The 57,490-nt window shown below is 65.3% G+C and carries 49 protein-coding genes and 1 pseudogene (1 of these 50 running past the window's edge); 23 read left to right on the top strand and 27 right to left on the bottom strand.

Translation table 11 applies throughout. The features are described from left to right. Nucleotides 1-318: 318 nt before the first annotated feature. The 4 genes from HCU76_RS03230 to HCU76_RS03215 all read right to left on the bottom strand — a co-directional run bounded on the left by HCU76_RS03230 (nt 319) and on the right by HCU76_RS03215 (nt 4,344). The gene (locus HCU76_RS03230) at nt 319-1,041 is read right to left on the bottom strand and encodes a haloacid dehalogenase type II (RefSeq protein ID WP_213956995.1); all 723 of its coding nucleotides are present in this window, start codon (nt 1,039-1,041) and stop codon (nt 319-321) included. A 176-nt stretch (nt 1,042-1,217) separates the two neighbouring features. Next, nucleotides 1,218-1,859, bottom strand: a complete 642-nt coding sequence (locus tag HCU76_RS03225; protein WP_218508441.1) for a bifunctional 4-hydroxy-2-oxoglutarate aldolase/2-dehydro-3-deoxy-phosphogluconate aldolase — start codon at nt 1,857-1,859, stop codon at nt 1,218-1,220. Then, on the bottom strand, nt 1,850-3,682 hold the full coding sequence (edd, locus tag HCU76_RS03220; protein ID WP_218508440.1) for a phosphogluconate dehydratase: 1,833 nt from the start codon (nt 3,680-3,682) through the stop codon (nt 1,850-1,852). The genes HCU76_RS03225 and edd overlap by 10 nt, the downstream gene beginning before the upstream one ends. Before the next feature lie 128 nt (nt 3,683-3,810). Continuing rightward, nucleotides 3,811-4,344 (bottom strand): OmpA family protein, encoded by a 534-nt coding sequence (locus tag HCU76_RS03215; protein WP_218508439.1) that lies wholly within the window; start codon nt 4,342-4,344, stop codon nt 3,811-3,813. Nucleotides 4,345-4,452: 108 nt separating this feature from the next. Between HCU76_RS03215 and HCU76_RS03210 the strand changes: the two genes are divergently transcribed. Both HCU76_RS03210 and HCU76_RS03205 read left to right on the top strand, forming a co-directional pair. After that, nucleotides 4,453-5,097, top strand: a complete 645-nt coding sequence (locus HCU76_RS03210) for a gamma-glutamylcyclotransferase (RefSeq protein WP_218508438.1) — start codon at nt 4,453-4,455, stop codon at nt 5,095-5,097. 78 nt (nt 5,098-5,175) lie between these two features. Beyond that, entirely contained in the window at nt 5,176-5,730 is a 555-nt protein-coding gene (locus HCU76_RS03205) for a superoxide dismutase family protein (RefSeq protein WP_218508437.1), read from the top strand. Here HCU76_RS03205 and HCU76_RS03200 read toward each other — a convergent pair. Beyond that, entirely contained in the window at nt 5,720-6,271 is a 552-nt protein-coding gene (locus tag HCU76_RS03200; protein ID WP_218508436.1) for an NTP transferase domain-containing protein, read from the bottom strand. The two genes, HCU76_RS03205 and HCU76_RS03200, sit on opposite strands and share 11 nt — an antisense overlap. A gap of 36 nt (nt 6,272-6,307) precedes the next feature. On the opposite strand from HCU76_RS03200, the gene pdxH reads away from it, so the two are divergent. Further along, nucleotides 6,308-6,955 (top strand): pyridoxamine 5'-phosphate oxidase, encoded by a 648-nt coding sequence (gene pdxH, locus HCU76_RS03195; protein ID WP_213957002.1) that lies wholly within the window; start codon nt 6,308-6,310, stop codon nt 6,953-6,955. Between the two features lie 222 nt (nt 6,956-7,177). Further along, nucleotides 7,178-8,029, top strand: coding sequence for a hypothetical protein (locus tag HCU76_RS03190; RefSeq protein ID WP_213957003.1), 852 nt, complete (start codon nt 7,178-7,180; stop codon nt 8,027-8,029). Between the two features lie 34 nt (nt 8,030-8,063). Here the strand turns inward: HCU76_RS03190 and HCU76_RS03185 are convergent, their stop codons facing one another. Further along, nucleotides 8,064-9,020, bottom strand: a complete 957-nt coding sequence (locus tag HCU76_RS03185) for an AEC family transporter (RefSeq protein ID WP_218508482.1) — start codon at nt 9,018-9,020, stop codon at nt 8,064-8,066. Nucleotides 9,021-9,051: 31 nt separating this feature from the next. Further along, a pseudogene (gene msrA, locus HCU76_RS03180) lies at nt 9,052-9,324 on the bottom strand (peptide-methionine (S)-S-oxide reductase MsrA); the annotation flags it as partial. A gap of 107 nt (nt 9,325-9,431) precedes the next feature. Between msrA and HCU76_RS03175 the strand changes: the two are divergent. From HCU76_RS03175 to HCU76_RS03150, 6 genes are read left to right on the top strand one after another with little or no spacing between them, the layout of a single operon-like run. After that, entirely contained in the window at nt 9,432-10,112 is a 681-nt protein-coding gene (locus HCU76_RS03175) for a TetR/AcrR family transcriptional regulator (RefSeq protein ID WP_213957145.1), read from the top strand. Continuing rightward, nucleotides 10,109-11,353 (top strand): efflux RND transporter periplasmic adaptor subunit, encoded by a 1,245-nt coding sequence (locus HCU76_RS03170; protein WP_218508435.1) that lies wholly within the window; start codon nt 10,109-10,111, stop codon nt 11,351-11,353. The genes HCU76_RS03175 and HCU76_RS03170 overlap by 4 nt, the downstream gene beginning before the upstream one ends. Before the next feature lie 15 nt (nt 11,354-11,368). Further along, nucleotides 11,369-14,587, top strand: coding sequence for an efflux RND transporter permease subunit (locus HCU76_RS03165; protein ID WP_218508434.1), 3,219 nt, complete (start codon nt 11,369-11,371; stop codon nt 14,585-14,587). Between the two features lie 18 nt (nt 14,588-14,605). Then, nucleotides 14,606-15,289, top strand: coding sequence for a protein-L-isoaspartate O-methyltransferase (locus HCU76_RS03160; RefSeq protein ID WP_218508433.1), 684 nt, complete (start codon nt 14,606-14,608; stop codon nt 15,287-15,289). 7 nt (nt 15,290-15,296) lie between these two features. Next, nucleotides 15,297-15,635, top strand: coding sequence for a rhodanese-like domain-containing protein (locus tag HCU76_RS03155; protein ID WP_218508432.1), 339 nt, complete (start codon nt 15,297-15,299; stop codon nt 15,633-15,635). 19 nt (nt 15,636-15,654) lie between these two features. Further along, nucleotides 15,655-17,172, top strand: coding sequence for a TolC family outer membrane protein (locus tag HCU76_RS03150; protein ID WP_218508431.1), 1,518 nt, complete (start codon nt 15,655-15,657; stop codon nt 17,170-17,172). 13 nt (nt 17,173-17,185) lie between these two features. Here HCU76_RS03150 and HCU76_RS03145 read toward each other — a convergent pair whose 3' ends face one another. Beyond that, nucleotides 17,186-18,013, bottom strand: a complete 828-nt coding sequence (locus HCU76_RS03145) for a thioesterase family protein (RefSeq protein WP_213957009.1) — start codon at nt 18,011-18,013, stop codon at nt 17,186-17,188. 89 nt (nt 18,014-18,102) lie between these two features. Between HCU76_RS03145 and HCU76_RS03140 the strand changes: the two genes are divergently transcribed. From HCU76_RS03140 to HCU76_RS03120, 5 genes are all read left to right on the top strand, one after another. After that, a complete protein-coding gene (locus HCU76_RS03140) occupies nt 18,103-18,759 on the top strand; it encodes a TetR/AcrR family transcriptional regulator (RefSeq protein ID WP_213957010.1) in 657 nt (218 codons plus the stop codon). Nucleotides 18,760-18,928: 169 nt separating this feature from the next. Then, nucleotides 18,929-20,581: an isovaleryl-CoA dehydrogenase gene (locus HCU76_RS03135; RefSeq protein WP_213957011.1), complete on the top strand. Its 1,653-nt coding sequence runs from the start codon at nt 18,929-18,931 to the stop codon at nt 20,579-20,581. A gap of 147 nt (nt 20,582-20,728) precedes the next feature. Then, entirely contained in the window at nt 20,729-22,237 is a 1,509-nt protein-coding gene (locus HCU76_RS03130; protein ID WP_213957012.1) for a class I adenylate-forming enzyme family protein, read from the top strand. Between the two features lie 37 nt (nt 22,238-22,274). Continuing rightward, on the top strand, nt 22,275-23,594 hold the full coding sequence (locus tag HCU76_RS03125; protein ID WP_213957013.1) for a serine hydrolase: 1,320 nt from the start codon (nt 22,275-22,277) through the stop codon (nt 23,592-23,594). A gap of 33 nt (nt 23,595-23,627) precedes the next feature. Further along, the gene (locus tag HCU76_RS03120; protein WP_218508430.1) at nt 23,628-23,909 is read left to right on the top strand and encodes a hypothetical protein; all 282 of its coding nucleotides are present in this window, start codon (nt 23,628-23,630) and stop codon (nt 23,907-23,909) included. A 253-nt stretch (nt 23,910-24,162) separates the two neighbouring features. Here the strand turns inward: HCU76_RS03120 and HCU76_RS03115 are convergent, their stop codons facing one another. Next, nucleotides 24,163-25,488: a 3-deoxy-D-manno-octulosonic acid transferase gene (locus HCU76_RS03115; protein WP_213957015.1), complete on the bottom strand. Its 1,326-nt coding sequence runs from the start codon at nt 25,486-25,488 to the stop codon at nt 24,163-24,165. Between the two features lie 28 nt (nt 25,489-25,516). Then, nucleotides 25,517-26,899 carry a phosphomannomutase/phosphoglucomutase gene (locus tag HCU76_RS03110; RefSeq protein ID WP_213957016.1) on the bottom strand — a complete coding sequence of 461 codons (1,383 nt, stop codon included), beginning with the start codon at nt 26,897-26,899 and terminating at the stop codon, nt 25,517-25,519. A 113-nt stretch (nt 26,900-27,012) separates the two neighbouring features. Between HCU76_RS03110 and HCU76_RS03105 the strand changes: the two genes are divergently transcribed. Genes HCU76_RS03105 through HCU76_RS03095 form a run of 3 tightly spaced genes read left to right on the top strand, consistent with a single transcriptional unit; the run spans nt 27,013 to nt 29,995 of the window. Then, nucleotides 27,013-28,548 (top strand): DNA-3-methyladenine glycosylase 2 family protein, encoded by a 1,536-nt coding sequence (locus tag HCU76_RS03105; protein ID WP_218508429.1) that lies wholly within the window; start codon nt 27,013-27,015, stop codon nt 28,546-28,548. Between the two features lie 11 nt (nt 28,549-28,559). Next, nucleotides 28,560-29,060, top strand: a complete 501-nt coding sequence (locus HCU76_RS03100) for a methylated-DNA--[protein]-cysteine S-methyltransferase (RefSeq protein ID WP_213957018.1) — start codon at nt 28,560-28,562, stop codon at nt 29,058-29,060. Beyond that, nucleotides 29,057-29,995, top strand: a complete 939-nt coding sequence (locus HCU76_RS03095; protein WP_345944721.1) for a DMT family transporter — start codon at nt 29,057-29,059, stop codon at nt 29,993-29,995. The genes HCU76_RS03100 and HCU76_RS03095 overlap by 4 nt, the downstream gene beginning before the upstream one ends. On the opposite strand, the gene HCU76_RS03090 is transcribed toward HCU76_RS03095, so the two are convergent. Together HCU76_RS03090 and HCU76_RS03085 are read right to left on the bottom strand one after the other, a co-directional pair. Continuing rightward, entirely contained in the window at nt 29,967-30,629 is a 663-nt protein-coding gene (locus HCU76_RS03090; protein ID WP_213957019.1) for a DUF1345 domain-containing protein, read from the bottom strand. The two genes, HCU76_RS03095 and HCU76_RS03090, sit on opposite strands and share 29 nt — an antisense overlap. Before the next feature lie 91 nt (nt 30,630-30,720). Continuing rightward, nucleotides 30,721-32,130 carry a PLP-dependent aminotransferase family protein gene (locus HCU76_RS03085; RefSeq protein ID WP_213957147.1) on the bottom strand — a complete coding sequence of 470 codons (1,410 nt, stop codon included), beginning with the start codon at nt 32,128-32,130 and terminating at the stop codon, nt 30,721-30,723. Nucleotides 32,131-32,230: 100 nt separating this feature from the next. Between HCU76_RS03085 and HCU76_RS03080 the strand changes: the two genes are divergently transcribed. Both HCU76_RS03080 and HCU76_RS03075 read left to right on the top strand, forming a co-directional pair. Next, nucleotides 32,231-32,935, top strand: a complete 705-nt coding sequence (locus HCU76_RS03080) for a c-type cytochrome (RefSeq protein WP_213957020.1) — start codon at nt 32,231-32,233, stop codon at nt 32,933-32,935. Next, nucleotides 32,935-34,212, top strand: a complete 1,278-nt coding sequence (locus tag HCU76_RS03075; RefSeq protein WP_213957021.1) for a cytochrome c — start codon at nt 32,935-32,937, stop codon at nt 34,210-34,212. Before HCU76_RS03080 ends, HCU76_RS03075 begins: the two co-directional genes overlap by 1 nt. On the opposite strand, the gene HCU76_RS03070 is transcribed toward HCU76_RS03075, so the two are convergent. From HCU76_RS03070 to HCU76_RS03000, 15 genes are all read right to left on the bottom strand, one after another. Beyond that, entirely contained in the window at nt 34,202-35,719 is a 1,518-nt protein-coding gene (locus tag HCU76_RS03070) for a hypothetical protein (RefSeq protein ID WP_213957022.1), read from the bottom strand. The genes HCU76_RS03075 and HCU76_RS03070 overlap by 11 nt on opposite strands. A gap of 32 nt (nt 35,720-35,751) precedes the next feature. Continuing rightward, nucleotides 35,752-36,018 carry a PAAR domain-containing protein gene (locus HCU76_RS03065; RefSeq protein ID WP_213957023.1) on the bottom strand — a complete coding sequence of 89 codons (267 nt, stop codon included), beginning with the start codon at nt 36,016-36,018 and terminating at the stop codon, nt 35,752-35,754. A 230-nt stretch (nt 36,019-36,248) separates the two neighbouring features. After that, on the bottom strand, nt 36,249-36,872 hold the full coding sequence (locus tag HCU76_RS03060; RefSeq protein ID WP_213957024.1) for a hypothetical protein: 624 nt from the start codon (nt 36,870-36,872) through the stop codon (nt 36,249-36,251). Between the two features lie 659 nt (nt 36,873-37,531). Further along, entirely contained in the window at nt 37,532-38,254 is a 723-nt protein-coding gene (locus HCU76_RS03055; RefSeq protein ID WP_213957025.1) for a putative type VI secretion system effector, read from the bottom strand. Then, complete coding sequence (locus tag HCU76_RS03050; RefSeq protein ID WP_218508428.1) at nt 38,251-40,956, bottom strand: T6SS effector BTH_I2691 family protein; 2,706 nt, start codon at nt 40,954-40,956, stop codon at nt 38,251-38,253. Before HCU76_RS03050 ends, HCU76_RS03055 begins: the two co-directional genes overlap by 4 nt. A 10-nt stretch (nt 40,957-40,966) precedes the next feature. Continuing rightward, nucleotides 40,967-41,962, bottom strand: coding sequence for a DUF4123 domain-containing protein (locus HCU76_RS03045; protein WP_256353969.1), 996 nt, complete (start codon nt 41,960-41,962; stop codon nt 40,967-40,969). Nucleotides 41,963-41,967: 5 nt separating this feature from the next. Then, nucleotides 41,968-44,817, bottom strand: a complete 2,850-nt coding sequence (locus HCU76_RS03040) for a type VI secretion system Vgr family protein (protein ID WP_213957028.1) — start codon at nt 44,815-44,817, stop codon at nt 41,968-41,970. Between the two features lie 63 nt (nt 44,818-44,880). Then, entirely contained in the window at nt 44,881-47,601 is a 2,721-nt protein-coding gene (gene tssH, locus HCU76_RS03035) for a type VI secretion system ATPase TssH (RefSeq protein WP_218508427.1), read from the bottom strand. 21 nt (nt 47,602-47,622) lie between these two features. Beyond that, nucleotides 47,623-48,741 carry a type VI secretion system baseplate subunit TssG gene (gene tssG / locus HCU76_RS03030; protein ID WP_218508426.1) on the bottom strand — a complete coding sequence of 373 codons (1,119 nt, stop codon included), beginning with the start codon at nt 48,739-48,741 and terminating at the stop codon, nt 47,623-47,625. Beyond that, a complete protein-coding gene (tssF, locus tag HCU76_RS03025; RefSeq protein WP_218508425.1) occupies nt 48,705-50,546 on the bottom strand; it encodes a type VI secretion system baseplate subunit TssF in 1,842 nt (613 codons plus the stop codon). The genes tssG and tssF overlap by 37 nt, the downstream gene beginning before the upstream one ends. A gap of 6 nt (nt 50,547-50,552) precedes the next feature. Continuing rightward, nucleotides 50,553-51,044, bottom strand: coding sequence for a type VI secretion system baseplate subunit TssE (tssE, locus tag HCU76_RS03020; RefSeq protein ID WP_213957032.1), 492 nt, complete (start codon nt 51,042-51,044; stop codon nt 50,553-50,555). A 91-nt stretch (nt 51,045-51,135) separates the two neighbouring features. Beyond that, nucleotides 51,136-51,639, bottom strand: a complete 504-nt coding sequence (locus tag HCU76_RS03015; protein WP_213957033.1) for a type VI secretion system tube protein Hcp — start codon at nt 51,637-51,639, stop codon at nt 51,136-51,138. A 77-nt stretch (nt 51,640-51,716) separates the two neighbouring features. After that, nucleotides 51,717-53,201, bottom strand: coding sequence for a type VI secretion system contractile sheath large subunit (gene tssC / locus HCU76_RS03010; RefSeq protein ID WP_218508424.1), 1,485 nt, complete (start codon nt 53,199-53,201; stop codon nt 51,717-51,719). Between the two features lie 4 nt (nt 53,202-53,205). Further along, nucleotides 53,206-53,721, bottom strand: a complete 516-nt coding sequence (gene tssB, locus HCU76_RS03005; RefSeq protein ID WP_213957035.1) for a type VI secretion system contractile sheath small subunit — start codon at nt 53,719-53,721, stop codon at nt 53,206-53,208. A 26-nt stretch (nt 53,722-53,747) separates the two neighbouring features. Continuing rightward, nucleotides 53,748-54,449, bottom strand: coding sequence for a hypothetical protein (locus tag HCU76_RS03000; RefSeq protein WP_345944722.1), 702 nt, complete (start codon nt 54,447-54,449; stop codon nt 53,748-53,750). A 183-nt stretch (nt 54,450-54,632) separates the two neighbouring features. On the opposite strand from HCU76_RS03000, the gene tssJ reads away from it, so the two are divergent. From tssJ to icmH, 3 genes are all read left to right on the top strand, one after another. Further along, the gene (gene tssJ, locus HCU76_RS02995) at nt 54,633-55,253 is read left to right on the top strand and encodes a type VI secretion system lipoprotein TssJ (protein ID WP_371319746.1); all 621 of its coding nucleotides are present in this window, start codon (nt 54,633-54,635) and stop codon (nt 55,251-55,253) included. A 99-nt stretch (nt 55,254-55,352) separates the two neighbouring features. Then, a complete protein-coding gene (gene tssK, locus HCU76_RS02990; protein WP_213957037.1) occupies nt 55,353-56,699 on the top strand; it encodes a type VI secretion system baseplate subunit TssK in 1,347 nt (448 codons plus the stop codon). Between the two features lie 49 nt (nt 56,700-56,748). Then, a protein-coding gene (gene icmH, locus HCU76_RS02985) for a type IVB secretion system protein IcmH/DotU (protein WP_218508422.1) crosses the window boundary here: on the top strand, nt 56,749-57,490 show its 5' portion. It continues 50 nt past the right edge of the window; 742 of the gene's 792 nt are visible here — the first part of the coding sequence; the start codon lies at nt 56,749-56,751; its stop codon lies off the right edge, out of view.

Here is a 57,490-nt window from a genome sequence, read left to right as displayed (position 1 = left end):
ATTTTTTCAAGTCGACGCGCTTATTCCAGCGCTTGCGCTGCGACGGCAGTGCGCCAGCGTCCCGGAATGAATGCACTAGTCAATGCAAGACCCGCCTCAAGACGAATTGATTTGTCAATTGGCCAAAGGCACCGACGCTATGGAAGTACAGTGCGGTTTTAGGCAGGCGTGCAGGCGAACTGCGGCCGGCCGCAGCGGTGCGTCAGCTGCCAAAGGCCTGCAAATCGACCTGCCGTCGGGCGCACGGCAGAGGCGCCAGGTGTTGGCGCAGCGCCGCGGGGAGGCGCCGCGTGGCGCCTCGAAGCGTCGCCGGCAGCGCTAGGCGCAGCCCAGCAAATCCGCCAACGTGTTGATATCGCGGGCGTGAAAAGTGTTGCTTTCACGCGACGATACGTCCTTCGGACGCTTCGCGCCGTACTCCAGAGGACGCTCGATGTACCCGGTTTGCAGGCCGCAATTGCGCGCGGCCTCCAGGTCGTCATGGTGCGCGGCGGCCAGCATGACCTCGCCGGGGCTGAGGTCGAACACCCCAGCCACACCCAGGTAGGTGCGCGGGTCCGGCTTGTAGGCCTTGAATACTTCGGCCGACAGCACGCAATCCCAGGGCAGGCCGGCGCGCTTGGCCATCTCGGTGAGCAGGCCGATGTTGCCGTTCGACAAGGTGCAGATCGTGAACTTGCGCTTGAGGCGCGTCAGTCCCTCGACTGAATCGGGCCAGGCCGGCAGCCGATGCCAGGCGCGGTTCAACTCGCGTTTCCGGGCCTTGTCGAGACGGCCGACCTTGAACTCGCGCAACACGTCCTCGAGGATGGCGAGGTGCAGTTCATCGACGAGCGTGAAGCCGCCCTCGCCCGCCGCGAGCCGTTCCATGACGCCGCGCATCGCCGGCTGGTAGCCCGCGCGCCAGGCCAGCGCAAACGCATCGGCATCGACCTCGGGCAGCGCCTGCGCCACCTCGGCCGAGATGCCGCCGTGCCAGTCGACGACCGTGCCGAAGACGTCGAACGCGATGACCTTGAGGGTCTGTGTTGTGGACTCCATGAGCGCCATTTTGACGCTCTGAAAACGGGGAGCCGAACAGCCGGATGCGGGCAGCCGAACGCAGAAGTCGCAAAAGGAATGCAGAAGCATTTCTTGAGTTTCTTCTGCGACCTCTGCGTACTTTTGTCTTCCTTCTGCGTTCGGCTGCCCGCGTCCGTGTCCGCGTCCGACGGACCTCAGCGCTTGAGTTGGCTCGCCTCGCGCGCCAGCGTTTCGATGCGGGCCCAGTCGCCGTTGGCGATGGCGTCGGTCGGCACGATCCACGAGCCGCCGACGCAGGCGACGTTGGACAGGGCCAGGAAGTCGGGCGCGTTGCCCAGGCTCACGCCGCCGGTGGGGCAGAAGGTCACGTCGCCGAACGGGCCCTGCCAGGCCTTCAGCATCGGCAGGCCGCCGGCTTGCATGGCGGGGAAGAACTTGAGCTCGGTGAAGCCGTCTTCCTGCGCCGTCATGATTTCGCTGCCGGTGGCAACGCCGGGCAAGAGCGGCAGGCCGATGTCGCGGCAGGCCTTGCCGACGGCGCGCGTGTAGCCGGGGCTCACACCGAACTTGGCGCCGGCCAGCGCGGAAGCCTGCGCATCGGCGGAGCTGCGGATGGTGCCGGCGCCGGCGACGGCCTCCGGCACTTCCTTGGCAATGGCCTCGATGCACTGCAGCGCCTGGGGCGTGCGCAGCGTCACTTCCAGCATGCGGATGCCGCCGGCCACCAACGCGCGCGCCAACGGCACGGCATGAGCCACGTCGTGCAGCACGATGACCGGTATCACCGGTGCGTCGCGCATCACCTGGAGCGCGGTCAATGTCTCTTTCACAGCCATGTACAGGCTCCTTTTTCTGCGGTCAAAGCATTGCGGCGCATGCCGGCGAACAGTTCGCGACCGAGGCCGCGGCCGTCGGCATCGCGTTGGGACTCGGGTTGGACGGCGTTCTCGCGCGCGGCCCATTCGTCGTCCGGCAGCAGAACGGCCAGCGTGCCGGCCACCGCGTCGAGGCGGACCAGGTCGCCGTCACGTACCTTGGCCAATGGGCCACCGGCAGCCGCTTCCGGCGAAAGGTGGATGGCCGCGGGGATCTTGCCCGACGCGCCGCTCATGCGCCCGTCGGTGACCAGCGCCACGCGGAAGCCCTTGCCCTGCAGCACGGACAGCGGCGGCGTGAGCTTGTGCAACTCGGGCATGCCATTGGCCTGCGGACCTTGCCAGCGCACCACGCACACGACGTCCCGGTCCAGTTCGCCAGCGGTGAAGGCCTTCTGCAGCGCGAACTGCGAATCGAATACGCGCGCCGGCGCCTCGATCACATGGCGGTCCTCGGGCACCGACGACACCTTGATCACGCTGCGGCCCAGGTTGCCGTTCAGCAGCTTGAGGCCGCCGGTGGCGCTGAAGGGCTGGCCGACCGGTCGCGTGATCGCCTCGTTGGCCAGTGGCGCGGCCGCATTCCAGCGCAACGTGGCATTGGCTGCATCCGCCAGTTCGGGAATGCCGCCGAATTCGCGGATGCCACCGGCGCGCACGGTCATCACGTCGCCATGCATCAGGCCGGCCTCGACCAGTTCGCCGATCACGAAGCCGGGGCCGCCCGCGGCCTGGAACTCGTTGACGTCGGCCGTGCCGTTGGGATACACGCGGGCCAGCAGCGGCACCACGTCGGAGAGCCTGGAAAAGTCATCCCAGTCGATCACGATGCCCGCCGCGCGGGCTACCGCGACCCAGTGGATCAGGTGGTTGGTCGAGCCGCCCGTGGCGAGCAACGCGGCCATCGCATTGACGATGGCCCGCTCGTCGACCATCACGCCGATCGGCGGGCAGTCGTAGGCCTGGGCCGCGGCGCGTCCGAGCACGGTGCGGACCGCCTCGCGCGTCAGCGCCTCGCGCATCGAGTCGCCGGGCTGGATGAACGCACTGCCCGGCACATGCAGGCCCATGGCCTCCAGCAGCATCTGGTTGCTGTTGGCGGTGCCGTAGAAGGTGCAGGTGCCTTGGCCGTGATAGGCCGCCATTTCTGCCTCGAGCAGTCCCTTGCGCCCGACCAGGCCCTGCGCAGCCTGTTCGCGCACCTTCGACTTGGCCGTGTTCGACAGGCCCGAGGGCATCGGCCCCGCCGGCACGAACACCGTGGGCAAATGGCCGAAGTGCAGCGACCCGATGAGCAGCCCCGGCACGATCTTGTCGCACACGCCGAGCAGCAGCGCCGCATCGAACATGTCGTGCGTGAGGGCGACGGCCGTGCTCATCGCGATCACGTCGCGGCTGAACAGGCTCAGTTCCATGCCGGGCGTTCCCTGCGTCACCCCGTCGCACATGGCGGGCACGCCGCCGGCCACCTGCGCGGTCGCGCCGAGCTTGCGCGCCTCGTTCTTGATGATGTCGGGGTAGCCCTGGTACGGCGCGTGGGCCGAGAGCATGTCGTTGTAGGCGGTCACGACGCCGATGTTGGGCGCCCGCTCGCTCACCACCCTGAACTTGTCGTTGGCCGGTATCGCGGCCACTGCATGCGCGACGTTGGCGCATCCCATGCGATCGGAGCCCCGATCGCGGTCACGGATTTCGGCCAGCTGCTGCAGATAGGCATTGCGCAATGGCTGGCTGCGCACGCGAATCCGCTCGGTGACCTTTAGAACTGTGGGGTGTGTGGTCATGGCCAATCATCGTACCAAAGCAATATGAAAAGCCCGGTGTTACCGGGCTTTTCATCGATACGCTCTTGCGCCTTTGCGCGCGGAACAGTATCTCGGGTCGATGTGGCTTTGCCACTGCGACTGGGGGCTCAATCCCCCAGCTTGACTTCCACGCGGCGCGCCTGGGCGTTGCTGCCGCTGCCTTCGGTGGTTTCGGGCTTCTTCAGTTCGAGCTTGTCGGCCGGCACACCAAGTCCGACCAGCACGTCGCGCACCGCTTCGGCGCGCTTCTTGGCGAGTTGCTCGTTGATGGCGGCGTCGCCGGTGGTGTCGTGGTAGCCGGAGATCACGGCCCGCTTGCCGCCCTGGATGCCCTGGATGACGGCGGCCAGCGCTTCGGCCGCGCCGGGCGCGAGGTCCGTGCTGCCGGTTGCGAAGTAGAAGTTGACGACGCCGTTCTCCACGCGGATGCTCGCGCCGTCCGGAATAACGACCACCACCGTTTCAGTGACCGTGGCCACGACCGGCGCGGTGGCCGCCGCAACCACGGGCTTGGCCTTGTGCGCCTTGCCGTTTGCATAGAGCGCAATGCCGATCACGAGGAACAGCACGAGCGCAATGACGCCCACTGCGATGCCGAGGATGAGATTTTGTTGACTGTCGTCGTCGCTGGGGGATGCCATCGGGCGGACTCCGTTATTAAGGGGCAAGTAAATAATGGTGCGGTGAACCATGAGCCTCAAATTGTAGGTGCACCTGCACCCGACCCCGGCCCGCCCGGGCTCGACCCCATGCCCAAGCCATTGCGCGATCCGAAGCCCATGCTGGACCGCGTGATCGAGCAATGGGGCGGCCACCACGACCTCTGGCTCTTCGGCTATGGCTCGCTGATCTGGAAACAGGAGTTCGAGCATGCCGAGCGACGGCCCGCGAAGGTGCACGGCTGGCACCGCGCGCTCAAGATGTGGAGCCGCGTCAACCGTGGCACGCCGGCGAACCCCGGCCTGGTGTTCGGCCTGCTCTCCGGCGGCAGCGTTCAGGGCATGGTGTTCCGCATCCCGGCGGCCGAGGGGCTGGAAACGCTGGGCCGGCTATGGCTGCGCGAGATGCCGACCGGCGTCTACGACCCGCGCTGGCTCGATTGCAGCACGCCCGGCGGCAAGGTTCGCGCGCTGGCCTTCACCCTGTCGCGGCGCAGCCCCAACTTCACCGGCGAACTGGGCGAGGCGCGCTATCGCGAGATCTTCGCCAGCGCGGCAGGCCGCTACGGCACGTCGATCGACTACGCGCGACAGACCTTGCTGGAACTGCGCCGCCACGGCATCCACGACGCGGCATTGGCGCGGCTGGTGAGGATGGCAGGCGAGGACCTGTCGGTCGCATCGCACGGTGACCTGGCGTCGCGGCGACAGGCGTCGCCGGACAAGTCCCCGTGAGGCGCAGGCTTGTGCTGCGCGGCTTTACCCGGACATGAGGCCGCCCGATACTGGACCGGCCAATCATCTGGAGAAGCCATGACATTTCGATTCGCCGCCTTGACCACCCTCGCCCTTTCCACCCTCGCCCTTTCGAGCGCCTTGCTGGTCGGTTGCGGCAGCATGGGAATGGGAAAGGCCGGTGCCGTCGCCAACCTCGCGCCCACGGGCGCCATCACGCCCAACCCGACCCAGGGCAAGGCAACTTTCACGGCGCTGGAGCATGGCGTCCGCCTCACGGGCGAAGTCAGCGGCCTCCCCCCGGGCAGCGAACATGGCTTCCACATCCATGAAAAGGGCGACTGCGGCGACAACGCGATGGCAGCCGGCGGCCACTTCAATCCGGCCGGTGGCACGCATGGGAAGTTCGAGGCGGCAGGCAGCCATGCCGGCGAACTGCCCAGCCTGAAGGCCGACGCCGCCGGTGTCGCGCGCTTCGACGTGGAAGTCCATGCCATCTCGCTGACCGACGGCGCCGCCAACAACGTCGTGGGCCGCGCGCTGGTGGTTCACCGCGACCCGGACGACTTCAAGACGCAGCCGGCCGGCAACTCGGGCCCGCGCACGGCCTGCGCGGTCATCTCTAAGGGTTGAGCAGCAACGCTTCGGCGCGCGCCAGGGCGTCGAGCGTGTCGATGTCGGTGACGATGCCGACGTCGTCGACTTCGATGTCCGCGACCTTCCCGGCGCCACGCAGCGCCTTGAGCACGGGCGCCGCCCCCAGGTTGCCTTGCAGCGCCATCAGCGACTCGCGATTCACCCGCGCAAAGCCGACGGGATGGCCGCGCTCGCCGCGGAAGAAGGGCTGCGCCGCCTGCGCCTCGCCGCCGAGCGCCGCCGCCACCTGCCGCAACGTGGACGGCTGCACCAGCGGGAGGTCACCCGGCAAGATCAGCCATCCCGCCGCGTCAGGCGTGTTGCGCACCGCCGCCGCGATCGAGTCGCCCATGCCGGGATGGCCGGCATCTTCCAGGTGCCACGGCAGGCCGCTCGCCTGGACATGGGCCAGCGTACGCGCCAGCACGGCCTGGCCGGCCAGCAGGGCCTGCAGCTTGGAACCGCTGCCGCCGGAAGCGACGAAGCGCTCGCCGCGTCCGGAAGCCAGCACGATGACGGTGGGCAGTGTGTTGGTCATGGCCGGAGTATCGGTGTCCGGCGCGACAATCACCGCATGAGCTCACCGAACGATTCCCTGGCCGCGCTGCGCAAGAGCTACGAGCGCGCCGAACTCGACGAAACCGCGAGCGCCGGCGACCCGCTGCAGCAGTTCGAGCGCTGGCTCACCGAAGCCATCGACGCCCAGGTGCCCGAACCCAACGCCATGACGCTGGCCACCGTGGCCGGCGACTTGCGGCCGTCGACCCGCATCGTGCTGATCAAGGGCTACGACGCGCGCGGCATCGTCTGGTTCACCAACTACCAGAGCCGCAAGGGCCAGGAACTGGCGGGCAACCCCTTTGCCGCACTGCAATTCCATTGGGTCGAGCTGGAACGCGTCGTGCGCATCGAAGGCCGCGTCGAGAAAGTCGATGGCGCCGAGAGTGACGCCTACTTCGCCAGCCGTCCGCTGGATTCGCGCATCGGCGCCTGGGCCAGTCCGCAGAGCGAAGTCATCGAGGGGCGGCAGGTATTGGTGAAAAACGCCGCGGTGATCGCGGCAAGGCATCTGCTCTCGCCGCCGCGGCCGCCGCATTGGGGTGGTTATCGGCTGGTGCCGGACCGCTGGGAGTTCTGGCAGGGGCGCGCGAGCCGGCTGCATGACCGGCTGCGCTATCGGCGGGAGGACGGATCCTGGCGTCGCGAGCGCCTCGCGCCATAGAGCCGAGCCCCTCAGGACGAGCGCCGCGCACACTCGTCGGCCTCTGCGACCAACCTTCTTTCTTCAAAGACACCGTTCGCCGACTCACCGCCGACGATGCCGATATGCGTCTGCGGTCTCGGCGTTACCGAGGTAAGTGTTCGTCCCCGGCATGTCCCGCGGCACACATCGGGGACTACACTCGCGGCCCCTCGATCACGGGGGTCTCCCAGGAGGGGAAGCATGAAAACAAAAGCAGTTTTGCTGGCGTCGGCGCTTGTCGCGCTTTCAGGCCTTTCTCCATCAGCCGATGCCGGCCGGTGCGGGCCGTCGGGCCAGTGTGGCCCGGGCAGGGCACCCGGCCCCCGAGACGATGTTTCTTTCCCCGAGGCGTCGGCTGTATCTGCGGCAATCAATGCCGCAGGCGATGCCGTACGAGGATTGCCGCTCATCGCCCCGATCTACTCGCTGCCGGGTGGGCAAACCTATGGTCGATGGGCCGTCGAATGGCAACAGTGGATCGCATCCATGCCGGCTGACAGGTATCCGCTGACGGACATGACGGGTCAGTTCTGCGCTGAACGCCAGGTTGGAAAAGTATGGTTCCTCGGTGGGGTTTACCAAGGCACCACGGCCACCCGCAATTGCAGTATCCCGGCCGGGAAGGCCATCTTTTTCCCCTTGATCAACAACTCTTATTCGGCGTTCCTGAACGACCTTCCTGAATCCACGCGAACGGAAGAGTTCGTGCGCGGGGCGGGATCGTGCAGCGTGCCGGCCGAGATTTCGGTCTGGATCGACGGCATCAAGGTCCCCCGCCCGACGAGATACTTCACGGGGCCTGGTGGCAGTCAGTCTCCCATCTACAACGCCCAGATGGGTCCCAACAACATCGGCCAGTACTCACCCGATCCTGCCAGCGGGGCAAGGTATGCAAAGGATCTCGCCCTGGTGCCGAGCGCCGAGCAGGGCTACTACCTTTTCGTCTATCCGCTGAGCGTCGGCGCGCACAAGCTTCGCTGGATCGCCACCGGCTGCTATGCGGCGGACGCACTGCAGGACGTGACCTACCATCTTTCAATCACGGCCAACTAGACCAGGGGCCGCGATTGCAGCGCCGCGCCTTGCGTCAAAGGTAGCCGACCAGCGCCATCACACCCGACAGCGTCACCAGCGCCAGCACCGTCGACACCACCACGCTGGCCGTGACCAGTTCCTCGGCCACCTTGTAGCGCTGGGAGAACAGGAACACGTTGGCGCCGATCGGCAATGCGGCGGCCACCACCATCACTGCCAGCGGCAGGCCGCGCAGGCCCATCGCCCAGCCCAGCCCCAGCGTCAGCAGCGGATGCACCACGTTCTTGAACAGGGCCTGCACGAGTGCGCCGCGCCAGTGCTGCCCCACGGGCGTCAGCGCCAGCGTGACGCCCACCATCGCGAGCGCCACCGGGCTGAAGGCCTGGCCCAGGAGATTGATCGGCGTATCGATCGCCACCGGCAGCGTCCAGCCGGTCTGCGCGAACAGCAGCCCCGCGATGATCGGCAAGGGCACCGGATGGACGATGGCGTTGCGCAGCGCGCGGCCTACCGTGCGCAGCATCGCCTTGCGATCTTGCCGGCCGGCGCCGCTGCGGGCCGCGTTCTCATGCGCCACCGCCAGTTCCAGCACCACCGTCGCGCTGGTCAGCAGCACCAGCGAATGCAGCGAGATCAGCGTCAGCAGCACCACCATGCCGTCCGGCCCGTAGGCCAGCCCGACCAGCGCGATGCCGATCATCACGGTGTTGCTGTACGTATTGGCCAGCGCCAGCACGGCGGCCGTCCGGTTGAAGCCGCGCCACAGCATCGTCGCCGCGAAGATCAGCCCTGCCGCCAGGAAGTAGGCCGCGACGGGCCGCAGGCTCAGCTGCTCGACATGCACCGTGCTCATCGAGCGGAACAGCAGCGCTGGCGCCAGCAGCATGAAGATCAGGTTCGACAGGTCCTTCACCGACTTGCCGCCGATCCAGCCGCGCTTGCCCGCGAGGTAGCCCGCCACGATCAGTAGCACGACCGGCAGCAGCGAAGAGATGACGGTGGTATTCAGCGCTTCACCCGGCTCGCAAAGGTCTTCTGGAATTGCCCTGGCGGTTCAACGTGGTCGGGTCGTGCACCACGAAAAAGATCTCGAGGATCTCGCGCAGGGAGATCTGCGCGGTGTCGAACTCGACGTTGACCACTTCCACATGCCCGGTGCGGCCGGTGCACACCTGCTCGTAGCTCGGATTCATCGCCGAGCCGTTGCAATAGCCCGATTCCACGTCGGTGACGCCCTGCACGCGGTCGAATACCGCCTCGCTGCACCAGAAACAGCCGCCGCCCGGAACGATCGATTCGGTCGAAGAAGACATGGATTTGGCATCCCGGATGTTGCAAAAGACGCAACGCGGCATTGTCGCGGCTTGACGCCCGGAGCGTCGGTCACTACATTACTAACCCGTCAGTCATTAACTCCCTCATGCCGTCCCAGAGCTTCCTTGCCGACAAGCTGCGCACCGTCAGCGCCAAGCGCGAGCGCCGCAAGGAAGCCCGCCCCGGCGAACTGCTGGATGCGGCGCTCGACCTCTTCGTAGAGAAAGGCTTCGCCGCCACACGCTCCGAGGAAGTGGCAGCGCGGGCCGGCGTTTCCAAGGGCACGCTGTTCCTCTACTTCCCCAGCAAGGAAGAACTCTTCAAGGCCGTCGTCCGCGAAAACCTGTCGGGCAACTTCGCCGACTGGAACAAGGAGTTCGAGGCCTTCGAGGGCAGCACGCCCGACATGCTGCGCCACGTGATGCGCAGCTGGTGGCAACGCATTGGCGCGACCCGGATCTCGGGCATCACCAAGCTCATGATGAGCGAGGGCAGCAACTTTCCGGAGCTAGCGGCCTTCTACCAGGCCGAGGTGGTCATGCCCGGCCACGAACTGCTTCGCCGCATGTTCCGGCGCGGCGTCGAGCGCGGCGAATTCAAGCCGATCGATATCGACATGGCGATTTACACCATCGTCGCCCCCATGATCTTTCTCATGCTGTCCAAACATTCCAGCAACATCTGCATGGCGCCGAGCATCGAACTCGACGCCGACAAGTACATCGCCCTCCAAGCCGAGACGCTCCTGAACGGCCTTTGCGCGCCCTCCTCCAGGAGTGCCGCATGAAAAGGACGTGGTTGCGCTGGCTGATCGGCGCGCTGGTGCTGGCGCTGATCTGCGCAGGCGTGCTGCGCGCACTCTCCGCGCGCAAGGCCCAGCAGGCGGCCATCGCCAGCGCCGCGCAACCGGCCGAGACCGAAGTGGTGTTGACGCCCGCGGAAACTATGCGCGCGACTCAGCGCGAACTCATGCAGACGCTGCCGGTCTCCGGCACGCTGCGCGCGGTCGACTCGGCCGTGGTCAAGGCGCGCGTGGCCGGCGAGTTGATCGGCCTCACGCTGCGCGAGGGCGACTCCGTCTCCGCCGGGCAGGTCGTCGCGCGCATCGACCCTGTCGAATACAACTTCCGCGTCCAGCAGGCGCAGGAGCAGGCCGACTCGGCCCGCGCGCAGACCGAGATGGCGCAGCGCACGCTCGACAACAACAAGGCGCTGGTCGAGCAGGGCTTCATCTCGCGCAATGCGCTCGACACCTCGCAATCGACCCTCAACGCGGCGCAGTCCACGCACCGGGCCGCATTGGCCGCGGTCGACGTGGCGCGCAAGTCGCTCAACGACACGGTGCTCAAGAGCCCGATCTCCGGGCAGGTTGCGGCGCGGCTGGCGCAACCCGGCGAGCGTGTGGCCATCGACGGCCGCGTGCTCGAAGTGGTGGACTTGAGTCGCATCGAAGTCGAGGCGACCTTGTCGGCGGCCGACTCGGTGTCGGTGCGCGTCGGCCAGCGTGCTTCCCTGCAGATCGAGGGCAGCACCGCCGGCATGGCGAGCACGGCCTCGGCCGAGCGCAAGGTCGGCGCGAGCGTGGTGCGCGTGAATCCGAGCGCGCAGGCGGGCAGCCGCAGCGTGCTCGTCTACCTCCGCCTGGACAGCAACGACGGCTTCCGCCAGGGGCTGTTCGCGCAGGGCACGATCGACGTGGGCCGCACCACGGCGCTGGCGTTGCCGCTCACCGCCGTTCGCATCGACAAGCCCGCGCCCTATGTGCAGACCGTGGTCGACGGCCGCATCGCCTACCGGCAGGTGCAGACCGGACTGCGCGGCCAGGTCGACGGCCAGACGCTGGTGGCCGTCACCGGCGTGGAAGACGGTGCACTGGTGGTGGCCGGAACCGTCGGCCCGCTGCGCGAAGGTACGCGCGTGAAGCTGGCGGAGGCTGTGGCGGCGCCTGTGGCGGCTGCCGTGTCGCCCGCTGCATCGCCCGCGACCGCGGCCCGCGTCGCATCGGGCGCCGCGCGCCCGGCGCCCTGATCGGCGCGCCCGGCCATGTGGTTCACTCGCGTCAGCCTGCGCAACCCTGTCTTCGCCACGATGCTGATGCTGGCGCTGGTGGTGCTGGGCGTCTTCTCCTACCAGCGCCTGCAGATCGACCAGTTCCCGAACATCGACTTCCCGGTGGTCGTGGTCATCACCGACTACCCCGGCGCCTCGCCCGAGATCGTCGAGAGCGAAGTCACCAAGAAGATCGAGGAAGGCGTCAACTCGATCGCCGGCATCAACAACCTCACCTCGCGCAGCTACGAGGGCCAGTCGGTTGTCATCATCGAATTCCAGTTGTATGTCGATGGGCGCAAGGCCGCCGACGACGTGCGCGAGAAGGTGGCCGGTGTGCGGCCGCTGTTCCGCGACGAGGTGAAGGACCCGCGCGTTCTACGCTTCGACCCGGCCTCGCGCGCCGTGTGGTCGGTGGCGGTGCTGCCCGATCCGGAAGCCAAGCGCCCTCCGAGCGCGATCGAGCTCACCAACTGGGCCGACCAGGTGCTGAAGAAGCGCCTGGAGAACGTGCGCGGCGTCGGCTCGGTCACGCTCGTGGGCGGCACCAAGCGCGAGATCAACCTCTACCTGAACCCCGGCGCGATGGAGTCACTCGGCGTGACCGCCGACCAGGTGGTGAATGCGGTGCACAACGAGAACCAGGCGCTGCCCGTGGGCGCGGTGCGCTCGCTCGAACAGGACCGCGTGGTGCAGATCGACGCGCGCATGGAGCGGCCGGAGGATTTCGGCAAGATCATCGTGGCCCGCAAGTCGGGCGCGCCGATCCGCGTCGACCAGGTCGCGCGCGTCTCCGATGGCGCACAGGAGATCGACACCCTCGCCCTCTACAACGGCCAGCGCACGCTGTTGCTCTCCGTGCAGAAGGCGCAGGACGAGAACACCATCGACGTGGTCGACGGGCTGGTCAAGGCCATCGCCGACATCAAGCCGCAACTGCCGCCGGGCGTGACGCTGGAGCCCATCGGCGACGCGTCCCGCTCGATCCGCGTGGCGGTGCAGAACGTGCGGCAAACGCTGATCGAAGGCGCGCTGCTCACGGTGCTGATCGTGTTCCTGTTCCTGAACTCGTGGCGCTCGACGGTCATCACCGGGCTCACCCTGCCCATCGCCTTGATCGGCACCTTCTGGTTCATGCAGATGTTCGGCTTCACGATCAACATGATCACGCTGATGGCGCTGTCGCTGTGCGTGGGCCTGCTGATCGACGATGCCATCGTGGTGCGCGAGAACATCGTGCGGCATGTGCAGATGGGCAAGGCGCCGTACAAGGCCGCGCTCGACGGCACGCAGGAGATCGGCCTCGCGGTGCTGGCCACCACACTCTCGATCGCCGCGGTGTTCATGCCGATCGGCTTCATGGGCGGGATCATCGGCAAGTTCTTCCACGAGTTCGGCATCACCATCGTGGCGGCGGTGATGATCTCGATGTTCGTGAGCTTTACGCTGGACCCGATGCTGTCCAGCCTGTGGCACGACCCGGCCATCGACAAGCACGGCAAGAAGCGCGGCCCACCCGTCACCTTCTACGACAAGACCATCGGCCGCGTGACCGGCTGGTTCGACGATGTGACGGAGAAGCTGGCCGAGGGCTACCAGGCGATCCTGCGCTGGTCGCTCAAGCACAAGCTGGCCACGGTGTTCGCCGCGGTGGGCATCTTCGTCGGCAGCATCTTCATGGTGCCGCTGCTGGGCACCGAGTTCGTGCCCAAGGCGGATTTCTCCGAGACGGCCATCAACTTCTACACGCCGGTCGGCTCCTCGCTGGAAGTCACGGAGGCGAAGGCGAAGCAGGTCGACACCATCCTGCACGACATGCCCGAGGTGCGCTACACGCTCACCACCATCAACACCGGAGACGCGCAGGGCAAGATCTACGCAAGCATCTACGTGCGGCTGGTCGACCGCAAGGCGCGCAGCCGCAGCGTCGACCAGATGTCCGCCGTGCTGCGCGAGAAGCTGCGCACGGTGCCCGGTATCACGGTCACGCACGTCGGCCTGCGCGACTCGGTGGGCGGCAACAAGCCCATCGAGTTCTCGCTGCAGGGGCCGGACCTGCAGGAACTCGAGCGCCTCACCAAGCTCGTGACCGAGCGCATCCGCACCATCCCCGGCCTGGTCGACCTCGACTCCAGCCTCAAGCCCGACAAGCCCACGGTGAGCGTGGTGGTCAAGCGCGACGCGGCATCGGACCTGGGCCTGGGCGTGGCGTCCATCGCGAATGCCCTGCGCACGCTGGTAGCCGGCACCACGGTGGGCACCTGGCGCGCGCCCGACGACCAGACCTATGACGTGAACGTGCGCCTCGCCCCCGAGGTGCGCAACACGCCGGGCGACCTGGCCCGCCTGCCCTTCGTCAGCACCACCATGGGCGCCAATGCCGACGGCAGCAGCCGCATCGTGCGCCTGCAGCAGGTGGCCGACGTGCGCGAATCGACCGGCCCGAACCAGATCAACCGCCGCGCCCTGGCCCGCGAAGTCTCGATCAACGCCAACAACGACATCCGCTCCGCCGGCGAAGTCTCGGCCGACATCCGCACCGCGCTCGACGGCATCGCCTTCCCGCCGGGCTACGGCTACCAGTTCAGCGGCTCGACCAAGAACATGCAGGAGTCCTTCGGCTACGCGGTGTCGGCGCTGGCGCTGGCCATCATCTTCATCTACATGATCCTGGCCAGCCAGTTCAAGAGCTTCCTGCAGCCGATGGCGCTGATGACCGCGCTGCCGCTCACCCTCATCGGCGTGGTGCTGGCCTTGCTGATGTTCCATTCGACGCTATCGATGTTCTCGATCATCGGCGTGGTGATGCTGATGGGGCTCGTGACGAAGAACGCGATCCTGCTGGTGGACTTCGCCATCCGCTCGCGCGAGCCGCACCTGGCGGATGACGGCAGCACCGTGCCGGGCCTGGACCGGGCCGACGCCCTGCTGCTCGCGGCCCGCGTGCGGCTGCGGCCCATCCTGATGACCACGCTGGCGATGATCTTCGGCATGGTGCCGCTGGCCTTTGCGCTCAGCGAAGGCGCCGAGCAACGCGCGCCGATGGGCCAGGCCGTGATCGGCGGCGTGATCACATCGTCGCTGCTGACGCTGGTGGTGGTGCCGGTGGTGTACTGCTACATGGACGACCTGGCCAACTGGGCGCGGCGCAAATGGCAGGGAACGCCGGCCGCGCCGGTGGACAGCACACCTAAAATTCACGGCTTGTCCTGACCCGACCCGAGAAAGACCATGAACCCCCACGCCAACCCCACGCTTGAAAACCTGCGCTTCAACATGATCGAGCAGCAGATCCGCCCCTGGGATGTGCACGATCCGGCCGTGCTCGCGCTGCTCAACGAGATCCACCGCGAGGACTACACGCCCGAGGCGCACCGCACCCTGTCCTTCTTCGACATGGAACTGCCGCTCGGCGACGGCAGCGTACCCGGCGAGATCATGCTGGCGCCCAAGATCGAGGCCCGCACGCTCAACGACCTGAAGGTGCAGAAGCACGAGACCGTGCTGGAGATCGGCACCGGCTCCGGCTTCATGGCCGCCCTGCTGGCCAACTGCGCCGCCAGCGTGCTGACGCTGGAGATCAACCCCAAGATCGCCGCGACTGCCGCCGAGACGTTGCGCCGCAACGGCGTGAGCAACGTCGAGGTGCGCGTGGCCGATGGCTCCAAGCCGCTGCCCAGCGGTCCCACCTTCGACGTGATCGTGCTGAGCGGCTCCGTCGCGAAGATCCCGCAGAACCTGCTGGGCTCGCTGAAGATCGGCGGCCGCCTCGCCGCGATCGTCGGCGAGGAACCGATGATGCGCATGCACTTCGTCACGCGCACCGGCGAGGGCCAATGGAGCACCGCCCAGCCCTGGGACACGGTGGCGCCGCGCCTGCTGAACTTCCCCGAGCCCTCGCGCTTCGCGTTCTGAGCATCCGATGATCGATCAAGTCGCCCCCGCCGACCTGGCCGCCTGGTTCGCCGCCGACGCGACCGCGGCGCCGGTGCTGCTGGACGTGCGCGAACCCTGGGAACGGCAGACCGCCAGCGTCACGCCCTCCGGCTTCACGCTGCTGACCATTCCGATGAACGAGATTCCGGGACGCCTGTCCGAACTCGATCCGGCCCAGCGCGTGGCCTGCCTGTGCCACCACGGCGCGCGCAGCCAGCGCGTGGCGATGTTCCTGGCCCAGAACGGATTCGATGCGCTGGCCAATGTGGCTGGTGGCATCAATGCATGGTCGCTTCAACACGATCCCACTGTCCCCCGCTACTAGAACTCTTTCAGGACCCTTGATGCCCCTCTGGCCCCGGCTGCTTCCACTCCCTGCCGCATTGCTTGTGGCGCTTTCATTGCCGGCTCATGGCCAGAGCCTGATCGAACTCTACGACGCCGCGCGTGGCTACGACGCCACCTACAAGGCAGCGCTCTCGCAGTACGACGCCAGCATCGCGCGGGCCGCGCAGGCCAAGGCGGGCATCCTGCCGGCGGTGGGCCTGTCGGGCAGCGCCGTGCACTCCAACATTGCGGTCGACACGCCGCAGGGCGACATCTCGCGCAAGATCAACACGCAGGCCGGCGGCGTCAATGCCACGCAGCCGCTGTACCGCCCCGCCAACTGGGCAACCTACGAGCAAGGCAAGCTCCAGGCCGACATCGCGCAGGCGGTGCTGACCGGGGCCGAGCAAGACCTCATCGTGCGGGTGAGTCAAGGCTACTTCGACGTGCTCGCCAGCCAGGACACGCTGGCGCTGGTGCGCGCCCAGAAGGCGGCCACGGCGGAACAACTGGCATCGGCCAAGCGGAACTTCGAGGTCGGCACCGCGACCATCACCGACACGCGCGAAGCCCAGGCCCGCTTCGACCTGGTCGTCGCCCAGGAGATCGCGGCCGAGAACGACCTGCAGATCAAGAAGATCGCGCTCGACGAACTGGTCGGCCGGATCGGCACCAACCCGACACCGCTGGCCGCACCCGTCACCCTGCCCGCCTTGCTGCCGGCGGACGTCAATGTATGGGTGTCGCAGGCCGAGGCGATCCATCCGGCGATCCTGCAGGCAAAGCTCGGCGTCGACGTGTCGGGGCTCGAAGTGAAGAAGGCCGAGGCCGGCCACAAGCCCACGCTCGACGTGCAGGCCGGCTACAACGTCACCAACAATCCGCAGGGCACCTCCACGGCGCTGGGCAAGTCGCGCATCAACGCGGGCAACATCGGCGTGGTGTTCAACATGCCGCTGTTCGCCGGCTTCGCGACCGAGAACCGCATCAAGGAAACGCTGGCTCTGGAAGACCAGTCGCGCTCGATCCTGGATTCGACGCGCCGGACCGTCAACCAGAACACGCGCTCGGTCTACCTGAGCCTGGTCTCGGGCGCGGGCCAGGTCAAGGCGCTGGAAGCGGCCGAGGCATCGAGCCAGAGCGCGCTCGATGCCAACCGGCTGGGCTACCAGGTCGGCGTACGCATCAACATCGACGTGCTCAATTCGCAGAGCCAGCTCTACCAGACCAAGCGCGACCTGGCGCTGGCGCGCTATGGCGTGCTGCTGGGCAACCTGAAGCTGCGCCAGGCCAGCGGCACGCTGGCGCCGGCAGACCTGCAGCCGATCAATGCCACGCTGGCGCAAGCCGGCAGCGCGGCGGCCGCCGCGTCGCCCACCGTGCCTTCGGCCGCGACGATCAGCCCGGTGCCCGTGCCGTCGAACTCGATTCCCGGCGCGACGCCCCTGGTGCCGCAGCAGCCGTTCAATCCGCCGGCGCCGGTGATGCCGGTGCCGCCTCCGCCGCCGGTCATCCTCAACCCGCCGACGCGCTGAAGTCCCGGGGCGTCTACGCGGCCGCGCGTTCGCGCAGCACCAGCGTCTGCACCGCGATGCCGATGGGCCCGTGCTCGTCATAGAGGCGCGAGGTGACCATGCCCGCGCCCCCGCCGTCCACCTGCGTCTCCGACAGGAGCCCGACCCACTCCCCGACGGGCTCGCGGTACAGGTGCAGGCTGAGGTCGGCGTTGGTGAACAGGTAGCGGTCGAAGGGCAGCACCCAACTCAGGCCGTTGCCGAAGTCCGCCGCGGCGGCCGCGCGCATGGCGGGTGATGTCGGCACGCCTTGCACCAGGGGCGCCGCGAGCCTGAACCAGGCGCCGGCGGCGCCGGGCTGCGACGGGTCGCCCTGGGCCACACGGGTTTCCATGGCCGTGCGGTAGAACGAGGTCCCTTCGGGCAAGCCCGGGATGCGCACGCGTTCGCTGCACTCGGCAGGCAGGCGCTCCAGCTGTGCCGGCGATCCGCTGTGCGGCAGGTCGGCGGGCAATGCGATCCGCTCGCCGCGCAGCAGCAGGGCATGGGCGCTTGCGACCAGCACATCGCCGGCGAGCAGGTCGATCGTGACGCGCGCCGTCGAGCGTGCGGCCTGCACGCTGTGCTGCGTGCGCAGCGGCGCCACGGGCACCGGCTTGACCAGTTCCACGCTCATGCGCGAAAGGCGCCAATCGCCTTCTGGCGCTGCGCTTTCCGCCACGTGCGCGAGCAGTGCGCAGGGTGCGCCGCCATGCTGGGCACGCGGGTCCCACGGCCCGCGCGAGAGTTCGGTGGGCAACCAGGTGTCGCCCTCCCGTGCGTAGACTGCGTGGACATCGGTCAAGGCTGGGGTGTTGGTCATGTGAAGGATCGGGTCGCCGAAGCGTGCGCCAAAAAGGATGGAAAAATTCTAGACACAACATCGGTGCCAGATGTTCATATTCGCTTGCCATGAAATCCCGTTCGCAACCCCTTGCCTCACCCAAGCGAAGGAAGCCGCTCCAGTCGCGCTCGAAGGAGACTTCGCGCGCCTTGCAGGAAGCCTTTGTTCAGCTCCTCGTCGAGCGTGACTACGCCCGCGTGACGATCCGCGAGATCGTCGCGCTGGCCGGCACCGGCCTGGGCAGCTTCTACCAGTACTTCGCCAGCAAGGACGAACTGGCCCGTACCTGCATCCACCTGCGGACCAAGGCCCTGTTGCAGGCCATGCGCGACGCCGTGAACGCGCATGCCGGGCAGCCCCTGCCCGACATCGTCGACGCGGTGCTGGAGTCGCAACTGGCGGCGGTTCGCAAACGGCCGCAGGAATGGGGCGTGCACTTCGTGCTCGAGCGGCACTTGTCCGGACCCGAGGCCTACCGCAAGATGTACCAGCAGTTCATCGATGAATGGGTGCACGCATTCGAGGTGGGCGCGGGGCTGCCGGCCGGCTTCCCCAGTCAGGAGGCCGCATTGGTGAGCCAAGCCATCATGTACGAGCTGTTCGCCACCACCCACATCCGCTCGGACAAGAAGGCCGACCTGGAGGCGCTGGAGCGCCAGGCGCGGACCGCTTTGCACGCCTACCTGGCCCACGTTCCAGCGCAGGGCGAATCGCGCAAAACCTGAACAAGGTGCCACCGCGGCCGGGCTCAAAGACCGCGTCAAAAACGTGCCTTGTCCCGTGCCGCGTCCCGGAGATCGCGCGCCAGCCATCGGTGCGCCGGCGGCGGCAAACCTGAACATCCTGCGGCCTCTTTTTCCCTAGACTTCTGGCCATCCCATTCAAGGAGGCGACATGGCCTGGCAAACCCACGAGATCAGCAACCAGTTCGACGAACTGACCGACTACAACCTGTTCGCGACCGACGCGCCCCTGCGCGAAGCACTCGCACGCGCCGGCGCCGACTGGGCCGCGCCGCAGATGACCAGCTTCGGCGACACGCTGGGCAAGGCCGAGACCTGGAAGCTGGGCGCCGACGCCAACAAGTACAAGCCCGAGTTCGAGGCCTTCGACGCACGCGGCCGCCGCATCGACACCGTGACCTTCCATCCGAGCTGGCATCAGCTGATGGAAGGCTATCGACGCGAGGGCTTCATCTCCCTGCCCTTCCGCGACATGCAGCAGCAAGGCCGCTGGGCCGCCTGGGCGGCGGGCTTCTACCTGCAGGGCCAGGTCGAGGCCGGCGTGCTGTGCCCGGCCACGATGACGCAGGCCGCCATCCCCGTGCTGCAGAAGGAGCCGGCGCTGTGGGCGAAGTACGGCGCCAAGCTCATGAACAACGAATACGATGCGCGCGACATCCCGATGGACCAGAAGAAGTCGGTCTGGATCGGCATGGGCATGACCGAGAAACAGGGTGGCTCCGACGTGCGCGCCAACACCACCACCGCCACGCCCATTGGCGCGGGCGGTCGTGGCGGCGAATACCTGATCCGCGGCCACAAGTGGTTCTTCTCGGTGCCGATGAGCGACGCCCACCTCGTGGTGGCGCGCACGCAGGAGGGCGGCCATTCCTGCTTCTTCGTGCCGCGCTGGAAGCCCGACGGCACCAAGAACCCGGTTCAGATCCAGCGCCTGAAGGAAAAGGTCGGCAACCGCAGCAACTCCAGCAGCGAAGTCGAGTTCCAGGACGCCCTCGGCTTCCTGATGGGCGAGGAAGGCCGCGGCATCCCGACCATCATCGAGATGGCCACCTACACGCGGCTGAACTGCGTGGTTGGCAGCGCGGGCTTCCTGCGCCAGGCCACGGCGCAGGCCATCGGCTATGCGCGCAAGCGCAAGGCATTCGGCAAGCTGCTGGTCGAGCAGCCGCTGATGCGCGGCGTGCTGTCCGACCTGGCGCTGGAGAGCGAAGCCGGCCTGGTGCTGGCGATGCGCCTGGCGCAGGCCTTCGAGTTCGGCGACGACCCGGCCCAGCGCGTCTGGAAGCGCGTGATGACGCCCGCCGCCAAGTTCTGGATCTGCAAGCGCGCGGTCGAGATTTCCGGCGAGGCGATGGAAGTCTTCGGCGGCAACGGCTACGTCGACAACGGCCCGATGGCCCGCATGTTCCGCGAAGCGCCGGTCAACTCGATCTGGGAAGGCTCGGGCAACGTGATGTGCCTGGACGTGATGCGCGCCATCGCCCGCGACCCCGAAGGCGCGCACGCCCTGCTGCACGAGCTGGCGGGCAATGCGAATGGCGACGCCCGCCTGCTCGACGAGTTGCATGCCCTCGGGGAGATGCTGCAGCAGCCGCCAGAGCAGCTCGAAGCGCTGGGCCGGCAGTTCACGCAACGCCTGGTGCTGGTCGCGCAGGCCACGCTGTTGTGCAAGGTGTCGCCGGCCTTCGTGTCCGATGCCTTCATCGCCACTCGACTCGATCCCCAGTGGGGCCGCGTGGTGGGCGCCATCGACACGCGCCAGATCGACGTCGCGGCATTGCTGGAGCGCGCGCTTCCCGCCTGAGAAGGTGTGAATCTTCCTACTGCGGCCACCGATCTCGGGTCTGCGGTCCTCACCGCACGAGAGTGCGGTTCCGGTCCTCAACCCGAGCTCGGCGCCCTCGCTACGGAATCTTCACACCTTCCGAGCCCATCGTCCGGTACAAAGAACATGAACCTGATTTCCATCTTCGACACCAACGTCCACAAGACGCCGGACAAGGCCTGCCTGCGCGTGGCCGGCAGGAGCATCACCTATGCCGAGGTGCAGTCGCGCTCGCGCCAGGCCGCGCATGCGCTGGCCGGCCTCGGCGTGCAGCGCGGCGACCGCGTGGCGCTGATGTGCTTCAACACGACCGGCTTCGTCTACGCGATGCTGGGCGCCTGGCGACTGGGTGCCACGCTGGTGCCGGTCAACCACAAGCTGCAGGCGCCAGAAGTGCGCTACATCCTCGAGCACAGCAAGTCGCGCGTGTGCATCGGCGACGGCGCGCTGGCACCGGTGCTGAAGACGCTGGCGGACGCCGCCACCTGCCTCAGCACCGACTCGCCCATCGACGGCCTGCAGGACTTCGACGCCCTCTGCGCCGCCGCGCCGTCGACGCCGCTGGCCAACGAAGTCGCCGATGAAAACTCGATGGCCGAGATCCTCTACACCTCGGGCACCACCGGCCGGCCCAAGGGCTGCGTGCACAGCCATCGCAACGTGGTGCTGACGGCCATCAACGCGGCGCTCGGTTTGTCGATCACGCGCGACGAGCGCACACTGCTGGCCATGCCGATCTGGCACGCCTCGCCGCTGAACAACTGGCTGAACGGCACGCTCTACATGGGCGGCACCGTGGTGATGATGCGCGAATACCACCCGCTCAAGTTCCTGCAGACGGTGCAGGACGAGCGCGTCACCCTTTTCTTCGGCGCACCCGTCGCCTACTCCGTGCCGCTGCAGGTGGTACCGAACTTCGCCGACTTCGACCTGTCCAGCGTGCGCGCCTGGATCTATGGCGGCGGCCCGATCGGCGCCGAACTGGCACGCAAGCTGGCCGTGGCCTATCGCAGCGAGACCTTCTTCCAGGTCTACGGCATGACGGAAGCCGGCCCGGTCGGCACGACCCTGTACCCGAACGAGCAGGTCGCCAAGGCCGCCTCGATCGGCGCCGCGGCAGGCCCCGCGGTGGACATGCGCGTGGTGCGCGAGGATGGGGCCGACGCCAGGCGCGGCGAAACCGGGGAGATCTGGCTGCGCACCGAGTCCGCAATGCAGGGCTACCTCGACGATCCCGAAGCCACGCGCAAGGCCTTCTCCAACGACGGTTGGTACAAGAGCGGCGACATCGCACGCGTCGACGAGGACGGCTACCTCTTCATCGTCGACCGCATGAAGGACATGATCGTCACCGGCGGCGAGAACGTGTACTCCAAGGAGATCGAGGACGTGCTCAGCGCGCACTCCGAGATTGCCGACGTCGCCGTCATCGGCGCGCCGCATCCCGAATGGGGCGAAACCGTGGTTGCGCACATCGTGGTGGCCAAGGGTTGCAACCCGAGTCCCGAATCGTTGCGCGAATACCTGGCCGACAAGCTCGCAAAGTACAAGATCCCGCGCGAGTGGGTCTTCGCCGCCACGCTGCCGCGCACGCCCACCGGCAAGCTGCAGAAGTTCCTGTTGCGCAAATCCTGAAACGCGCGGAACCTCGGCTCGACCGGGAGAAGACAACATGAACAAGATCCAGACCATCAAGACCATTTCCGCCGCCATTGCGCTGCTGTTTGCCGGCGCCGCGATGGCGCAGGCACCGGCAGCCGCACCCGATCCCGCCGCCAGCGACCCCGTTGCGATGGGCTGGATGCAGGGTTCGCCACCGGCTGCCGACAAGACCGTGCGCTGGGTCGACGGCAGCTTCTACAAGTTCCCGCAGACGCGCTGGTCGTTCGCGCACTGGAACCAGTTGATCCCCTCGTCCGATGTCTGGCGGGGCGATGGCAAGGTGGCCGCGCTGCCGCGCGCCGAGCGCAAGGACATCGCCGGCCTGAGCTTCCAGCCCGCGAACGGCGGCGCCACGATGACCTTCGAGCAGGCGCTCGCGGCCAACTACACCGATGCCATCGTCGTGCTGCACAAGGGCCGCATCGTCTACGAGAAATACGCCGGCGCGATGACGCCGCACACGCGCCACATCGCGATGTCGGTCACCAAGTCGTTCTTCGGGACGCTGGGCGAGATGCTCGTCAACGAAGGCAAGCTCGACCCCGGCGCGATGGTCACGCAGTACATCCCCGAGCTGAAGGACTCCGGCTTCGGCGACGTCACCGTGCGGCAGGTCATGGACATGACCACCGGCATCAAGTTCTCCGAGAACTATGCCGACCCGAACGCCGAGATCTGGACCTACGTGCGCGCCGGCAGCGTGCTGCCACGCCCCGCCGGCTACACCGGGCCGCAGAACTTCTACGATTTCGCCAAGACCGTGCAGAAGGATCCCGAGGCCGCGGGCGCCTTCCGCTACCAGACCGTCAACACCGACGTGATGGGCTGGCTGATTCGCCGTGCGACCAACAAGACCGTGGGCGAACTGCTCTCGGAGCGCATCTGGAGCAGGCTCGGCACCGAGCGCGACGCCATGATCGCGGTCGATTCGGCCGGCAACGAATTCGCCGGGGGCGGCCTGATCCTGACCGCACGCGACATGGCGCGCTTCGGCGAGATGATGCGCAAGGACGGCAAGTTCAATGGCCAGGCGATCATCCCCAAGGCGGTCGTCGACGACATCCGCAATGGCGGCGACCGCGCAGTCTTCGCGCGCGCCGGCTACGCCACGCTGCCGGGCTGGAGCTACCGCGACATGTGGTGGATCTCGCACGACGACCACGGCGTCTTCGCCGCGCGCGGCGTGCACGGCCAGACCATCTACATCGATCCGAAAGCGGAGATGGTGATCGCGAGATTCGCCTCGGCGCCGCAGGCCGCCAACGGCGTCAGCGATCCGGTGATGCTCCCGGCTTTCCGTGCCGTGGCGGACAGGTTGATGCGCCGCTGATTCGCGGATCCAATCCAGTGCGGGGACATCGCAATGCGCCCGCATCGTTCAAAGGATCGACACTACCCCGCGAAGACGGCCTTCGTCCGCGAGCAACTGCGCGGCGGGCGCAGGGCCTCGGAGCTCGCGAACCAGTTGTACCGGGAGGGTACCCACTCGATCCAGATCGTCCTGATCTTTCACCAGGCCACCGGCGCCAGCATCGCCGATCTCACGGCGTTCGGCCGCTGGTGGGGCCGCAGTGGCGTCACCGACGCCCATGCCTTCGATGAATGGGCCAGGGAGGTCTTCGGTGATCCTCCGCGCCTGCGGTAGCCAGCCGCTGGGCGCCGTGCAGGCCAGTCATTCATCCGGGAAAGCAAAAGAGTCCTGCTCCCGCGTGGCATGGGACCCAGCAGGGCGGCTACGTCGTGTGGCGGCAGATGATGCCTTCGCCGGAGTTCCGGCCGCGCAGCATCTTCGCGACCCGCAAGCTGAACGAGGAGCAGGCGGTGCTCGGCAGTACTACCCCCGCCTCCGCTATTCGAGCCGCAGCGACTTCGAGAAGCTGGGCTGCGAGAAGCGGTAGCTACGGCCCGGTCGGCTCGGCGATGGCCAGCACGGCCTGGGCAGTGCGCTGCGCGGCGCCGCGATTGGAGGATGAGAACGCCTGCGCGGCCTCCACCATCGCCGCATGGCGCGCAGGGTTGCCCACCAGCGCCAGCGCGGCCTTCACGGCCTGCTCCATGTCGTTGACGCGCAGCGATGCACCGGCCGCCAGCGACAGTTCCGCCGCCTCGGCGAAGTTGAAGGTCGACGGGCCCATCACGACCGGGCAACCGCAGGCAGCCGCCTCGATCAGGTTCTGCCCGCCGAGCGGCTCGAAGCTGCCGCCGAGCAATGCGACATGGGCCAGGCCGTAGTACAGCGCCATCTCGCCGAGCGAGTCGCCAAGCCAGATTTCCGCATCGCCCTGGTCCTGGTCCACCGCGCTGCGGCGCGCCACCGCAAAGCCATTCGCCTCGACCAGCGCAGCCACTTCGTTGAAGCGCTGCGGATGCCGCGGCACGATCATCCATTGCACGTCGTGTACGCGCTTGGCGATGGAATTGATGGCCGTGTGCGCAACCGGCACCGGCGCGGCGGCGCCAAAGCGCTTCAGCACCTCGAGCAGTTGCTGCTCCTCACCGTCGCGCGAACTGGCGAACACGATGACCGGCTTGGGCAGCGTGGCCCGCAGGCTGGCCGCTGTGGCGAGCTGGCGCGGTTCAGGCGCGGCATCGAACTTCATGTTGCCGAAGATGCCCGACACCTTGGCGCCCAGCGACACCAGCCGATGCGAGTCGGCCTCGGTCTGCGCCCACACCGCCCTGAGCGACGAATAGGCCGGCCGCGCCAGCCAGCCCAGGCGCTCGGCTGACGCCAGCGACTTGGCATTGAGCCGCGCATTGGCCAGCACCAGCGGGATGCCGCGCTCGGCGCAGGCGGCCGTCATCTCGGGCCAGACCTCGGTCTCCATCAACACGCCGATGCGGGGCGAGAAGCGGTCCAGGAAGCGCGCCACCGCCGCGGGCGTGTCCCAGGGCTGCCAGACCTGGACATCGCCCGGCTGCAGCAGCTTGGCGCCCTCCTCGCGGCCCGTGGCGGTGCCATGTGTCAACAGCAGGCGAATGCCGGGCGCCTGCCGCCGCAGTTCCTCGATCAGGATGCCCGCTGCGCGCGCCTCGCCGAGCGAGACCGCATGGATCCAGCACCAGTCGGTGCCGCCAGGCGTGGTGGGGTAGTGGCCGAAGCGTTCCTCCACCGCGACCCCATAGCCGGGTTCGGCCACGGCGCGACGGCGCAGCTTGCGGCGCAGCAATGGCTGGATCAGCCTGGTAACAACGCCATAAAGGCGCAGGGACAACGAACGCACGTGATTCTTTTTCTCTTGTTCGCCGCGATCAGTGGGCAGCTTCGGCCAGCTTGGCGTCGGGCTTGACGGTCTTGAGCAAGGTCAGCATCGTGTCCTGGATGCGATGCAGCGCTGCATCGGTCTGGCCCTCGAAGCGCATCACCAGCACCGGCGTGGTGTTGGACGCACGGATCAGGCCGAAGCCATCGGGCCAGTCGACGCGCAAGCCGTCGATGGTCGAGACCTTCGCGGGTGCGTCGAAGCGTGCAGTGCTCACCAGCGTATCGACCAGGCCATGCGGCTCGCCTTCGGCACAGGCCACGTTGAGTTCGGGCGTCGAGAAGCTGGTCGGCAGGCCGTTGAGCACGACGTTCGCATCGGGGCTCTTGCTGAGGATCTCCAGCAGGCGGCAACCCGCGTAGGTGCCATCGTCGAAGCCGAACCAGCGCTCCTTGAAGAAAATGTGGCCGCTCATCTCGCCACCGAGCGGCGAGTCGACTTCCTTCATCTTCGCCTTGATGAGCGAATGGCCGGTCTTGAAGATCATGGCCACGCCGCCGGCCGCTTCGATGGCCGGGCCGAGGCGCTGCGAGCACTTCACGTCGTAGATGATGGTGCCGCCCGGCACGCGCGAGAGCACGTCCTGCGCGAACAGCTGCATCTGGCGATCGGGGAAGATGTTCTGGCCGTCCTTGGTGACGATGCCGAGGCGGTCGCCATCGCCATCGAAGGCCAGCCCCAGTTCGGCATCTCCGGCCTTCAACGCGGCCATCAGGTCACGCAGGTTCTCGGGCTTGCTCGGGTCCGGGTGGTGGTTGGGGAAGTTGCCGTCGACTTCGCTGAAAAGCTCGGTCACTTCGCAGCCGAGCGCACGGAAGATGGCCGGCGCCGATGCACCTGCGATGCCGTTGCCCGAATCGACCACGATCTTCATCGGCCGCGCGAGCTTGATGTCGCCGACGATGCGCTGCACATAGGCCGGCAGCACATCGACTTCGCGCACGCTGCCGCCCGGCGCCAGCGTGGCGCTGCCGGCTTCCATCGTGCGGCGCAGGCCCTGGATCTCGTCGCCGTAGATGGCACGGCCGGCGAGGATCATCTTGAAGCCGTTGTAGTCCTTCGGGTTGTGGCTGCCCGTGACCTGGATGCCGCTGGTGCAGAGCGTGTGCGCGGCGAAGTAGAGGATGGGCGTGGTGACGGCGCCGACGTCGATCACCTCGACGCCGGTGGCCACCAGGCCGCGGATGAGTGCGGCGCTCAAGGAAGGGCCCGACAGGCGGCCATCGCGGCCCACGGCCACAGCCTTCTCGCCGGCTGCGCGCGCCGCGCTGCCGAAGGCACGGCCAAGGGCTTCGGCCACGTCCACGTCGAGCGTGCTGGGCACGACCCCACGGATGTCATAGGCCTTGAAAATCGTAGCGCTGAGTTGCATGAAGGAGTCCCTGGCTGGTCTGAAAAAAGCGAACGGCATTGTAGGCCGGAGGTTTGCGGGGATGATGTCCGGAAACGGCTATTCCCAGAGTGGGAGAGCCGTATGATTCCCCTATGTCGAACCTTTCCGCGCCCACCCTGGAGAGCGATGCCTGCTACCTTGCGATGAAGACGCACGATGCACGCTTCGACGGGACATTTTTCACGGCTGTGACATCTACCGGCATCTACTGCCGGCCGGTGTGCCGCGTGAAACTGCCGCGGCGCGAGAACTGCCTGTTCTTCCGGCATGCGGCGCAGTGCGAGGCCGAGGGCTTTCGGCCCTGCCTGCGCTGCCGGCCCGAACTGGCGCCGCGTGCCGCAAGCTGGTCCACCGAGGACGCCTCCCGCATCCTCGCGTTGCAGGCCGCCCGCTTGATCGACGAGCCCGATGCATGGGCCGAAGATGGCCCCGGCGCGGCACAGATCGCCATGCGGCTCGGCGTGAGCGACCGGCACCTGCGGCGCATCTTCGAGGCGCAGTTCGGCGTGTCGCCGCTGCAGTACCTGCAGACGCGTCGGCTGCTCGCGGCCAAGCAGCTGATCGCCGACACGCGGCTGCCGATGACCCAGGTGGCGCTGGCCAGCGGCTTTGCCAGCGTGCGACGCTTCAACGCGGCATTCCTCGCGCACTACAAGCTCAACCCGAGCGCATTGCGGCGCGCGGGCGGAAGCCGCGAGGGCCGGCCGATCGAGGTGCGGCTCGGCTACCGGCCACCGTATGACGCCGGGGCCATGCTCGGCTTCTTCGAGCGTCGCGCATTGGGCGAAGTCGAGACTGTCGTCGCTGGCACCCTCGCGCGGACGCTGCGCATCTCGCAGGCTGGACGCACGCACGGCGGCTGGCTGCAATTGCGTTTCGATGCCGAGCGCGAGCTGGTGCTGCTGTCGGTGAGCGATTCATTGGCGGCGGTGCTGCCGGTGGTCATCAGCCGGGTCCGGGGCATGCTCGACCTGGACGCCGACCCAATCGCCATCAACGCTGCCCTGCACGCGCACTTTCCGCAAGGCGACGGGCTGCGCGTACCCGGCACGCTCGACGGCTTCGAACTCGCAGTGCGCGCCGTGCTGGGCCAGCAGATCACCGTCGCGGCGGCGCGCACGATGGGCACGCGGCTGGTCGCGGCTTTCGGCGAGCCCATCGATACGCCGGTCAAGGGACTGGGCCGCTTGTTCCCGACACCGGCTGCCATTGCCGCCGCCAGCGGCGACGCGCTGGGGCAGCTTGGCATCGTGAAGCAGCGCCAGGCCGCGCTGCAGGCGTTGGCGCGCGAAGTGGCCGATGGCCGGCTTGCATTGCATGCCGGCGCCGACGTGCCAGCCACGTTGGCCGCGTTGCAAGCCCTGCCCGGCATCGGCGACTGGACGGCACAGTACATCGCCATGCGCGCGCTGCGCTGGCCCGACGCCTTTCCTGCCGGCGACGTGGCCTTGCAGAAGGCGCTTGGCGTGACCGGCGCCAAGGCGGCGCACGAAGCCTCGCTGGGTTGGCGGCCGTGGCGCAGTTACGCGGTGCTGCGCGCGTGGCACTCGCCGCCCTCACCCCCGGACGCACAGGCCCATCCATCGACGATCACGGCCGCTCGCACGACAACGAGCGCCATCGACTGAACAGAACCATCATGAAATTCAAGCATCCCTCGGCCATCCACTGCACCCACATCGACAGCCCGCTGGGGACCATCACGCTGGCCGCGACCGACGCCGGGCTTGCGGGCTTCTGGTTCGACGGCCAGAAGCACATGCACGACATGAGCGGCTGGCAGACCGATGACGACCATCCCGTCCTGCGAGAAGCGGCGCTGCAGGTGCACGACTATTTCGCCGGTCGTCGAAAGGACTTCGACCTGCCGCTCGACCTCTCGCACGGCACCGACTTCCAGCAGGCCGTGTGGAAAGCGCTCTGCACCATCGCGCCCGGCACGACCACCACCTACGGCGCGCTGGGCGCGGGCATCGGCAGGCCGACGGCGGTTCGCGCGGTCGGCGCGGCGGTCGGGCGGAATCCGATCAGCGTGATCGTGCCGTGCCATCGCGTCCTGGGCGCCGATGGCGGGCTGACCGGCTACGCAGGATCGCTCGAACGCAAGAGCGCATTGCTGGCGCTGGAGGGCGCCTTGTGAGCCAACCCGTCGTGCATTCGCGCCGCTGGCTGGTCGACCTCGTCCTGCTTGGCGCACTGTGGGGTGCGTCCTTCCTCTTCATGCGCATCGGCGCGGCGGAGTTCGGTGCGCTACCGACGGCCGCGGTGCGCGTCGGCATCGCCACGCTGTTCCTGCTGCCCTGCCTCTTCTTCGCGCGTCAAGGCGCGGCGCTGGCGCAGCACTGGAAGCCGATCCTGCTCATCGGCGTGGCGAACTCCGGCCTGCCTTTCGCGCTGTTCTGCTTTGCCCTGCTCACCTTGAGCAGCGGACTGGCCGCGGTGCTCAACGCCACGGTGCCGATGTTCGGCGCGCTGGTCGCGTGGGCCTGGTTCCGCGACCGGCCGGACAACTCGCGGCTGGTCGGGCTGGTGATCGGCTTCGTCGGCGTGGCCTTGCTGGCGAGCCACAGCACCACGCCGCACGCCGGTGCCCAAGAGGGCTCGGGCGGCGCGCAACTCCTCGGCGTGCTGGCCTGCCTGGGCGCGTGCCTGAGCTACGGCATCTCGGCCAGCGCCACGCGGCGCTACCTCGTCGGCATTCCGTCGCTGGCGACGGCCGCCGGCAGCCAGGTCGGCGCGACGCTGTTCCTCGTCCTGCCGGCCATCTGGCTCTGGCCGACGCAGATGCCGAGCCTGCATGCATGGCTGGCGCTCACGGCGCTGGGCATCTTCTGCACCGGCGTGGCCTACATCCTGTTCTTTCGCCTGATCGCCCTGGCCGGGCCGGCGCGCGCACTGACCGTGACCTTCCTGGTGCCGGTGTTCGCGGTGTTCTACGGGGCGGTGTTCCTCGACGAGCCGATCACGATGTGGATGCTGATGTGCGCGGCGGTGATCGTCTGCGGCGTGGCGCTGTCGACCGGGATCGTGAAGCTGCCGATCGGCGCTACTGGATGGCGCCGGCAACCACGTTGATGCTGAGCGCCAGCACCAGCATGTTGAAGCCGAAGGACAGCACGCTGTGGATCAGCGTGATGCGGCGCATCTCCGCCGAGTTGATCTGGACGTCCGACACCTGCGAGGTCATGCCGATCACGTACGAGTAGTAGACGAAGTCGGCGTAGTCGGGCGGCGCAGTGCCGGGGAAGTCGAGGCCGTGGTCGTCCTTGGCACGGCTCATCTTCTGCAGGTAGTAGCTGTGCGCGTAGTGGAAGGCGTAGACGGTGTGGATCATGAGCCACGAAAGGGCCAACGCCACCAGCGCCAGCAGGATGTGCGCGGCGCGCACCGGCCCCGCGAGCAGCTTGACCTGCTGCAGCAGCATCGCGATGGCCACCATGCTGACGGTGACCGCCGTCAGCATGATCACCAGCAGCACCAGGTTGGGCTGGTCCATCTCCTGTGCGCGCTGCCGCGTCTGCTCCGCATCGAAGGTGTGAGCCAGCCACCACGCCAGGCACAGGTACACCGCGACGCCGACGCTCCAGCCGAGCAGCCCGCGACCCATGCCGTTCAGCAGCGGCCACGGGATCAGGCCCACCACGACGCCGACAGCACCGCCGTAGATCAGTCGTTGCGGGCCGGTGGTCGTCGAAAGGTGTTTGCGCATGCGGCCGACTGTAGCGCCGCCCTTGCACGCCTGCGTGCTGGGGCTTGTTCACACGACGAACGGAGTCGCTCGTCACCAGTGCGAACCGGTCCTACCCGGCCAGGCGGCCCAGCGTCTCCAGCGCGCGTTCGCTTCGCGCGTCCCATGCGTGGCCGTAGTTGAGGCGCAGGTGGTTGCCGAAACCGCGCGTGGCCGAGAAGACCGGGCCCGGCGCCACGCTGATGCCTTGCGCGAGTGCGCGTCGATGCAGGTCGAGCGCGTCGACATGCTTCGGAAGCTCCAGCCACAGGAAGTAGCCGCCGAGCGGGCGCGTCGCGCGCGTGCCCTCCGGGAAGTAGTGGCCGACCGCCTGCGCGAAAGTCGCCTGTTGGGTTGCCAGCGTCTGCCGCAGGTTGCGCAGGTGCTTGTCGAAGCCGCCGCGTTCCAGGTAGGTTGCGAGCGCGAGTTGCGTCGGCACCGCGGTGTTCAGCGTGCTCGTCAGCTTGCGGCGCGCCACGTTGCGGGTGAAACGCCCCGGCGCCGCCCAGCCGATGCGGTAGCCCGGCGCCAGGCTCTTCGAGAAGGACGAGCAGTGCAGCACCAGGCCTTCGGTGTCGAAGGCCTTGGCCGGCGCGGGTTGCCTGTCGCCGAAATACAGCTCGGCGTAGACATCGTCTTCGATCAGTGGCACCTGATGGCGTGTGAGCAGTTCGACCAGCGCCTTCTTCTTGGCCGCCGGCATGAGGCTGCCGAGCGGATTCTGGAACGTGGTCATGAGCCAGCACGCGCTCGGCTTGTGCCGCACAAGCGCTTGCTCCAGCGCGCCCAGCTCGATGCCTTCGCGCGGATGCGTCGGCACTTCGATCGCCCGCAGGCCCATGCGCTCGAGCGCCTGCAAGGCAGCGTAGAAGGTCGGCGATTCGACGATCACCGAATCGCCGGGTTGCGTGACCGCGCCGAGGCACAGGTTGAGCGCCTCCAGCGCGCCATTGGTGATGACGATCTCGTCGGCCGGCACGTTGACGCCGTTGGCCAGGTAGCGCAGTGCGATCTGCCGGCGCAGCGCGGCGCTGCCGGGCGTGAGGTCGTCCACCGTGCTCCATGGGTCCAGCTTCTTCGCGCTGGCCGCGAGGATCTGGCCCAGCCGCGGCAAGGGAAACAGCAGCGGGCTCGGAAAGGCGGAGCCGAAGGGCACCACCTCGCGCGTCATGCTGGCTTCGAGGATGCTGAAGACGTGCTCGCTTACATCCAGCGCCACCGATTCGCCATCGGGCTGCGATGTGAGTTCCGTCTCCGGCGGCGCCGCGCGCGGCCCACCCTCCGCCACGTAGTAGCCCGACCGGTCCCTGGCGCGGATCAGGCCGCGCGCCTCCAGCAGGTAGTACGCCTGGAACACCGTCGACGCGCTGACACCGCGGCTTTCTCCCGTGCGCCGGACCGATGGGATGCGGTCGCCAACCCGCAGCGTGCCACTGCGGATCGACGCTTCGATATCGGCGGCGAGAGCTTCGTAGCGCTTGATCGGCGGTGTAGCGTCCATGGTCGCCCGACTCTATCTGCTACGCACGATCAAGCTGAAACTGCATCTGTTCTTTTGGGTCGGTTCGCGTCACAGTCGTGCCATGTCAAAACGCTTGTGCTGGGTTGTTGCGTTCTTCCTCGGTGGGCTCCTGGCGGCTCCCTCGATGGCGGCGGCGCCTGAGGACACCATCGCGCAGCGCGTGGCCGCCTGCATCGCCTGCCACGGCCGCGAAGGCGCGACCACCGGTGCCGGCTACTTTCCGCGCCTGTCGGGCAAGCCGGCCGGCTACCTCTACAACCAGTTGCGCAGCTTCCGCGATGGCCGCCGATTCAACAGCGACATGGTGTGGATGGTGAGGCACCTGTCGGACGACTACCTGCGCGAGATGGCCGAGTACTTCGCCGGACTCGACCTGCCCTACCCGCCCGTCCCGCAGACCACCGACGCCAGCGATGCCACCTTGAAGCGCGGCCGGCAGCTTGCCCTGGAAGGCGACGCCACACGCGGCATCCCGGCCTGCGTGCAATGCCACGGCGCCACGCTCACCGGCGTGCAACCGGCCATCCCCGCGCTGGTCGGCCTGCCGCGCCTGTATGTGTCGTCACAACTCGGCGCGTGGCTCACACAGGACCGGCATGCCTTGGCGCCCGATTGCATGGCCGAGATCGGCCGCAAGATGACGACCGCCGACATCAACGCGGTGGCAAGCTGGATCGCACTGCAACCGATGCCGGCCAATACCAAGGCCGCAGCCTCCTTGCCCGCGCCGTTGCCGTTGAAATGCGGCGGGATGGAGGCGAAGTGATGCGACGCCTTGCATCGATCCTTCTGACGCTTCTCTTGCTGCTCGCCGTGCTTGCTGCCATGGTGTGGCAGCTGAACCTTCGCGGCGAAGACCCGCTGCCCGATCCAGCCGTGGCGTTCACCCCCACGCCACAACAGGTCGAACGCGGCCGCTACCTCGCATTGGCCGGCAACTGCGCCGGCTGCCACACCACGCGCGGCGGCGTACCGTACGCGGGCGGGGTTGCCATCGACACGCCGTTCGGCTCGGTCTATTCCACCAACCTCACGCCCGACAAGACGCACGGCATCGGCGACTGGAGCGCCGCCCATTTCTGGCGCGCGATGCACAACGGCCGGTCGAAGGATGGACGCCTGCTGTACCCGGCGTTTCCGTACCCGAACTTCACCAAGGTCACGCGAGAAGATTCCGATGCGATCTACGCGTATCTCCAGCAAGGCGTGGCCGCATCACCGCGCCCCAACGACGCACATCGGCTGCGCTTCCCCTACGACACGCAGCTGGCACTCGCCGTGTGGCGCGCGCTGTCATTCACGCCCGAGCCCTTCGTCGCCGATGCCTCGAAGCCCGCGGAGTGGAACCGCGGCGCCTACCTGGTCGATGGGCTGGCCCACTGCATCGCCTGCCATGGGGCGCGCAACGTGCTCGGCGCGACGGAGCAGGAGCGCGGCCTTTCCGGCGGGTCGGTTCCGGTCGAGAACTGGTATGCGCCATCACTCACCTCCTCGCGCGAGGCCGGTCTTTCCGAATGGGACGCGGAGCAGATCGTCGCGCTGCTGCGGACGGGAAGGTCCACGCACGGCTCTGTCATGGGACCGATGGCCGATGTGGTCTACCGCAGCACCCAGCACTTGAACGAGGCCGACCTGCATGCGATGGCTGCGTACCTGAAAGCGCTGCCGAGCCCGACGGGTTCTGCAACGCCCGCCCCATCGAAGGCGATCCGCCGCGACCCCGGCGTGATCGCCGCCGGCCAGAAAATCTTCGACCAGCGCTGCGCGTACTGCCACGGCGACAAGGGCGAAGGCGCACCCGGCGCCTACCCACCGCTGGCGGGCAATCGCGCCGTGCTGATGGACTCGCCGGTCAACCTGATCCAGATCGTGCGGCACGGCGGCTTCCTGCCTTCGACCGCAGGCAACCCGCGCCCCTATGGCATGCCGCCCTTCCGCCAGGCGCTGGACGACACTGAAGTGATCGCGGTGTTGAGCTACATCCGCGGCGCCTGGGGGAACAACGCCGAGCCGCTGTCCGCGCAGGACGTGCTCAGGCGCTGACCGGTTTCTCTGCGCTCTCTGCGGGCGGGATGGGCATGCCGACCAGCACCGCGCCGCGCGCGAAGGCATCGGAGACCGAGGCGACCATCACGTGCGTCTGGTGCTCCTTCGCGAGATGACATGCCAGCGCCAGCCCGACGAAGTCGCTCGCCGCGCCCATGTGCGCGCAGGTGGTGCCGGTCGACAGGTTGTTCTCGTCGAAGCTCACATGCGGCAAGCGGTCCTGCAGCAGCTTCGCGACTTCGGTGACGCGCGATGCACGATGGTCGGCATCGCTCACCACCCATTCGATGGCGGTGACTTCCAGTGCGGATGCTTCGGCCAATCGCCCCGCGAGCGCGCCGAGCATGGTGGCGCGCGACACGGTCGAGGCGTCCGCCGATGATTCGAGCTGCCCGAACGCGGGCCGCGCGACCTGCGCCGCGTCCGCGCTGGCAAAGCGCACATCCTTCGCGCCGGTCAGCAGCAGGCCTGCGCTGGCCTCACCCGGCATGAGCCCATTACGGCGTGTCGTCGAAAACAACAAGCCACGCGCATCCCACTGGGCAACGCACGAATCTGAAATCGCCGACTCGCTCGCCATCACGATCCACAGCGCCGGCTTCTGCGATTCGCGATTCAGCGCGAGGCTGACGCGGTCCAGCAATGTCCAGCCCGTCGTGCCCGCCTCGCTGCGGACGTAGTCGACTGTCCATTCGTGCGTCGGGTCTTCGCTGCGGCAGGTGTGCTGCGACCATTGGGCTGCAAGCAGGCGCTCCTGCTCCGACCACCCGCCCGGCAGCAGCAATGAGATGCGTAGCAGCGGCTCTTCGGGGACGTCGCGCTGCCTTGCCGTGCTGTTGTCGGAAGCGGGCGTTGGCGGCGCCGCTGCGAGCATGGCTTCGTCCGCTCGAGGCAGCAAGTCGGCCAGCGTCTCGCGCATCGACTGCATCGCACGCAGCCGGTCATCCGGCAGCATCGACACATCGATTCCGGCGGACATCGACAGGGGCATCTCGGCCAGTTCGTCGCGCGGTTCATCATCCACTTCGAGCTCCGCAATGCGCGCAGCGAAGATCGGAAAGCCCGCATCGTTCTTCAACTCGGGGTCTGGCTTGGCCCCTTTCCCTTCCGCGACCGCCGCGGCCAGCTCCTCCACCGAGGCACCGCCGGGCGTGCGCAGGCTGGACGCCAACACGCTCAGACAAAACCGGGCCTCATCGGCATCCGTCTTGTGTTGGCCGCCGCCGGGTGCAGTGCCGCCACGGAAACCACCCGTCGAGCCCTGGCCTTTCGCAGCAGCGGCCTGCGATGCCGGGTTCGCTGCGTCGCCCGCCAGGCTCGCACGCGCCTTGCTCACACCCCACACGGCCATCACCAACGCGAGCGGCGCCGCCAGGAGCCACACCACCACGTCGCCCGTGCTCGGCATACGCGCAGTCGACTGCCAGTAGACGTACACCAGCCCCCAGACGAGGGCGAACACCGCCATCACCAGCAGCGCCGGTTTGATCAATCGCGAGAACATGAAAGTAGAAAAGAAACGCGCGCGTGACGGCGCTATTCGGAAGAAGAGTCGAACTGACTGGCCAGCAACAGCGAGCCGCAAGCGGTCGTGTCATGGTGACGCGCCACCCGCCGCCCATCGATCTCGACATAGGGGCTTGCCGTCACGATCGGGTTGATCCCGTGCCCCGGAATCGGACACTTCACTAGGTCCCCGATTCGCGCCACGCGCTTCTCGTCGGTGAATGTGTTTTCGGATGCGGTGATGACGACACCGCCATGGTTGGTCTTGTCGCCCAACAGGATGAATGGTCTGTCCATTTATTGTTCACTCCCTTGACTGTCTGATTGGCCGGCGCCGCAATGCTCGCGGCGTCTGTGCGTGGACGGTGCATGCAGCCTGCTGATGGTAGCTGCGAATAAGGTAAGGGAAGGCAGCGAGTAGCCCGCAATGCTTCAAACGGTGAGGCGTCTTCGGCACTCAGCCACAGTCTTGAAGAGAACCGCAGGGCCTCGTCAAGATGGCTGAGTCCAAGGTTCTCATGGCGCAATCATCTTGCGGATGCCATCATCCGACGCAACTTAGCCAACGGCTTGGCCCAGCACTGTTCAATCGGTTTGCACCCGGAATTGCGCCCAAGCAAGATTTGAACAGCAACCGTCTTTGCAGGGGAGGTCAGAACGACGGAGTAGCACTGACCACCATATGGGCTGTGGACACCTGCCTCAGAAGACCAACCGCAAAGCGGAAATGCCTCAAAAGCAGTCCAGTCACCAAGTCGGGTTTGCTGAACACTTTCAGTTGGATCACTGATTCTGATTTGGCCAGTCGCCGAGTCCATCCAGTAGGTATCAGCACTTTGGGCAGTAGCGCAAAGGTGAATGCCGCCCATACAAACTGATCCCCCATCTGAATGTGTTCCGCCAACAGGCTTGCTTTTAATCAAAGAAAACGTGATCCGCGTCGGTGCTCCCTTCTCTCCGGCAACGACACTCGTCGCCGCATCCAACTCTCCTACAACTAGTGCGCGATACATATCCGTCGGGAGTCGGATGGCAATGTCTTCGACACTGGCCATGTTCTCTGAACTAGTTGCCGCAAACGCTTGAAATGGTGCACCGGCAATCAGCAGCGCACAACATCCGAATCGAATGAAAAATTGCTTACTCGTCATCGCCGAGGATCCCGTATGCGCGGACTGTGTGAAACACCCGGTTATCTAGTGCAGTTGTCCCCCCATTGATGCCTCGAGTAACCGCAATGTCAGCGTTCGCGATTCCTCGGCGCCTTGACCGAAGAAATGAGACATCTGTTGAGTGCTTCCCGCGATGAGGTATTTCCTCAACACTTGATTGACGAACTGGCGATAGCGTTCGCGGACAACATGACTCAGTGCATCTGGCGCGCTCTCAGTCTTTTTTTGCGATCCGGCGCTGATATGTGCTTGGATATACCCTTTCAAGCTCCTCGGTGCTCAACCACCCGCATCTCCTGAACTGCCCGATGAACTCCCTCGGGTGCCAGTGCCATTGGGCATCTTTGTACGACTGCTGCGGCAATCCATCGAAGGTGAGACTGCCTCCAAGTGAGTCTACAACCGCTCCCACGCATCTGAGCTCTTCTTGAAGGCATCCAACTCCTTCGCAAAACCATAGCGCACTTCGATCGTTGCCTTGTCCCATTCCTTCGGAAACTTGGCGACGCTGCGACGTAGTTTTTTCAGGACATCAGGCCTGCCCAGGCGCTTCGTCAGTTCCTCGGGTTCACACGCTTCTCAACAGACGCGGAAATGAAGCCGTGGTTAACTCCATATTTTCGAGGGCGACATAATTGTCAATAACGAAAAAAGAACAAGCCATACTCACCCGGATCATCCTGCCTACGTTTGGCCTTAGATGAGCTCACGAGATCGACATTATTTGGATCTGGCAAGTCGAGAGTGACAAAGATTTTTTGAGCCAATCGAACGAAGGGCGTCCATCTACGGCATAGGCTGAAAGTCATGAGGCCAAAAAATGCGTAGGAAGCTAAAACGACATAGTGAAAACCGGTAAGCATTACCGCAAAATAACGGTCCGCGCTCACCGTAGAAAAAACAAAAATTGCCATCATCACCGAAAAACAAGTTGCGATGATCAGCCACCACTTCAAGGCATTTCGGATATGTTTTGCCATGCCCCGCGAGCAATGCGGGTACAGCGCAATGATGCGATCATCTGGCCGGGCAATCCCTGCCGTTTCATAATGGTCTCCCCGCCACTCGGCCGCGACCTCGACCTGATCGCCCTCCTTGAACGGGCTTCGCCATACCCACCCTTTCACCGGTCTGTCGTCCAGATCAAATTCCAAGTAGTCTGCCGCTTCCTCTACGCTGGCAGCGCTTGAGGCACTAGCGATTGCAGCCCCACTCAGCCCCGCGATTCCTGCTGCAATCGCTACCACACCCAATTTTGTTCGATCAGCGCCCGTGAAAACAAAGCTGGCTTCGGCGCGGGTGGCCTTATAGTTCCTGATTTCGCCCGAAAGTTTTTTTAGGCCGTTTGGATGTCCGCTCATTGGAGTCCCATTTCAATCAGCGCCTTTTTCATCTTTTCGTCTTGCTCCTTGGCCGTCTTATATCCTCCCGTTGATCGCTTTTTTCCAAACGCGGAATGATCAATCCAGTCTTCGATCGCGTTAGGCGAGATCCACCAAATGACAACTTGAACGCCGAGCATCCCCACAGTAATCCACCCCCCTGCGGCCATCCCTAAAATTCGCAGTCCGATAATCGCAGCTGCTCGCGCGCCGACCGCTTCGATGGCGGCACCTGCTGCGGCACGCCCGGTCAGTCGGGCAACAAGGGGCGCCGCATAGGTAAAGGTAACGGCGAATGTTAGTGCACCATTGGCAACACCTAAACCACCCTTGAGGGCGTAGAGCCAGTAGAGATTGCCGTAGCCTTTAGCGTCAGCCTGTTTCGAATCCTCAAAGTCAAGATAGACGCCAACCCACGCAGCTCCTCCACTTAGTACGCCGCCCCAGCCCTTCACCACTTGATACCCCCAAGTTTCTGCGCCCATTCCCGGCATATTCTTTATCGGCACTGTCGCAATGTCCATTAATGCACTCCCAATAGACATACCTGAGGCGAGCAAACTCAGCCAGCTCTTCATGTCGTTCTTGGTCTTGCTCTCGATCAGCAGCTTGCTAAAGTTCACACCCTCGATGAGCATTACCACCATTGCTAGCCGTGCGTCCTTGATTGCTTGCGGCGCTTTGACGTCATCAGAGACCTTGAACTTGGCCCATGCGGTTCTCAGACCCTCTGTCTGTTGCGTATGAATTTCACGCGTATCAAGTTTCATGAAGGTCTTGGTCGCTTGCAGACGGCGCAAGGTTTGTGCACGGCCAATTTTCTCTGCCGCGACTTGTTTGGCAATCAAATCCTCCGACTCCATCGGGTTCACAAAAGCGCGAACACTGAAGATATGCTGGATTATTTTCTCGCTCGCATAGTCACCTAATTTGTCGACCCGAAAATGCTTGAAAATAAAGTCACCTACAGTGATTGCAAATTTGTCGGCGCCGTGTACGTTTACTTTATTTATCGAGGCACCAAACGCAGAAGATGTTCCCGTAGCAGCCTTGACGTTAGCATCGAAAACGCTTTGCGCCTTCTTGTACGTATCTGCGATCGATTTCATGAACTTTGCTGAATAGCCGATCCAAGTGAGTGTGCTTGCCAGCGTCTGCTCTGACTTATGGTGTACAGCTTCGTTCAGCTTCTCGTCGAGTTCTTCGCGTGCATGCATCTGGTTGAGAGCAACAACCCTCCAAAGCAGATTCGACTCGACCGTAGCCTTGCACTCCTTCACCCAAGTCTCGATCTTTTGCGCCCCCGACCGGCACGAGCCTATACCCCATATCGCCTCGGCAACCTGCTCCCCAAAAACCATGCCGTCGAGCAAGTTGTGACCATCGAAGTCGTTGAACGTGTCCAACAATAGCTGCGCCTCAAGCCAACGAATGAGTGGTATCGTGCGTTGATCGACGATAAAAGCGGCCGCGGCATGGAACTCCGCCAATTTTTTCTCTACACGTTCGCTCTCGTCCGTATCGATACGTTCTCGATAAGGTGGCCACGCCTTACCCGCCAAGCTTTTGCCAAATTCTTCGGATAGTCGAGGAGCGCCAGCGGAAATTTTGCTATTGAGAATGCGAACTTGATCCAATTGTTTTCGTAGATATTCGTCGTCCGGTGAAGTCCTTGACTTTTCTTCGAGTTCCCGCTGCGCAGACTGCAAGGGTCCATCCTGCGCGCCGCGCAGAACGTGCTCTTCTCCTCGTGAAAATGCTTGATTTTCTAGAGCGTTTCGCAGGCCCTTGTAGTTGTTGAGCGCTGCAATTTGTAATTCACGCTCGTCCCCATACTTCTTGATCCATCCGGCCGCGTCGTTTCGGTAGCCATTGAGTTCGTGCGCGATACCGATAGCGTCCCACATTGCGAGGACGTGAGGCTCGCTGGGTTTTCCCGCCCCCTTGTTTCGGCATACCATGTGTACGATAGTGCCCTCGGCCATTCCGGTCCTCAGATGCCAAGGGTAGCGAGTGCTCATTCGATGTAGATCCATAGTGGAGTAGCTACCGTTCTCCTCGCTAAGATCGCTGACTTTTCTGTCGAATGGCAACGACCCTGTGGGCGCGACCGAGGCATATTCGAGGATGTCCTCCAGCGTAGCTTGAGTGGCAATCGCGCCATGCGAATGCTTGACGCCTGCGGCCATCTGAGCTGGATGAATAGTTTGCATGCGCTTGTTGCGCAGCTTGCTATTGCGTTCATATCCTTGAACGGTTTCCTTGCTCCACTTGTGTTCGCTATAGGCAATCCAAGTCGGTCCACATTTCTCGGGTTCCGAGATCACGATGTAGTGCACTTGCGTGTTGAGCGCGTGGCGTGAGCATGCCAATGCCGGCGTGCTTTGAGGCCAAGCGGCCGCGGGGCTAGGCTGAATGGTGAAGCAGCCGTCCTCGCCCACAGCGTAACACTCCCATTTGTTGGAGCCTTCTTTGTTTGTTTCGTAAAAGATATACAGAAATCCAGTACGCATCGTGCGCAGAGCGTATTGAAACTCGCTGCCCAGTGCGACCTCTTTGACTCTCTGTCCACTGGCCCATCCAGGCAATCCAGGTTTGACGTCTTTCGGAACAACGGTGTAGCGCACCGGCATGATCGGCAGACCCTTCGAAGCGCATTGATCGCACGCAAGCTTCACCATACTTCCCCCTTCACATTTCTTTTACTGTGTTCGGCCATCCTGCGGTGTAGTCACTCGCGAGGACATCGTTTGCCGCGCATTCGCGCGCGATCCTGATCCAACTTTCTGTGCTCACGCAATCGATTAATTGCGTGAAATAGTCCCCGGACTCCCGCTGTTCGAGCAATCTCTCAATATCTGGATGCGAGTCGAAACTGGGGTGGACCGCGAATGCGCAGTGGGCGTACGACGCAAGGTCGCTTACGCTGCTGAAGCCTGTCGCCATCGCCCGGCGTACCGCAGCGAGAGCGCCTGCAAAAATGGATTCAAACCGTTCGCCCGACGTGTGGGCCTGCGTCCATTCGCGGAGTGCCAAATTCAGCGGCGCGATGGAATCCACGTCCCGCCACAAGGCGTCCGTGAGAGTGAGCTGCCCGGCGTCGCCGGCAGGAACCGTGGTGTCGGTTCGGATCGGCGTTAGACGCCCGATGGGGTCGAGTATCCAGAATGTATCGATTGGCCCTAACAGTGCACGACGCTGTTCTGGGGAGAGAAACTTCCATAGCCACCATAGAACGGCCGGGTCATGTATACGGAGCCAAATCGATCCAACTCCAGGACGGTGCTGCAACATCGCGTTGCGCAAATGCCTTGCAACCTGCGTGGCGGACGAATCGCTCGTCAACCATCCGCCGATTCGACGCCCCGCACCGGACTGGAGCGCATCGGCCTGCAATTCTTCGCAGGCCTCTGCGACGCTGTGTGCAAGGAGTTCACTGCCGGCAAACCTGCCGGTGTCAAAACCCACCAAGACCGGCCAATGCGTCGGATCAACATTCGGCTCGAGCCGCACCGGAGTTTGCGAGTGCTCCAGATAGTCCGATGCAATGGCGTCCGCATCAGTGATTGGACGCAGCACGGAGTCCAAAATCAGAAAGCAGTTCGGTGCATGGGGCAAACCTAGCTGTCGATGCAGCTCATGCGAGATATGCCTTGCGACGGCCTCGACGGTGATTGATGACTCCATCTCGATCAACCAAGTGCCACAGTCGCGCTTTGTGACGCGGCGGCTGCTATGGAGCTTGGTGCACAGCCCTTGTATGTCGCGCCGTCCACCGAATTGCTTGCCCTATCCCCCATCGAACTCACCATCGAATGCATCCCATGAAACATCACCCTCCCAGGCGCATGAATCTTGATGCTGCTCCCCTCCAGCTTCACGTACGCCCCGCCCACCGTCAGCAGCACATGCGTCGGCGCCTCCACCTCGATCTCCTTCGTCACGCTCGCGATCGTCACCTTCTTGTCCGCCGCGATCTTCGTGGCGCCGCTCTGGCTTTGCAGCTTCACCTTGCCGCTGGCCGCATGCAGGCTGATACCGCGCTCGGTGTTGGGCTCTTCCGCCTTGGCCTTGGTGCCGACCGTGTACAGGCTCACGCCCTTGGCCACGGCAATGGCCGCCTGGCCTTGCGCCATCAGGTCGATGTCTTCGTTGGCGACGATCGTGCTGGTCTGCCCGCTCACAATCACCGCCTCCTTGGGCGTGGCGATGCCGATGCCCATCGGCGCCGTGAGTTGCAGGTGCGGTTCGCTCCACGCGGTCACGGTGCCCTGGCCGCCACCGGTGGCCTTGATATCGCCGTCGTCATCGCTTCCACCCGCGCCTGAGCCGCCCTCTGTCGTCCCCAGCACCTTCGCCACGTGCTTGAGCCCTTCCATCGGCTCCAGCTTGTCGGGCTTGGCCTCGCCCTTGAGCATGGCCTTCTGGGTCTGCGCGCTTTCCGCCAGTGACTCGGCGAGTTCTCGTGCCTGCGTGGTCTGGTTCTGCGCCTCTCGACTGGCCATGAAGGGACCGGTCGCGTTCGGTTGCGCATGGGCGCTGACCAGCAAGCCGGAGCCGGCCCGGATCGCGCCCTGGGCGGTGGTGGCCAGTTCCGCCCCGTGGCCGCGGTCCTTGCCGCGCTGGTTGTCGTTCTGTTGCTTGTGGTGGCCCAGGTGCAGCCGGCTGGAGGCTTGCGTGGTGGCCAGTGCCAGTCGGCTTTGCTGCGGGGTGTCGTCGAAGACGAGTTGGTTGTAGCCGCCGGTGCCGCTCTGGCTGGCGCGCATCTCCTGGGTCTTGATGCCGCTGTAGACGGCGTTGTGGGCGTGCTCGCCCTCCTGGCCGGCGAACCAGGCGGGCGCATTGCCGGTGGCGTTGGCCGCGCCGAGCTGCTTCCGGTTGTACTGGGCATCGGGCTCGCCCTGGCCGTTGTACAGGGCCGCGACAACGACGGGGCGGTCGATGTCGCCGTGCAGGTAGTCGACCAGCACTTCCTGTGCGGTGCGTGGCGCACCCGCCTGGCCCCAGTTGGTGCCGGCCATCGCGGTGGCCACGCGCACCCAGGCGCCGAGTTGGTGGGCGGCGGGGGCGTTGTTGTCGCCGGCCGGATGCGCAAGGCGGCTGCTGGAGCCGCCGCCGCGCTGCCAGTGGAACTGGACCTTGATGCGGTGGTCCCTGTCCGTGTGGATGACATCGCCCGCACCGATGACGATGGCGCTCTGGCTGCCCTGGATGGTGGGCTTGGGGTGGATTGCGCGGCCCTTGCCGTCCAGGGTGAGCGGGCGGTACGGGATCGCGGCGCGCACGGCGCTGAAGTGGTTGCGGTAGTGGGGGACGGCTTCGCTGGCGTTGCCCTTGTTGGACTTTCCAGCCTTGTTGCCTTTGCCGTCGTCCGCAACGACCGGTAAGTCCTGCGCCAGGTCGGGCGCACCCAGCTCCTCGTTGGCTGCACGCTGGAGGTCCTCATCGAGGTTGTTGCGCGCAACGTGGCGCACGGTCAGGACGGCGAAGCGCCGGTCTTCCGCGCCGTCACGGTCATGCACCGGGTGCTGGGTCAGCGTGAAGGTGCTGGCCGGGCTCAGTGTGCGGGCGGTGCCTTCTCCCTCGAAGGCCTTGTTGCGCAGTTCCAGTGCTTCGATGGCGTTGCGCAAAAGGCGCGCACCCTGCGCGCTGGTCTCCCACGCGTAGTGCCCCGGGTCGTCGGCACGGTGCAGGGTGCGGTGGCGCAGGCTGTTGGTGTGGTTGCTGGCTTCCTGCAGAGGCCGCGGGCTGACGGACTTGTAGTCCCAGCTCACCTGGCTCAGGCTGTTGGTTTGCAGTTGTCGGCGTGCGTGCCATTGCTGAATGCTGTCCTCGGCCTCGCTGGCATCGGCGCGGTGGAAGCGGATCTCCGCTTGCGCGTTGGGCTTGAACGCACCGGCGTGGTCGGCGATGACCATGGTGTGCTGGCCCAGGCTCTCACCACTGGCGGACTGGTGTTCGAACCAGTAGAACAGGCCCTCTTCGGCCAGTAGACGAGTCACGAAAGCCAGGTCGCTTTCGTTGTACTGGGTGGTGATGCCACGCTGCGGGTAGACGCTGCGGTCGGCGATGTCCCAGCGCCATTGGGGGCTGAGCTTGCCCTGGGTCTGGTAGTCCGCGAAGACGGCCTCGACGATGTCGAAGACGGCCTTGTCCTGGAACAGATAGCTGTCTTGCCGCCACTGCAGGAAGCTGAACCAGGGTTCGATGACCAGGCGGTAGCGGGCGAAACCGCCATTGCTGGAGATCAGTTGAGCTTCGGTGACATGACCGTGGAAGGGTCGCAGTTCAGTGCGGCTTTGCGCCGTCTGCAGGTCGAGGCGAACAGCCTGGCCGATCAGGCTCTTGAGAGGGATGTGCGCATCATCGGAGAGCGTGCTCAGTTCAAGGCGGAAGCCACCGGCATCGATGGACTCCTCCCCATCGAGCGCCTCTGCCAGCAGGCGGTTGGCGCCGAGCGGCGTGTGCAGCACCAGCAGGCGGTGGCGTTGCTCGAAGCCTGCGCGCAGCAGGTTGCCGACTTGCAATGGACTGACGGACATTTTTGTTCTCTCCCTGTTCACTCATCACTCTTCACCGACGGCCCCTCGGCCGTCAAGACGGGCTCACGTGATCCTGTATTTGAAGTCGCCGTTCTTCGCCGAGCCGACCTTGATCTTGCCGATCTGCGCTTCGTCCGCCATGCGTGCAAGCACGGCCTCGGCAATCTCGGGAAGCAAGGTGCCGTTGAGGATGTGATCGACGTTGCGCGCACCCGAATCCACCTCCGTGCAACGCGCCAGCACCGCATCGACCAGCGACGCGTCCCATTCGAAAACCGCCTTGTGGTTGACCGCGATGCGGTCGCGGATGCGGCCGAGCTTCAGCTCGATGATCTGCACCAGCACCTCGTCCGTGATCGGATAGAAAGGCGCCACTTTCAGCCGACCCAGGAAGGCCGGCTTGAAGGACTTCATCAGCGCCGGGCGCAGTGCCTCCGCGAGCACATCGGGCGCGGGCAGTTCGTCACCGGACTTGTTCAGGCAGGCCTGCATGATCTGCGGCGAGCCGATGTTCGACGTGAGGATGATCAGCGTGTTCCGGAAGTCGATCTCGCGGCCTTCGGCGTCGTCCATCATCCCCTTGTCGAAGGCTTGGAAGAACATCTCCATCACATCGGGATGCGCCTTCTCGACCTCGTCGAGCAGCACCACGCTGTAGGGCGCGCGGCGCACCGCTTCGGTCAGCACGCCGCCCTCGCCGTAGCCCACGTACCCGGGCGGCGAACCCTTGAGCCCCGACACGCTGTGCGCCTCCTGGTACTCGCTCATGTTGATGGTGATCAGTTTCTTCTCGCCGCCATAGAGGATGTCGGCCAGGGCCAATGCCGTCTCGGTCTTGCCGACGCCGGACGGGCCGACGAACATGAACACGCCGCGCGGCTTGTTCGGATCTTCGAGTCGGGCGCTCGCCGTTCGCACGCGCTGGGCTACCGCCGCCAGCGCATGGTCCTGCCCGATGACGCGCTCGGCAAGCAGCTTGTCGAGCTTGCGCACGGTGCGGATCTCATCCTTCACCATGCGGCCGAGCGGAATGCCGGTCCAGGCCGAGACGATCTCCGCGACCACATGCCCGTCAACTTGCAAGGGCACCATCGGCGTCTCACCTTGCAACGCGCGAAGTTCGGCGAGCAATGCATCCAACTCACTCGGCGCTGCGCCAACTGCGGCCTTCTTGCCCCGAGCGGAAGACTTGGGCGTCGCCGCCTTTTCAGGCGCCTTGTCATCCGCCTCCCCGGGCGCGGACACGACAGGCGCGGCCTCCCGCTCCGCGCGCAAGGCCCTGATGCGCTCGACCAGTTCGCCTTCCTTCTTGAGCTTGGCCTCGTACTCCACCAACGATGCCTGCACAGCTGCCTTCTGCTCAGCCAGTTCAGCCAGCCGCGCCTCATGCCGGCCGCCCGCCAGCGTGTCGCGCTGGAGCGCAGCCGCCTCGGCATCGAGCCGATCGATAGCCTTGCGCACTTCCTCGATCAACGCCGGCGTCGCGCTCTGCCCCAGCGCTACTTTGGCGCAAGCCGTGTCGAGCACACCAACCGCCTTGTCCGGCAACTGCCGACCGCTGATGTAGCGATGCGACAGGCGCACCGCCTCGGTGATGGCCTCGTCCAGCACGCGAATGTTGAAGTGCTTTTCCATCAGCGGCACGATGCCGCGCAGCATCGCGGAGGCCAGCGATTCGCTCGGCTCCTCGACCTTCACCACCTGAAATCGACGTGCCAGCGCCGCGTCCTTCTCGAAGTATTTCTTGTACTCGCCCCAGGTGGTCGCAGCGATGGTGCGCAGCTCGCCGCGCGCCAGCGCCGGCTTCAGCAGGTTGGCCGCATCGTTCTGGCCAGCCTGCCCGCCCGCGCCGATCATGGTGTGCGCCTCGTCAATGAACAAGATGATCGGATGCGGGCTCTTCTTGACCTCGGCAATGACGTTCTTCAGGCGGTTCTCGAACTCCCCCTTCACGCTCGCACCGGCCTGCAGCAAGCCCATGTCGAGCGTGTGCACTTCCACGCCGTGCAGCACCTTCGGCACGTCGTTCGCGGCGATTCGCAGCGCCAGCCCCTCGACCACCGCGGTCTTGCCGACGCCGGCCTCGCCGGTCAGGATGGGGTTGTTCTGCCGGCGCCGCATGAGGATGTCGATGACCTGGCGGATCTCGGCATCCCGGCCGATCACCGGGTCGAGCGCACCATCACGCGCGCGCTGCGTGAGGTTGGTGGTGAACTGGTCGAGTGCCGGCGTCTTGCCCTGCACCACGCCCGCTTCAGCCCCGGATGCCGGCGCGTCCACCGACGAACGGGCAGCACTGGCATAGGCAGACTCATCGGAGCCGTCCGTGAGCTTGTCGAAATCGTGCTTCAGGTCTTCCAGGCGGATCCTGGCGAACAGCGGCGACCCGCGCTGCGCAAGCTGCGACAAGTCGGGCTCGGTCAGCAACGCAAGCAGCAAGTGTCCGGAGCGGATCGCCGTGACATGGGCATCGAGCGAGGCCAGCAGCCACGCGTGCTGGAACAGCTTCTGCAGGTACGTCGAAAACACCGGCGTCCGCGTGTTCCCGTTCTTGAACGCGCCGATCTCCCGCTCCAGGTCGGACTGCAGCGCAGTCGCGCTGATTCGGTTGGCACGCAGCACGCGCGCGATATCGTTGCCCGGCTGCTCCAGGAGCGCAAGAAACAGATGCTCCAGGTCGACCTCATAGTGCCCTCGCGAGAGACACAGGTTGGCCGCACGTTCGGTCGCGGCACGCGCGGAAGGGTTGAGCTTGGTGATCAGCGTCTTGAGTGATGTGCTCATTGCTTTTTTTCTTCTGGAAGTTCAGTTATTCAATGGATGCAGTTCGTACGAGGTGTCGCTGCGGTCCTGCGGTGCGGCGCGCGTGGTGAGGAAGCTGTCCCAGCCAAGATGGCTGCCCAGCGGCTCGTCGAGCGTCACCGAGCGCACTTCCTCCTTGGCCAGGATCAGTCGCACCTCGTATTCGACGGTGACGCCCGCCAGCAGGCCGAGCATCTTTTCCAGCGCCTTTGCATGCGCTTTTCCGGGAAAGAAATCGCGAAACTGCGTGCGCTTGAGCGGCCCGATCCACAGCCGGATGCGCAGGTCGCGCTGCCAGACGCGCACGCCCGCCAGCGCCGTGTGCCCCAGTTGGATGTTGTTGCCCCCAAGTTGCGACATCTGCGATCTCGGTACGTCGTACCACTTGCCAAGGAACTGCTCCACGCGGATCCGGCTCTTGAAGTAGTCCGACAGCACCCGTTGCAGGAACACTGCCGACATCGGCCGGTGCTGCACCGCGGCCGCGTAGCCAGCGACGCTCTCGTCGAACACCCGGCCGTCGCCCTCCTGCAATGGCTGGCGCTGCGCCTTGTGTTCCAGGCCTGACAACGACAGCAATGCCGGCAGGTAGGCGCGTGTGCGCTCGTGCTCATAGTGCAGCGGCAGCCGGTACTTGCGCCAGGCCGCGTAGAACAGCGCGGCGGCGCGGTTGGTGAAGATGTCGAGAAACGCCCGCGCCGCGCTGTCGCGCTGGTTCTGCTCGCGCCGCTGCAGGATCTCGGTGTAGGCAATGGGCAGCGCGCCAGACGCTCCCAGCATGCCGAAGAACGCCGGCGTGATCTCGACCTTGTCGATGGCGTCGGAATCCGGGTGGGGCAGGCTCGCCCAGTCGCTGCCGGACACCGCCTCGCCTGCGGCATTGCGCAGTTGCAGGGCTTCGATCTCGCTGGGCGGAAAGCCCAGGTTCAGCGAGCTCCGGAAGCGCATGCGCTGCGGCACCATGCGCTCGCCGGGCACGAGTCGCTGATGCACGTCGCGCTCCTGTCGCCGAAGCATCGCCAGCTCGAGAAGCCGCACCGCCTGGAAGAACTCGAAGCGGTAGGGCTCGCGCGCGAGCTGCTCGATTACAGCAGGATCGAATCGCCGCTGCGTGGCTTGCATCGCACGAGCTCCTCGTTGTCGCGGGACGACAGGATCACCAGCTGGGTGAAGCTGTTCAGGTGCACGTAGAGCCCGAAGAAGTGGTCCAGCACGCGCGCGAATGCCTGAAGGCTGCTGCCCACGAATCCAGCCTCGTCGACCGTGATATGCACTTCGATACCGCGCACGAAGGTCGCGAAGGGCTTGCCCGGCAGCCACTGCGTGGCGGGCCGCTGCTCGATGGCAACCAGCGCCTCGATCTGCCGGCTCGACACCGCCGTGCGGCCCTGGTCATAGAGGCGCAGCATTTCCTTGAGCGCCGGCAGGCCGCTGCCGACCAGCGACAAGTGGTTGAGCGACAGGTGCGAGATCAGCCGCCAATGCGCCGACTTGCCCCGCGCCACGCGCTGCGTGCGGGTCGGCCGACGCAACAGGCGTATGCCCTGCGCGACCGTGTTGCCGTCGACGAACAGATCCCCGCCAGGAAGCCCGATCGCCATGGCGTTGGACACATCCCGGTTGGTGCAGGTGATGTCAATACTGAGCGTCTCCGTCACCGGCGCGGCGGGGTCGAAGTCGATGTCGACGATGGAAATCTCGGTCTCGTAGCCGGGACTCTTGCTGGCCACCAGTTCGTTGCGACGGGCGAACCAGTAGTGCTCCGATTCCTTGGGCTGTTCGCCGTGGTGCAGCGAATAGAACGGGCGGAACTCGACAAAGGTCTTGCCCCCCGGTGTTTCCTTGACGATCGTGACCGAGTCGATGCTGTAGACCTCGTAGGCCGAGGCATGCTTGGCATCGCCCAGCACCGGATAGGCCGCCGCCGTGTGCGTGATGCGGATCGGGTTCGCGGCCTGCTTGAACAAGTTGACGACCGGCGTGCAACCCAGCCGCAAGTTCCGACTCGATACGCCCTCCAACAGCCGCGACACCGGCGAATCGGCGCGCAGGTGGCGCATTACCCAATGCAGTGTCAGCGTGCGGCAAGGCCCGACGGCCTCCAGCGCCTTGCCTAGGTCGATGTCCAGGAAGTTGAACTTCTCCGGAAAGGCGAAGTACTCGCTCAGCAAGCGGTAGGCCGGGTGCGAGCGCGCGGGCAGTTCGATGAGCGCATCGGCCTCGTCGAAGCCGACCTCGTGCAACAACTCTCCCATCACCGGCGTCCACTTGCCACTGCGATTCGGCTCCACAAACACTGCGGCAGTCTTCAGGAACATCGCGTCGGCCAGCGCCATGGCGAGCGATGGCTCGGCATCGATGAACACGCGCAGGCGATCGAGTCCCAGCTTCTGCAGCGAGGTCTGTTGACCCAGCAACTCGATCGTGACCGACAGGCTTGCGGTCGCGTTCTTCGGCAGCGTCACATGCAAGGGCGGGTTGACGACCGAATGGAAGACCGCATCTGCGATCTGCACCGGCGCCAGCGTCACGTCGTAGGCCGTGCGAAAGCAGCAGGTGACACCCTGCATCGGGCGCGACTTGAGGACAGCGCCACGCTCCACCGTCACCCCTGTGCTCAACTTCGCGACCGCTTCGCTGCCGTCGAATTGCGCGATCGAACACGACGGAAACGCACGCAGGTAGTGCGGATACAGGATCTCGAGCAGCGCCTCGGTGAACTCGGGATAGTCGTCGTCGAGCTTCTTGCTGATGCGCGAGGTCAGCAGCGCGAAGGACTGGATCATCCGCTCGACGTGCGGGTCTTCGCTGTTGTCCGAAGCCATCGCGAGGCGTGCCGCGATCTTCGGATAGTTGTTCGCGAACTCCTGCGAGTAACCGCGCAGGAACGCAAGCTCGCGCTCGTAGAACGGCAGTAACTCTTCCATGGTGTCCTAGTAGTTGCGGGCCTTGCTGGCCCCGCGGGTCACGGAATATTGGAGGGTGGTGGGCTGAAGGAGCGCGTCGAAATTCACCGGCTCGCTCATCGCAGGCAATGTGAGCAAGGCCGAGATGCTGAAGTACAGGACGCTGGTGTTGGACTGACCATCGAGTTCCAACGTCACCACGACGTTTGTCAGTCGCGGCTCATGCCGCGCGATCGCTTGCTCCAGCGACCTGCAAATGAACGAGCGGTCGTTGAAACTTGCCAGGCTGCGCCCGGAGAAGTCGTTGAGCCCGTATGTCAGGATGGACTTCTTGCATTGCTCCAGGCCCTGGAGCATGGGATCGGTGAACACCATGCGCGTGTTCAGCAAGGACTCCAGGTCACGTGCCACCACGTTCTTCATCTCCTCCAGCGAGAAATTCCGCAGCGCTGGCGAAGCCGCTCCGCGACGATCGTCGTCAAACAGCTTGTCGAGCAAGCCGGGTTCAAACCCAGTCATTTATTGTTCCCGCCTTCGGGCGGCCGCCGTGGGGCGACCGGCCCAAAAAAGAACCGCGGCAATTGCCGCGGTTCTTGCCTGCAGCTCAGACTCAGACCGAATAGGTCTTGTCGTTCTTTGTCAGGCTCCAGGCGCCTTGCGAATTGCCGCCCTGGTTGCCGCCGATCTTCTGCTGGATGTACTTCCACTGCACAGCGGCGTACTTGAGCGAGAAGGATTCGCTCGGCACGCCGGTTTCCACCACGCTCGGGCTCACGCTGGAGATCAGCACGTACTTGAGCTTGATTTCCAGGTACTTCACACGCTTGCCTTCACCGTCGGCGCGGAAGAATTCGATCGTGACTTCGTCGAAGGTGCTGCCGCCCGAAGCGTGCTGGTACAGCAGCGGGCTCACGACGTCCATGTCCTTCGTGAAGATCATTTCGCCGTGCTCGCAACGCTCTGCGGTGTGGCCGCCAGCGGTGGATGCCGTTGCCGAGCGAGGCTGAACGATGGTGTGATGCCAGGTGTTGACCTCGATCCAGTCCTTGTGGTCCTTGTCCTGCGACTCACCCTTGATGGCCGGGCTGCCGAATTTGACGTAGATGTCTTTCACTCTTACCTCTCCTGCTGAAGTTTTTGATTACGGGAATAAACCAACACACTGACACCGCACAGGCAAGCCACCACGGCCTACTTGTTGACGGACTGGGGAAGATCCGCCACGAGACGCAGCGAGATCGACAATTCATCGAGCTGAAAGTGCGGCCGCAGGAATGCGACCGAACGATAGACACCCGGCTTGCCCGGAACCTCGGACACCTGGACAGAGGCCTCGCGCAGCGGGAACTGCGCCTTCTGCTCCTGCGACGCGTTGTCGTCGAGCAGCACGTACTGCGAGATCCAGCGATTCAGGAACTGCTCGACGCTCTGCGCCGATGCAAAGCTGCCGATCTTGTCGCGCATCATCGCCTTCAGGTAGTGCGCCACGCGCGACACCGAGAAGATGTACTGGAGTTGAGCCGACAGCACCGCATTGGCATTGGCGCTGTCGGTGTTGTACTTCTTGGCTTTTTGCAGCGACTGGGCGCCGAAGAAGGCCGCGTAGTCGGAGTTCTTGCAGTGCACCAGCGGAATGAAGCCGAGGTCGCTCAGTTCCTTCTCGCGACGATCGGTGATCGCGATTTCGGTCGGGCACTTGAGCGCGATGTCGCCGTCGTCCGTCTTGAAGGTGTGCGTGGGCAGGTCTTCCACCAGCCCGCCGCCTTCGACACCCCGAATGGCGGCGCACCAGCCGAAGTCATCGAACGCTGCCGTCAGGCGCGTGGCAAAGGCCCAGGCTGCGTTGCACCAGAGGTACTTCGAGTGGTCCGTACCGTCGACGTCTTCGACGAAGTTGAAGCTGTCGACGATCGTGCCTTCCTTGGGGTCGTACGGCAGGCGCCCGAGGTAGCGCGGCAAGGTCAGGCCGACGTAGCGCGAATCCTCGGAGTCGCGGAACGACTTCCACTTGGCGTATTCGACAGTGTCGAACACCTTGGCCATGTCGCGCGGCTTGCCCAGGTCGGAGAAGGTCTCGAGGCCCAGCAACTCAGGCGATGCGGAGCTGATGAACGGCGCATGCGAGGCAGCCGCAACATGCGACATCTGCTCGAGGAAGTACATGTCTTCCGGCTGGCGGGTGACCTCGTAGTCACCAATGATCGCCCCGAAGGGCGCACCGCCGAAAGTGCCGAATTCTTCTTCGTAGATCTTCTTGAACATCGAGCTCTGGTCGAACTCGATGGCGGACTTGAAGTCGCGGACCAGGTCGCGCTTGGTGGCGTTCAGTACCTTGATCTTGAGCATCGATCCCGTGGGTGTTTCCTTGACCAGGTAGTCGAGGCCACGCCAGGTGCTTTCCAGCTTCTGGAATTGCGGTGCATGCATCACGGCGCTCAGTTGGGCTGAGATCAGGTGATCGAGGTCTGCCACGCGTGCGTCGATCATGGCGGAGACGTTGTCCGACACGATGACGGAGCCATCGAGCACCTGGCTGACCAGTTCTCCGATGATGTCGCGGGCGCGGGAATGTTCGGACTCGGACTTCGCGACCTTGCTCTGGTCGACGATCTGGTCGAGCAGGCTGGTGGTGGCCTGTGCGCCATCCGCGAATGCCGCTGCTTGCGCTGCGCTCATAGGTTCAGCCCTCCTTCTTCTTCGCAGCGTCCTTGCCCAGGCGCTGCAATTGTTCGGTATTGCCGAGCACGTCGGCCAGCAGGTCTTCGAGCTTGCCGTTGCCGGCCATCTTGTTGCGCAGGTCGGCCAGCTTGGTGCGCGCGTCGAGCAGCTTGCGCAGTGGCTCGATCTGGTCGACCACAGCCTCGGGGGAAAAGGATTCCATCGAAGTGAAGGTGAGGTCCACGCCGAAGCTGCCGCCGCGCGCGTCGAGCTTGTTCTCGACCTGGAATGCGGCGCGTGGTTGAACGCCCTGCATGACGTCGTCGATGTTGTCGCGATCGACGTTGACGAACTTGCGATCCCTCAGCTTCGATTGGTCGATCCGCGACTGGCCGGCCAGGTCGGCGACCACACCTACGACGAATGGCAGCTCCTTCTGTTCGATACCGTCACCGATCTCGACGTCATAGGTCAGTTGCACCCGCGGGGGACGCACTTTTTGCAAGCGCTTCTGCACGCTTTGTCTTTTGGTAGCCATGGATTTCCTCCCTGCAAGAAACGCAGTTACTTCAACGCATCGAATGGATTGCCGTTGCCCGAACGGGCGGCGGATGCCGCGGCAGGCGCGGCCTTGGCGGGTGTTGCGGGCTTCACGGCCGCGGCGGGTGCAGGTGAAGGCGCTGGCGTCACATCCGTGGATGCGGCGGCAGGCGCCCGTGCGGCCCTGGGAGGCGGTGCCCGACGTACGGGGGTCGCGGCGCGCGCAGACTCCGTTGCAGGAACCAGCACCGAGGTGCCCAGGGTCTCGCGCAGGAGTTGCGCAAGCCTTTGCGCATCGGCCGTGGTGTCGCCGCTCAGCGAACTGTCCTTGCGAAGGTCTTCGAGCGAACGCGCGGCCAGGCGAAGACCGCCCACGGCCGTGACGCTCTTGGCTTGCCGGTTCGAAGGATCCCGCTTGAGTGTTTCTTCAGCCGCGACGATGGCAAGGCTGTAGTTGCCCTGCGCAAAGTGGATCTGGGCGATACGCGACCACGGTTCCCCGCGGCTGGGGTTGTTGGTCGCGATCTGCTGGTACATGCGGATGGCGCGTTCCTTGTCGCCCACCTTGTCGGTTGCCGCGACCTGGTCCGCCTCCGCCATGCTCTTGCTGAATGCCTCCGACGACTGCGCCGCCGCCGTTGTCGTCGGCGCCGTAACGCATCCGGTCAAGAGGCCAGTGGCGATAGAAAACGCCACCACCGCACTTGCAATGTGCTTGTTGTTCACCACTACTCCCTGAAGTCTTCTGTTTTGTCGGAAAGGCCACTCGCCCTTTCCAGCCCGGCCGAACGATACTACATATTGCTTAAGGGTCGGTCACGGCCCGTACCAAACATGAGGGAGAAATACACAATGCGGACTCGATCCGTTTCGCTTGAGGGCTTGCCGCGGTGCGAATCGGCGCACGCCGTGCCCGCCTACCGATTCATTACGACTTTGCTGTGCGCAGCAGCCCTCGCGGGCTGCGCATCGCCGGTGGCCACGCTGGGCACCGTTGCCAAGGTCGCACTCGAAGTCAGCGGCCTGAGCAAGCCCGAGTTGCCCGAGCTTCAAAAGCCGCCGCGCAAGGTACCCGTCTCGATCGCCGCGGGGAAGAACCTGAATGCCGACGATCGCGGCCGCCCCCTGGCCGCTGTGATGCGCATCTACAAGCTGAAGGACACCACGGCGTTCTACCAGGCGCCCTTCGATGCATTCGTCACCACCGGCCGCGACAAGGCCGTGCTGGGCGATGACCTGATCGAAAGCCGCGACATCACGCTCATCCCCGACCAGCAGCTCAACCTGAGCGAGACCTTGCCACGCACGGTCAACGCCATGGGAATTGTGGTGCTCTTCCATTCGCCCGGTGGGCAACGATGGCGTGTCGCCTTCGATGCGGCAGAGGCCGAAAAGACAGGCGTCGTCATCGGTGCACACGCCTGTGCGCTCACCGTCACGCAAGGTGCTGTGATCGACGTCCAGGGTCATGGGCAAAGCGAGCCACCGCGTACGTACAACAGGCTCGCGCAGGTGAACTGCAAGAGCTGAAGTTTCGGGGTCGCATGAGATACTGCGACCGCTTTTTTTCGCCGCGCCAAGGGAGCCATACCCGTCGTGGCAAATGTTTTCCAAGGGAGTTGATTCGTCGTGAGCTATGCCGCCAAGGTTCTTTGGGGCGAGGGCCTTTTCCTGCGCCCTCAGCATTTCCAACGCCAGGACGCCTACCATGAGGCGCGCCTTCACAACACCGCTCAATCGCTGCACCCGTACTACTGGGGCGTCCGCTCGTTCAGCTTCGACCTGGACGCGCTCGCCAGCGGCATGCTGCGTGCATCGGAGCTGTCAGTCGTATTCCCTGACGGCGAGCCGTATTCGGCGCCGCATGTCGACAAGCTGCCGCCCCCGATCGCGCTCGACACGCTGAGCCCCGGGCAGAACGAGATCACTTTCTACCTGGTGCTGCATCCGGTAAGGGAACTCGGGCACAACTACAAGGAGCCGGAGGACAGTGCATTCGCCGCGCGATACGTCAGCGACGCGACGCAGTGCCCCGACCTCTTCACCGATGCGGTCAACGCCGAGGTGGTCTACCTGCGCAAGACCGTGAAGTTGCTGGCCGACTCCGAGCCGCGCGAGCAGTTCGTCTCCATCCCGGTGGTGCGCATCCGGCGCACGGCATCGGGCGGCTTCGAGCTCGACCAGGCCTTTGTACCGCCATGTATTTGCGTGGATACATCGCCCACCGTCTACCAGCAATTGCGCCGCCTGCTCGACGTGCTGCAGGCCAAGGTCAACTCGCTCTACGGGATCCATCGCGAGGCCAGCAAGAACATCATCGAGTTCCGCTCCGGCGACATCGCCTCGTTCTGGCTCCTGCACACCGCCAACGCGGCATTTGCGTCGCTGTCGCATCTGTTTCGACATCCGGCGCTGCACCCGGAACGCCTCTTCCAGGAGCTGTTGAATCTTGCCGGCGCGCTGATGACTTTCGCCAAGACCTACACGCTGAACGACCTGCCCACCTACGACCACGAGAAGCCCGGCGCCGCATTCGCCGAACTCGACCACATCATCCGCGACCTGCTCGACACCGTGATCTCGACGCGCTACTTCGCGATCACATTGACCGAGACGCGGCGCGCCTTCCACATGGGCCGGCTCGACTCCGGCAAGATCGACGAGAAGACGGTGTTCTACATGGCCGTCACCGCCAGCATGCCGGCGGCCGAACTGGTCGAGGCCGTGCCCGCGCGATTCAAGATCGGCGCACCGGAAGACGTCGACAAGCTGGTGCTCTCCGCCATGCCCGGCGTGCGCCTGGTCTACGCGCCGCAGGTGCCGCCTGCCATCCCGATCCGCGCCGGCGCGTGCTACTTCGCGGTCGACAGCAAGAGCCCTCTCTACGAACGCATGCTGCAGGCGCAGAGCGTCGCCATCTACGCGCCGACCGGCATTCCCGACATGCAGCTCGAACTCATCGCGGTGACATCGTGAACGCATTGGACAAAGCACGCGCCGCAGCGCACAGCAGGGAGCATTCCAGATGAACATCACAGCACGCCCGCCCTCCCTCTTCGGTGGGGATGCGCTGCCCGCGGGATTCACGCCCGCCGGCGCCGTCCCCGCACAAGACTCTTCGCTCCTCGACATCCTGTATGACGGCTTTGTGATGCTCTTTCTCATCAAGAAGAAGCAGCAGCCCGCGCAGGCCGAGCAGTTCCTCGGCGGCATCCGCAGCTACCTCGCGGAGTTCGAGCGCAATGCGCGCAAGCTCGGCGCCGGAGCCGAGGAAGTCCATGCCTGCAAATACGCGTTCTGTGCCGTCGTCGACGAATTCGTCCTGGCCTCGCCGGAGTTCGCGATCCAGCCCGAATGGGAGCGCCGGCCGCTCCAGTTGGCCCTGTTCGGCGACCAGATCGCCGGCGAGAACTTCTTCCACATGCTCGAAGCGCAACGGGCCCAGGGCGCGGCGCGCGTGCAGACGCTTGAAGTCTTCTATATGTGCCTGCTGCTCGGCTTCCAGGGCAAGTACATCCTCGAAGGCCCCGAGAAGCTGGCCTACCTCACGGCCCGGCTGGGCGACGAGATCGCCAACATCAAGGGCAAGCGCACGCCCTTCGCGCCGCACTGGCCCCTGCCCGACCAGATCGCGCACACGCTCAAGCGCGAGGCGCCGCAGTGGGTCGTCGCATCGGTGTTCTCGCTGATCGCACTGGTCGGCTTCATCGGCTTGTCCCTGCACCTGTCCGGCACCACGCAATCCACGCTGGAGCGCTACCAGGACA

This window comes from Variovorax sp. dw_308 (assembly GCF_019207085.1).
GTDB lineage: Bacteria > Pseudomonadota > Gammaproteobacteria > Burkholderiales > Burkholderiaceae_C > Variovorax.
The sequence above is the reverse complement of the archived record's forward strand: the minus strand, read 5'-3'. Positions and strand labels throughout refer to the sequence as shown.

Bases quoted from the DNA above. Each gene is read 5' to 3' on its own strand.
- HCU76_RS03050 (WP_218508428.1), bottom strand. From the start codon at position 40,956: ATGGTGAAGCTTGCGTGCGATCAATGCGCTTCGAAGGGTCTGCCGATC.
- edd (WP_218508440.1), bottom strand. From the start codon at position 3,682: ATGACCACACACCCCACAGTTCTAAAGGTCACCGAGCGGATTCGCGTG.
- HCU76_RS03120 (WP_218508430.1), top strand. From the start codon at position 23,628: ATGCGCCCGCATCGTTCAAAGGATCGACACTACCCCGCGAAGACGGCC.
- HCU76_RS03155 (WP_218508432.1), top strand. From the start codon at position 15,297: ATGATCGATCAAGTCGCCCCCGCCGACCTGGCCGCCTGGTTCGCCGCC.
- HCU76_RS03110 (WP_213957016.1), bottom strand. From the start codon at position 26,899: ATGCAACTCAGCGCTACGATTTTCAAGGCCTATGACATCCGTGGGGTC.
- tssF (WP_218508425.1), bottom strand. From the start codon at position 50,546: ATGGAAGAGTTACTGCCGTTCTACGAGCGCGAGCTTGCGTTCCTGCGC.
- HCU76_RS03165 (WP_218508434.1), top strand. From the start codon at position 11,369: ATGTGGTTCACTCGCGTCAGCCTGCGCAACCCTGTCTTCGCCACGATG.
- HCU76_RS03065 (WP_213957023.1), bottom strand. From the start codon at position 36,018: ATGGACAGACCATTCATCCTGTTGGGCGACAAGACCAACCATGGCGGT.
- HCU76_RS03215 (WP_218508439.1), bottom strand. From the start codon at position 4,344: ATGGCATCCCCCAGCGACGACGACAGTCAACAAAATCTCATCCTCGGC.
- tssH (WP_218508427.1), bottom strand. From the start codon at position 47,601: ATGAGCACATCACTCAAGACGCTGATCACCAAGCTCAACCCTTCCGCG.
- HCU76_RS03175 (WP_213957145.1), top strand. From the start codon at position 9,432: ATGCCGTCCCAGAGCTTCCTTGCCGACAAGCTGCGCACCGTCAGCGCC.
- HCU76_RS03045 (WP_256353969.1), bottom strand. From the start codon at position 41,962: ATGGAGTCATCAATCACCGTCGAGGCCGTCGCAAGGCATATCTCGCAT.
- HCU76_RS03060 (WP_213957024.1), bottom strand. From the start codon at position 36,872: ATGACGAGTAAGCAATTTTTCATTCGATTCGGATGTTGTGCGCTGCTG.
- HCU76_RS03190 (WP_213957003.1), top strand. From the start codon at position 7,178: ATGAAAACAAAAGCAGTTTTGCTGGCGTCGGCGCTTGTCGCGCTTTCA.
- HCU76_RS03075 (WP_213957021.1), top strand. From the start codon at position 32,935: ATGCGACGCCTTGCATCGATCCTTCTGACGCTTCTCTTGCTGCTCGCC.
- HCU76_RS03200 (WP_218508436.1), bottom strand. From the start codon at position 6,271: ATGACCAACACACTGCCCACCGTCATCGTGCTGGCTTCCGGACGCGGC.
- tssG (WP_218508426.1), bottom strand. From the start codon at position 48,741: ATGCAAGCCACGCAGCGGCGATTCGATCCTGCTGTAATCGAGCAGCTC.
- HCU76_RS03100 (WP_213957018.1), top strand. From the start codon at position 28,560: ATGAAATTCAAGCATCCCTCGGCCATCCACTGCACCCACATCGACAGC.
- HCU76_RS03130 (WP_213957012.1), top strand. From the start codon at position 20,729: ATGAACCTGATTTCCATCTTCGACACCAACGTCCACAAGACGCCGGAC.
- HCU76_RS03055 (WP_213957025.1), bottom strand. From the start codon at position 38,254: ATGAGCGGACATCCAAACGGCCTAAAAAAACTTTCGGGCGAAATCAGG.
- tssB (WP_213957035.1), bottom strand. From the start codon at position 53,721: ATGGCTACCAAAAGACAAAGCGTGCAGAAGCGCTTGCAAAAAGTGCGT.
- HCU76_RS03230 (WP_213956995.1), bottom strand. From the start codon at position 1,041: ATGGAGTCCACAACACAGACCCTCAAGGTCATCGCGTTCGACGTCTTC.
- HCU76_RS03090 (WP_213957019.1), bottom strand. From the start codon at position 30,629: ATGCGCAAACACCTTTCGACGACCACCGGCCCGCAACGACTGATCTAC.
- HCU76_RS03170 (WP_218508435.1), top strand. From the start codon at position 10,109: ATGAAAAGGACGTGGTTGCGCTGGCTGATCGGCGCGCTGGTGCTGGCG.
- HCU76_RS03150 (WP_218508431.1), top strand. From the start codon at position 15,655: ATGCCCCTCTGGCCCCGGCTGCTTCCACTCCCTGCCGCATTGCTTGTG.
- HCU76_RS03210 (WP_218508438.1), top strand. From the start codon at position 4,453: ATGCCCAAGCCATTGCGCGATCCGAAGCCCATGCTGGACCGCGTGATC.
- HCU76_RS03145 (WP_213957009.1), bottom strand. From the start codon at position 18,013: ATGACCAACACCCCAGCCTTGACCGATGTCCACGCAGTCTACGCACGG.
- pdxH (WP_213957002.1), top strand. From the start codon at position 6,308: ATGAGCTCACCGAACGATTCCCTGGCCGCGCTGCGCAAGAGCTACGAG.
- tssC (WP_218508424.1), bottom strand. From the start codon at position 53,201: ATGAGCGCAGCGCAAGCAGCGGCATTCGCGGATGGCGCACAGGCCACC.
- HCU76_RS03160 (WP_218508433.1), top strand. From the start codon at position 14,606: ATGAACCCCCACGCCAACCCCACGCTTGAAAACCTGCGCTTCAACATG.
- HCU76_RS03225 (WP_218508441.1), bottom strand. From the start codon at position 1,859: ATGGCTGTGAAAGAGACATTGACCGCGCTCCAGGTGATGCGCGACGCA.
- HCU76_RS03040 (WP_213957028.1), bottom strand. From the start codon at position 44,817: ATGTCCGTCAGTCCATTGCAAGTCGGCAACCTGCTGCGCGCAGGCTTC.
- HCU76_RS03105 (WP_218508429.1), top strand. From the start codon at position 27,013: ATGTCGAACCTTTCCGCGCCCACCCTGGAGAGCGATGCCTGCTACCTT.
- HCU76_RS03140 (WP_213957010.1), top strand. From the start codon at position 18,103: ATGAAATCCCGTTCGCAACCCCTTGCCTCACCCAAGCGAAGGAAGCCG.
- HCU76_RS03080 (WP_213957020.1), top strand. From the start codon at position 32,231: ATGTCAAAACGCTTGTGCTGGGTTGTTGCGTTCTTCCTCGGTGGGCTC.
- HCU76_RS03125 (WP_213957013.1), top strand. From the start codon at position 22,275: ATGAACAAGATCCAGACCATCAAGACCATTTCCGCCGCCATTGCGCTG.
- HCU76_RS03070 (WP_213957022.1), bottom strand. From the start codon at position 35,719: ATGTTCTCGCGATTGATCAAACCGGCGCTGCTGGTGATGGCGGTGTTC.
- tssE (WP_213957032.1), bottom strand. From the start codon at position 51,044: ATGACTGGGTTTGAACCCGGCTTGCTCGACAAGCTGTTTGACGACGAT.
- HCU76_RS03205 (WP_218508437.1), top strand. From the start codon at position 5,176: ATGACATTTCGATTCGCCGCCTTGACCACCCTCGCCCTTTCCACCCTC.
- HCU76_RS03135 (WP_213957011.1), top strand. From the start codon at position 18,929: ATGGCCTGGCAAACCCACGAGATCAGCAACCAGTTCGACGAACTGACC.